The following is a 55,430-nucleotide window of genomic DNA, read 5'->3' as shown; positions in this document are numbered from 1 at the left end:
CGGGGACATCGACCGCGGCGGGGTGTTCGCGCAGTTCTTCGGGACGACGGCCCTGCTCGCGCCCGAGGACCAGGCACTCGTCGCCGGTTATCTGGTCAACAAGTTCCGCGGGGACGTGACGCTGCTGGAGCCCGGCCTCGACATGCTGCGCGGGCTCACCGGGCGGCGGACGTTCGGCGTCCTGCCGTACGCGCACGGGCTCGGCATCGACGAGGAGGACGGCCTGAGGGTCTCGCTGCGCGGCGCGGTCCGCGAGTCGGTCGTCGCCCCGCCGGTCGGCGAGGACGTGCTGCGGGTCGCGGTGTGCGCGGTGCCGCTGATGTCGAACTTCACCGACGTCGACGCGCTGGCCGCCGAACCGGGCGTCGTCGTCCGGTTCGTGGACCGGCCCGAGGAACTGGCCGACGCCGACCTGGTGGTCGTCCCCGGCACGCGCGGCACGGTGAAGGCGCTGGCGTGGCTGCGGGAGCGCGGGCTGGCGCAGGCGCTGGTCCGGCGCGCCGCTGAGGGCCGGCCGGTGCTCGGCATCTGCGGTGGTTTCCAGGCGCTGGGCGAACGCATCGAGGACGACGTCGAGTCGAAGGCGGGTGCGGTCGAAGGGCTCGGGCTGCTGCCGGTCCGGGTGCGGTTCGCACCGGAGAAGACCCTCGCGCGCCCCGTCGGCGAGGCGCTCGGCGAGCGGGTGGAGGGGTACGAGATCCACCACGGCGTCGCCGAGGTGCTGGGCGGGGAGGCCTTCCTCTCCGACGGCCGAGGACACGGCCTGGAGGGCTGCCGGGTCGGCTCCGTGTGGGGCACCCACTGGCACGGCTCGCTGGAGAGCGACGGCTTCCGCCGGGCGTTCCTGCGGGAGATCGCCGCACAGGCGGGCCGCCGGTTCGTACCGGCCCCGGACACGAGCTTCGGCGCGCTGCGCGAGGAGCAGTTGGACCGCCTCGCGGATCTGATCGAGGAGCACACGGACACGGACGCGCTGCTGCGGCTGATCGAACAGGGCCCGCCTGCCGGGCTGCCGTTCGTCCCGCCGGGTGCTCCGTGAGCGCGGTGGGCGCCTGCGGCGCGCGCCACCCCGCCCTGCCCCTGCGCCGGGCGGCGTGGGTGACACCCCGGTCCGGGATCCCGTTTCGGGGGCTCCGCCCCGGGCCCCTCCCCCCGCGGCCCGACGGCCGTGGGAACCCCCGCCCGCGCCCCATGGGCGTGGGAGCACCCCCCGTGCCTCAGTCGCCGGCGAGGCTCACGTCGCCGGGCTCAAGCGAAGGAGTGATCAGGCGATGAGCACCCCCTATCCGTTCACCGCGGTCGTCGGGATGGACGATCTGCGGCTGGCCCTCCTGCTCAACGCGGTCAGCCCGGCGGTCGGCGGCGTGCTCGTCCGCGGTGAGAAAGGGACCGCCAAGTCCACCGCCGTACGGGCGCTCGCGTCGCTCATGCCGGATGTCGGCGTCGTCGCCGGGTGCCGGTTCTCCTGCGCGCCCGCGGCGCCTGACCCTGCGTGCCCGGACGGCCCGCACGAGGGCGGGGCCGCGTCGGCGCGGCCGATGCGCCTGGTCGAACTGCCCGTCGGCGCCTCCGAGGACCGGCTCGTCGGCGCACTCGACATCGAACGGGCCCTCGCCGACGGCGTGAAGGCCTTCGAGCCGGGCCTGCTCGCGGACGCGCACCGCGGGATCCTGTACGTCGACGAGGTCAACCTGCTGCACGACCACCTGATCGACCTGCTGCTGGACGCCGCCGCCATGGGCGCCTCGTACGTCGAGCGCGAGGGCGTCTCCGTACGGCACGCCTCCCGTTTCCTGCTCGTCGGCACCATGAACCCCGAAGAGGGCGAACTGCGGCCGCAGTTGCTCGACCGCTTCGGCCTCACGGTGGAGGTCGCCGCCTCCCGGGACCCCGACCAGCGGGTCGAGGTCGTACGGCGCAGGCTGGCGTACGACGACGACCCGGCCGGCTTCGCGGCCCGCTGGGCGCACGAGGAGGCGGCGCTGCGGGAGCGGATCGTGGCGGCGCGGGAGCTGCTGCCGCGGGTGGTCCTCGGCGACGCGGCGCTGCGTCAGATCGCCGCCACCTGCGCGGCGTTCGAGGTGGACGGCATGCGCGCGGACATCGTGATGGCGCGTACGGCGACGGCGCTGGCGGCCTGGGCCGGCCGCGACGAGGTCACCACCGACGACGTGCGCCAGGCCGCGCTGCTCGCGCTGCCGCACCGCAGGAGGCGCAACCCCTTCGACGCGCCGGGGCTCGACGAGGACCGGCTCGACGAGACCCTGGAGCAGTTCGGCGACGACGAGCCCGACCCCGATCCCGACCCGGACCCCGGTCCTGACGGAGGCGGACCCGGCGGGGGCGGTCCCGACGGCGGCGGGGTACCGCCGCAGGGCCAGGGCCCGGACGCGTCGTCCGAGCCCGCCGAGGCGCAGACGCCGCCCGCACCGGCCCCCGGCGCCGGGCCGGGTGAGCAGCAGCCGGTACGGGCCGCGGAGCCGTTCCGCACGAAGGTGCTCAGCGTGCCCGGCCTGGGCGAGGGCGCGGCGGGCCGCAGGTCCCGGGCGCGTACCGACCACGGGCGGACGACCGGATCCCGCCGGCCCCGGGGCACGCTCACGAAACTCCACCTGGCCGCCACCGTGCAGGCCGCGGCCCCGCACCAGCGCGCTCGCGGGCGCAGCGGTCCCGGCCTGGTGGTCCACCGGGACGATCTGCGGCAGGCGACCCGCGAGGGCCGCGAGGGCAACCTCGTGCTGTTCGCGGTGGACGCCTCGGGCTCGATGGCGGCACGGCAGCGGATGAGCGCCGTCAAGGGCGCGGTCCTGTCGCTGCTGCTGGACGCGTACCAGCGGCGCGACAAGGTCGGCCTGGTCACGTTCCGCGGGAAGGACGCGGAGCTGGCGCTGCCGCCGACGTCGTCGGTGGACGCGGCCGCGGCCCGGCTGGAACAGCTGCCGACGGGCGGCCGTACGCCCCTGGCGGCGGGCCTGCTCAAGGCACACGAGGTGCTGCGCGTCGAGCGCCTGCGCGACCCGTCGCGCCGCCCGTTGCTCGTCGTGGTGACGGACGGCCGCGCCACGGCACGGGGTGCGGGCGACGCGTTCGCCCTCGCCCTGCGCGCCGCGCGGCTGCACGCCGCCGAGGGAACCGCGTCGGTCGTCGTGGACTGCGAGTCGGGACACGTACGGCTCGGTCTGGCCGGCGTACTCGCCGGCGAACTCGGCGGCACCGCCGTCACGCTCGACGAGCTGCGCGCCGACTCGATCGCCGGACTCGTCAAGGACGTCCGTACCGTACACGCCATCAGCAGAAGGGCCGCCTAATGCCGCAGGGACAGCCGACCGTCGTACCGGACGACGGACTCACCACCCGTCAGCGCCGCAACCGCCCGCTCGTGTTCGTGCACACGGGCATCGGCAAGGGCAAGTCGACCGCAGCGTTCGGGCTCGCGCTGCGGGCCTGGAACCAGGGCTGGCCGGTCGGGGTCTTCCAGTTCGTGAAGTCGGCCAAGTGGAAGGTCGGCGAGGAGAACGCGCTCAAGGTGCTCGGCGCGAGCGGCGAGGGCGGCACGGTCGCCTGGCACAAGATGGGTGAGGGCTGGTCGTGGATCCAGCGCCCGACCGCCGAGGGGGAGCTGTCCAACGAGGACAAGGCGCGTGAGGGCTGGGAGCAGGTCAAGCGGGACCTGGCGGCGCAGACGTACAGGCTCTACGTGCTGGACGAGTTCGCCTATCCCATGCACTGGGGGTGGATCGACACCGACGAGGTCGTCGAGGTGCTGCGCGAGCGGCCCGGCACCCAGCACGTGGTGATCACCGGCCGCAACGCCCCGCAGAAGCTGATCGACTTCGCCGATCTGGTGACCGACATGTCGAAGGTCAAGCACCCGATGGACGTCGGGCAGAAGGGCCAGCGGGGCATCGAGTGGTAGCACGTCTCGTCATCGCCGCGCCGTCCTCCGGCGCGGGCAAGACCACGGTCGCGACGGGCCTGATGGCCGCGTTCGCCGACCGCGGTCTCGCGGTATCGCCGCACAAGGTCGGCCCGGACTACATCGACCCGGGCTACCACGCGCTGGCCACCGGGCGGCCGGGCCGCAACCTCGACGCGTACCTGTGCGGCACGGAGCTGATCGCCCCGCTCTTCGCGCACGGCGCGCGCGGCTGCGAACTGGCCGTCGTCGAAGGCGTGATGGGCCTGTACGACGGCGCCGCGGGCCAGGGCGAACTCGCGTCGACCGCACAGGTCGCGAAGCTCCTGCGGGCGCCCGTCGTGCTGGTGGTGGACGCCTCGTCACAGTCCCGGTCGGTGGCGGCGCTGGTGCACGGATTCGCGTCCTGGGACCCTCAGGTGCGGATCGGCGGGGTGATCCTGAACAAGGTCGCCACCGACCGTCACGAGCGGCTGCTGCGGGAGGCGCTGGAGGAGTCGGGGGTGCCGGTTCTGGGCGTGCTGCGGCGGGCGCCCGCGGTGGCGACGCCGTCGCGGCACCTCGGGCTCGTGCCGGTGGCCGAGCGGCAGGCCGAGGCCCTCGATGCCGTGCGGGCGCAGGCGGAACAGGTGCGGGCGGGGTGCGATCTGGACGCGTTGCTGGCGCTGGCGCGGTCGGCGCCGGCGATCGCCGACGCGCCGTGGGACCCCGAGGACGCGCTACGGCGGCACGCCGGCGCTCGGGTCGGGCCGCCCCTCCCCCAGGGCTCCGCCGGGCAGGTGCCCACGGCCGGGCCGGTGATCGCCGTCGCCGGCGGGCCCGCGTTCACCTTCTCGTACGCCGAGCACGTCGAACTGCTGGAGGCCGCCGGCGCCGAGGTCGTGACCTTCGACCCGCTGCGGGACGAGCACCTCCCGGACGGGACCCGCGGGCTCGTCGTCGGCGGCGGATTCCCCGAGGTGTACGCCCCCGAGCTGTCGGCGAACGAGTCGCTGCGCAAGGCCGTCGCCGAGCTGGCCCGGTCGGGGGCGCCGGTCGCCGCCGAGTGCGCCGGGCTGCTGTACCTCGCGCGTTCCCTGGACGGGAAGCCCATGTGCGGGGTGCTGGACGCCGACGCGCGCATGACCGGGCGGCTCACCCTCGGCTACCGGGAGGCCGTCGCCGTGGGCGACAGCCCGCTGGCCGCGGCCGGGACGCGCATGCGCGGCCACGAGTTCCACCGCACGGTGCTGGAGCCGGGGGCCGGGGCCGGCCCCGCGTGGGGCATGGTGCGTCCGGAGCGCAGGGTGGAGGGCTTCGTGCACCGGGGCGTGCATGCCAGCTATCTGCACACCCACTGGGCGTCGCGGCCCGACGTCGCCGCCCGGTTCGTCGAGGCGTGCCGGGGATGAGGGGGGCCGGGTCATTCGGCGAGGCCGACCACCAGCCAGATGAAGCCGACACCGCCGACCGTGCACAACAGGGTGGAACGGGCGGGGTGTTCGTGGTGCGCCTCGGGCAGGATCTCGGCGGCGGCGAGGTAGAGCAGCGCGCCGCCGAAGAACCCGAGGTAGCTGCCGAGAAGTTCCTCAGGAAGAGTGAACAGCAGTGTGGACGCCGCCCCGAGCACGGGCGCGAGCGCGTCGGCGATCAGCATGACGACCGCCTTGCGGCGGGTGTTCCCGTACAGGCTGGTGATCGTGTACGTGTTGAAGCCGTCGGCGAAGTCGTGGGTGACGACGGCGAGCGCGACGGTGGCGCCCATGCCGCCGCCCACCTGGAAGGCGGCGCCGAGGGCGATGCCGTCCATCAGGCTGTGGGTCACCATCGCCGCGGCCGCCGTCAGCCCCACCTGCGGTACGCGGCGTTCCCCTCCGTGCGCGGCCTGCCGTACGGCCAGCAGCCGTTCCACGCAGTGGGCGGTGAGGAAGCCGCCGGCGAACAGCAGCAGCGCCTGCGGTACGCCGAACACCGGCCGCCCCGCCGCCACCGCGGCCTCGGGCAGCAGGTCGAGCCCGACGACGCCGAGCATGAGACCGCCCGCGAGGCCGAGCACGAGGTGACGGCGGTCGGTGACGCGGTGCGCCATCCAGCCGCCGAACAGCGTCATCAGGAACGCGCCGAGCGCGACGAACACCGCCATGCGCCTTTGCTAGCCCATCGACCCGCTCGCGTGCACATCGCCGCCGCACCGGATTGACTTCCCCGCCCCGCCTCTGCCCCGACTCCGAGGAGTGCTCCATGACCGGCCCGCCCGCTCTCGTCGTCGGCGTCGGCGCGTCGCGGGGTGTGCCCGTCGACGAGGTCGTGGAGCTCGTCCTGACGGCGCTGCGCGAGGCGGGCCTGACGGCGGCGGACGTGGTGGAGGTCGCGACGCTCGACGTGAAGGCCGGTGAGCCGGGGATCGTGGGTGTGGCCGGGCGGTTGGGCGTTCCCGTGGTGGCGTACTCGGCCGCGCGGCTCGCCGCCGTGCCGGTGCCCGGCGCCTCCGGGGCGGCGCTGGCGGCGGTCGGGACACCGTCGGTCGCCGAGGCGGCGGCCCTGGCGGGCGGCGGCGAACTGCTGGTGCCCAAGCGCAGGTCGTGTCCGGTGGGGCGGCCCGCGGGTGCGACGTGCGCCATCGCGCGGAGTTCCCCGCGTACGACCCCTGCCTCTGCCGGGATCCGGCGGCAGGAGACATGATGGCCGTCGTGCGTACTTCCACCCCCCACTCATCGAGGAGACCCCTGTGACCCGTCTTCCCGTACCGCTGCGCGGCGGCCATGTACACGCGCACTGACGAACGGGGCCACCCCGAACACCCCGAGCGATCCGAGCCGTCGGGCGGGCACGACCTGCGCCACCACGGGGACGCCGAGGTCCGGGACGACGGCTCGGAATTGGTCGACCTCGCGGTCAACGTCCGTACCGGCACACCCCCGCGGTGGCTCCGGGAGCGCATCGCCGCGTCGATGGACTCGCTGGCCGCCTACCCGGACGGGCGCGCCGCGCGGACCGCCGTCGCGGCCCGGCACGCGCTGCCGAGGGAACGGGTGCTGCTGACGGCGGGCGCGGCGGAGGCGTTCGTGCTGCTCGCGCGGGCGCTGCCGGTGCGCAGGCCGGTCGTCGTGCATCCGCAGTTCACCGAGCCGGAGGCGGCTCTGCGGGACGCGGGCCACGACGTGGGGCGCGTCCTGCTGCGGGAGGAGGACGGCTTCCGGCTGGATCCGAAGGCGGTGCCGGAGTCGGCCGATCTGGTCGTGATCGGCAATCCGACCAATCCGACCTCCGTCCTGCACCCGGCCGCGCGGATCGCCGAACTGGCGCGCCCGGGGCGGCTGCTGGTCGTGGACGAGGCGTTCATGGACGCGGTGCCGGGAGAGGTGGAGGCGCTCGCGGGCCGCACCGACGTACCGGGCCTCGTGGTGCTGCGCAGCCTCACCAAGACGTGGGGGCTCGCGGGCCTGCGGATCGGGTACGTGCTGGCGGAGCCGGCGACGATCGCCGCGCTGGAGCGCGCCCAGCCGCTGTGGCCGGTGTCGACGCCCGCGCTGGCCGCGGCGCAGGCGTGCATGCAGGACGCCGCGTTGGCGGAGGCCGAGGACGCGGCGCGCCGGATCGCCGCGGACCGCGCCCATCTGCTGGCGGGCCTCGCGGAGTTCGACGAGGTACGGGCCGTGGACAGCGCCGAGGGCCCGTTCGTGCTCGTCCGGGTCCGGCGTGCGCAGGAGGTGCGGGAGCGGCTGCGGGGGCTCGGCTTCGCCGTCCGGCGCGGGGACACCTTCCCCGGGCTGGACGGCGACTGGCTGCGGCTGGCGGTCCGGGACAGGGTGACGACGAATCGTTTCCTGCAGGCCCTGGACCAGGCCCTGGTCATGGTGGGCTGACCGCGGGCCTCTGCCTGCCGGTCCGGCCGGGCCCCTCCCCCTCGGTGGGGCCCGGCCGGACCGGAGCGGATCAGCCCCGGGAGCCGGAGCGTCGGCGCGCCAGGACGATCGTGGCCGCGCCCGCGGCGAGCAGCAGACCGGCGCCGCCCGCGATGTACGGGGTGCTGGAACTGCCGCCGGTCTCCGCCAGGTTGTCCCCGGGCCCCTGCCCGGTCTGCGGCGCGACGTTGTCGGCCGGGGCCTTCGACGGCTTCTCCGTGGGCTTCTCGGACGGCTTCGTCCGGGCGCCGGGCGCCTCGCAGGCCGCTTCGACGAGTGTCACCTCGCCGCTGACCTCGGCGACGTTGCGGTCCAGGGGAGCGACCGACACCGTGAGCCGCAGGGCCGTCGCCACGGCCGTGCGGGACGTGGTGTGCGTCTTCGACAGGTCGAGGGTGACCTCGCCGACACCGGGCACCTCGACGCGGGTCGACCCGCCCGCGCTGAGCGTCACCTTCTTGCCGAGCACCTTGACGTGTCCGAGGACGTTGGAGGTGGCGACGGGCTTCTTCCCCGCCGCGCACACGGCCTCGGAGGTGACCTGCTCGACCTCGACGAGGGACAGCAGGGGCAGTCCGGGCACGTGCACGCGGGCGCGCACCACGTTGCTGTACGCCGCGGCCCTGCCGTCCTCCGCGGTGGCCCTGGCCGTGGCCGCATCGGCACGCAGCACCTGGAAGGGCCGCCCCTTGTCCACACCGTCCAACCGGACGCTCAGGGCGGTCTTCTCGGCGCTGCCGGGGGCCCGCACCTCGTTGAGGACGGCCCTGAGCGGGACGGTGGTCTTGTCGAGCAGGGAGACGTCGAGGCCGGTACGGAGAACGACCGCCTCCGCCTTTCCGTCGCCGCCGGCGGCGTGCGCGGGCGTCGCGAGGGCCAGCGGGACGACGGCCAGTGCGGCGGCGGCCGCCCCCGCGGCGGCCTTGCGTGCGGGCACACGGGCTGCGGGCAGACGGAAGGTGTTGCTGTTCACGGTGGTGGAACCCCCACAGAAGACACGGCGCCTCCCGCGTCCACGGGGACACGTGGACGCGGTGGCGAAGACATCCGCATCCTTTACGCACGGAGAGTGAACTGGCAGCCAACTGGGACGAGTTCACCCTAAAGTGAGGTTTCCGCGTCAGTATTCGATTCTTGGGGCACGCGTGTTCCTCGCGGCCCCACCCGTCACCGCCCGAGGCGCGCCGACGACGGACCGGCGCACGGGACAGTGCCGTGGCCGACGTGCGGCACGGGCGGATCACGCCGGGTCAACACACCGTCCAGAGACGGCCGGTGGGACCGTGTCAGCCGACGATCCGTCCGTTCAGCACCACCCGCCGCGGTCCCGCGAGCGCCCGGACATCGGCACGCGGGTCCTCGTCGTACACGACCAGGTCCGCCGGGGCGCCCTCCTCCAGCGCCGGGCGGCCGAGCCACTCCCGCGCGCCCCACGTGGTCGCCGAAAGCGCCCGCACGGGCGGGATGCCGGCCTTCACCAGCTCGGCGACCTCGTCGGCGACCAGCCCGTGCGCCAGCGAGCCGCCCGCGTCCGTGCCGACGAAGACCGGGATCCCCGCGTCGTAGGCGGCGCGCACGGTGTCGTACCGGCGCTCGTGCAGCCTGCGCATATGGGCCGACCAGCGCGGGAACTTGCTCTCACCGCCCGCCGCCAGCGCGGTGAACGTGGCGATGTTGACCAGCGTCGGGACGATCGCGACGCCGCGCTCGGCGAAGAGCGGAATGGTGTCCTCGGTGAGGCCCGTCGCGTGCTCTATGCAGTCGATGCCCGCCTCCACGAGGTCGCGCAGCGAGTCCTCGGCGAAGCAGTGGGCCGTCACCCGCGCGCCCAGCCGGTGCGCCTCGGCGATCGCGGCCTCCACCGCGTCGCGCGGCCAGCAGGCGGTCAGGTCACCGGCGTCGCGGTCGATCCAGTCGCCGACGAGCTTCACCCATCCGTCGCCGCGCCGGGCCTCGTGGGCGACGTAGGCCACGAGGTCGGCGGGCTCGATCTCGTGGGCGTAGTTGCGGATGTAGCGGCGGGTGCGCGCGATGTGCCGGCCGGCCCTGATGATCTTCGGCAGGTCCTCGCGGTCGTCGATCCACCGGGTGTCCGACGGGGACCCCGCGTCGCGCAGCAGCAGGGTGCCCGCGTCCCGGTCCGTCAGCGCCTGCTTCTCGCTGGTCGCGGCGTCGACCGGGCCCTGGTGGTCCAGCCCCACGTGGCAGTGGGCGTCGACGAGTCCGGGCAGGGTCCAGCCGTGCACGGTGACCGCCTCGGCGCGAGGACGGTCGTAGGTGATGCGGCCGTCCACGACCCACACCTCGTCCCGTACGTCCTCGGGTCCGACGAGCACCCGCCCCTTCACGTGCAGCACCGTGTCATCGCTCATGCCCAGCACTGTACGAGGCGTACGGAGGCGGGCGCCTCGGGCCTCGGTAGGCTCGGCGGAAGGCCCGGAGGCCGGGCCGGCTCCACTGATCGAAGAGAGTTCGCCGTGACGCACCCCCTGCTGGACCTGGCCCCGCTGACCGCCTCGCGCTTCGCCTCGATCGAGCGCAGGGTCGCCGCGCTGCTGGGCACCGGCCAGGACGTGGTGATCATGCAGGGTGAGGCGCTGCTGCCCCTGGAGGGCTGCATCCGGGGCGGCGCGCGGGCGGGCTCGACGGCGCTGAACGTGGTGACCGGCCCCTACGGGCAGACCTTCGGCGACTGGCTGCGCGACTGCGGCGCCCGTGTCGTCGACCTCGACGTCCCGTTCCACACCGCCGTGACCGCCGGGCAGGTGGCGGAGGCGCTGGCGGCGCACCCGGAGATCGACTTCGTCTCGCTGGCATGGCGGCGAACCCGGCCGCGCCCCGGCGTTCGTACCTGTCGCTGATGGACTGGAAGGAGCGCTGGATCGACGGCGGGCGCCGGGCCCTGCTGCACGCGCCCGCCCAGCTGGAGATGCTGGCGCTGGAGGCGTGCGTCGAGCGCATCGAGGCGGAGGGTCTCGACGCGGTGACGGCGCGGCACGCCTCGGCCGCGGCGGCCACGCGCGCGGGCGCGCTGGCGCTCGGCGGCGGTCTGACCCCGTACGTCCGCGAGGCGAGGGACGCGGCTCCGGTCGCGACGACCCTGCGCGCCCCGGACGGTCTTGACGCCCGTGACCTGGTGGCCGCGGCGCTCGCCGCGGACCCCTCGCTTCCGCTGATCGCCGGTGGAGGCTCGCTGGCGAAGGAGATGCTCCGGGTCAACCACTACGGCGTGGACGCTACGCTCGCTGTCGTGCAGGCGTCGCTGGCGGCGCTCGGCGCCGCGCTGGCCGGGCAGGGCCGCCAGGTGGACCTGGAGGGCGCGTGGCGGGCGGTCGGCGAGAACTGGTAGCACCTGCCCGCCCCTCGTCCCGTAAAACATATTCACAGCAGGACCCGTAAATGCGGGGAGCAAATTCAGTGAACAGCTCCCCGCATTCTGCTGCCCCCGATCCGCGGACCTAAACGTATGGATTCCGATCGGCTTCCGGAGGCGATTCGAAGGGGTGTCAACGTGGTTACAGACATGTGACCGACCCCACATCGCACTCCTTTTGCCCGCTTAAATACGGGCAAACCAGCGCGATCGCCCGGCAGGCAGCGGGGCGGCTCGCGCCCGCGCGATAACACAGAACGTTCTCCGACCCAACCCCTCCGCCCGATGCAATCTCGGAATTTGCTCGGTAAATTCAATTCGCATGACCGCCGCACAAGAAGACCTTGTACGAGCCCGAGAAGAATTGACCGATTCACCGGAACTGCTGGAGATCGACACCCCGCGAGTGGAGGACGGAGCCGCGATCTGGCGCATCGCCCGCGACTCCGAGGTCCTGGACCTCAACTCCTCGTACAGCTACCTGCTGTGGTGTCGCGACTTCGCGGCCACCTCCGTCGTGGCGCGCGGCCCCGACGGCGAGCCGATCGCGTTCGTCACCGGCTACGTGCGGCCCGACCGTCCGGAGGCGCTCGTCGTCTGGCAGGTCGCCGTCGACCGCGAGCACCGCGGCCGGGGGCTGGCCGGCATCCTGCTGGACGCCCTGACGGCCAAGGTCACCGGCGGCCGCGGAGTGCGCGAGATCGAGACCACGATCACGCCGGACAACACGGCGTCCGACCGCCTTTTCACCTCCTACGCCCGGCGCCACGGCGCGGAGCTGCGCCGCGAAGTCCTCTTCGACGGCGGCCTGTTCCCCGAGGGGACGCACGAGCCGGAAGTGCTCTACCGCATCGGCCCCCTCGCCGCCTGACACCCCACCCCCATGGAGACCGCTGTGACCATCACCCCGCCTGCCCTGAGCGTCTTCGAGACCCTTGAATCCGAGGTGCGCAGCTACTGCCGCGGCTGGCCCGCCGTGTTCGACCGCGCGCAGGGCAGCTACCTGCACGACGAGGACGGCCACACCTACCTGGACTTCTTCGCCGGCGCCGGATCGCTCAACTACGGGCACAACAACCCGGTCCTGAAACGGGCGCTGATCGACTACATCGAGCGCGACGGCATCACCCACGGCCTGGACATGGCGACGAGCGCGAAGCGCGCCTTCCTGGAGTCGTTCCAGAACATCGTGCTGCGCCCGCGCGACCTGCCCTACAAGGTCATGTTCCCCGGCCCGACGGGCACCAACGCGGTCGAGTCCGCACTGAAGCTGGCCCGCAAGGTGAAGGGGCGCGAGGCGATCGTCTCGTTCACCAACGCCTTCCACGGCATGTCGCTGGGCTCGCTCGCCGTCACGGGCAACGCCTTCAAGCGCGCCGGCGCCGGCATCCCGCTGGTGCACGGCACCCCGATGCCGTTCGACAACTACTTCGACGGCCAGGTCCCGGACTTCCTGTGGTTCGAGCGCCTGCTGGAGGACCAGGGCTCCGGCCTCAACAAGCCCGCCGCCGTGATCGTCGAGACGGTCCAGGGCGAGGGCGGCATCAACGTGGCCCGGCCCGAGTGGCTGCGCGCGCTGGCGGACCTGTGCGAGCGCCAGGACATGCTGCTGATCGTCGACGACATCCAGATGGGCTGCGGCCGCACGGGCGGGTTCTTCTCGTTCGAGGAGGCCGGGATCACCCCGGACATCGTCACGCTGTCCAAGTCGATCAGCGGCTACGGACTGCCCATGTCGCTCTGCCTCTTCAAGCCCGAGCTCGACATCTGGGAGCCGGGCGAGCACAACGGCACCTTCCGCGGCAACAACCCGGCGTTCGTGACGGCCGCGGCCGCGCTCGGCACCTACTGGGCCGACGGGCAGATGGAGAAGCAGACCATCGCGCGCGGCGAGCAGGTCGAGCGCGCGCTGCTCTCGATCGTCGACGAACTGGGCGGCGAGGGCGTCGGCTTCCGCGGGCGCGGGCTCGTGTGGGGCCTGGAGTTCGAGGACAAGGCACGCGCCGGCAAGGTGTGCGCCCGCGCCTTCGAGCTGGGACTGCTCCTGGAGACGTCGGGCCCCGAGAGCGAGGTCGTGAAGCTGCTGCCGCCGCTGACCGTCTCCGCCGACGAACTGGACGAGGGCCTGCGCATCCTGGCGCGCTCCGTCCGCGAGACCGCCTGACCGCCTGACCGCCGCAGAGAAAGAAAGGCAACGACCCAGTGATCGTCCGATCGTTCAAGGACATCGAGAACACCGACCGCCATGTGAAGGCCGCGTCCGGCACCTGGGAGAGCAAGCGCATCGTGCTCGCCAAGGAGAAGGTCGGCTTCTCGCTGCACGAGACCGTGCTGTACGCGGGCACGGAGACGTCGATGTGGTACGCGAACCACATCGAGGCCGTGCTCTGCGTGGAGGGCGAGGCCGAGCTGACCAACGACGAGACCGGCGAGACCCACTGGATCGAGCCCGGGACCATGTACCTGCTGGACGGGCACGAGAAGCACACGATGCGTCCCAAGACGGACTTCCGCTGTGTCTGCGTCTTCAATCCGCCCGTGACCGGACGGGAGGACCATGACGAGAACGGCGTGTACCCGCTGCTGACGGAGGAGGGCTGAGACATGACCACCGCACCCGCACGCACCGACCTGTACCCGACCCGCGGCACGACCGAGGTGATGACGTCGCGTCAGGACCCGGTCGTCTGGTCCTCTCCGGGCACGCCCGGACCGATCGCCACGGCCGATCTGATGGGTTACGAGCGCGACGGCTTCCTCGCCGTCGACCAGCTCATCCGAGACGACGAGGTGGCGCTCTACCGTGCCGAGCTGGACCGGCTGATCGCCGACCCGGCGGTACGGGCCGACGAGCGCTCCGTCATCGAGCCGAAGTCCCAGGACGTGCGGTCGGTGTTCGAGGTGCACCGGCTGAGCGAGGTCTTCGCCGCGCTGGTGCGCGACGAGCGGGTGGTGGGCAGAGCCCGGCAGATCCTCGGCTCGGACGTGTACGTCCACCAGTCGCGCATCAACGTCAAGCCGGGTTTCGGCGCCTCGGGCTTCTACTGGCACTCGGACTTCGAGACCTGGCACGCCGAGGACGGGCTGCCGAACATGCGGACCGTGTCCGTGTCGATCGCGCTGACCGAGAACCTGGACACCAACGGCGGCCTGATGATCATGCCGGGCTCGCACAGGACGTTCCTCGGCTGCGCGGGCGCGACGCCGAAGGACAACTACAAGAAGTCGCTGCGGATGCAGGACGCCGGGACGCCGTCGGACGAGGCGCTGACGCGCTTCGCCGACGCCCACGGGATCCGGCTGTTCACGGGCCGGGCCGGTTCGGCGACCTGGTTCGACTGCAACTGCATGCACGGGTCGGGCGACAACATCACCCCGTATCCGCGCAGCAACGTCTTCATCGTGTTCAACAGCGTGGAGAACGCCGCGGTGGAGCCGTTCGCCGCTCCCGTACGGCGGCCGGAGTTCATCGGGGCGCGGGACTTCACCCCGGTGCGCTAGCTCGCCGGACACCCCGAGCACAGGCGGGGCCGGTCTCCTCCCCCTCCGGAGACCGGCCCCGCCGCGTGTCCGGCCGCTCAGCCGAGGGCCGGGTAGTCGATGTAGCCCTGGTCGCCGCCGCCGAAGAAGGAGGACGGGTCGGGGGTGTTGTACGGCCCGCCGGCCCGGAGACGGGCCGGGAGGTCGGGGTTGGCGAGGAACAGGGCGCCGTACGAGACGAGGTCGGCGACGCCGTCCTCGATCAGGGCCAGCTCCCCCGGGCCGGTGGGGCCCTCGGTGGCCGCGTTGAGCATGACCGTGCCGCCGAACAGCTTGCGCAGGGTCTGGACGAACTCCCGCTGGTCCGGGGTGGACTCGATGAGGTGCAGGTAGGCGAGTCCGAGCGGTTCGAGTCGCTGGGCGAGCGCGGTGTAGACGGCCTCCGGCTCCGGCTCGTCGATGTCGTTGTACGGGTTGGAGGGCGAGAGCCGGATGGCGGTGCGCTCGGCGCCGATCTCGTCGGCCACGGCCTTGACCGCCTCCACGGCGAAACGGATCCGGTTCTCGGCGGAGCCGCCCCACTCGTCGGTGCGCAGGTTGGTGTTGGGCGCCAGGAACTGGTGGATCAGGTAGCCGTTCGCGCCGTGCAGCTCGACGCCGTCGAAGCCCGCCTCGACGGCGTTGCGCGCGGCGGCGGCGAAGTCGGCGATCGTCGCCCGTACCTCCTCGGCGCCCAGCTCCCTGGGCGTGACGAAGTCCTTGGGGCCCTCGTGGGTGTAGACCTGGCCCTGAGCGGCGACGGCGGAGGCGCCGACCGGGACCAGGCCGTCGGGCAGCAGCACCGGGTGGCCGATGCGGCCGGCGTGCATCAGCTGGGCGAAGATCGTGCCGCCCGCGGCGTGCACGGCGTCGGTGACCTCGCGCCAGGCGGCGATCTGCTCGCGGCTGTGGAGCCCCGGGGTGTCGGGGTAGCCCTGGCCGACGACGGAGGGCTGGATGCCCTCGGTGACGATCAGGCCGGCGGAGGCGCGCTGCGCGTAGTACTCCACGACGGACGGGGTGGGCGTCAGGCCGGGGCCGTGGGCGCGGCTGCGGGTCATCGGCGCCATGGCGATGCGGTTGGCGAGCTGCCTGCCGCCGAGGCGGATCGGGTCGAAGGCGGTGGTCATGATCGTCCCCAAACTTATGTGGTCGGCCAACTAATGAGCGCGAAAGTCACTGTACCTCATTCATTGGCCGACCAAGGTAATATCTGTGACAGCATCGTCAACACGGGCCGGACCGGCCCGCCGCCAGCCCCCAGGCGGTGTCCGAGGAGGTCGCCATGTCCGCCGCGCCCGAGACGCAGCGCTACGCCGCCTGTACCGAAGCGCTCCCCCACGCCGCCCGCGGCGGCCCCGTCAGCCACGCGCTGTCCCGGGTGGCGAGGCTGCACCGGATCGCCGCGGGAAAGCTGCTCAGGGAGCTCGACCTGTACCCCGGCCAGGAGTTCCTGATGATGCGCCTGTGGGGCGCCGGCCCGGTACGGCAGTCGGAGCTGATCAGGGAAGTGGGGCTGGACCCCTCGACGGTCACCAAGATGCTCCAGCGCCTGGAGCAGACCGGCCACGTCAGCCGCAGCCCCGACCCCGCCGACCGCCGCGCGGTCGTCGTCGAGGCGACGGAGCGCAGCTGCGCGCTGCTCGCGGACATGTCGGCGGCCTGGACCGCGCTGGAGGAGCAGACGCTGGCGGGCCTGGACCAGGACGAACGCAGCGAACTGGCCCGTCTGCTGGGCAAGGTCGAGGCCAGCCTGTGCACCGAGACGGCGGACTGCGGCGACGCCAAGGCGTGAGGTCGCGCGCCAACACGGGCCCGACGCCAAGGCGTGAGGCCGCGCGCTAACGCGGGCCGATGTGCTCCAGCGCGCGGTCCACGTCCTCGGCCGTGTTGTACAGGTGGAACGCCGCCCTCAGGTGGCCCGCCCGCGCCGAGACGACGATGCCCGCCGCGGCCAGCTCCGCCGCGCGGGCGCCGAGGCCCGGAACGGCGACGATCGCCGAGTCCCCCGGCACCGGGTCGTGCCCGAGGCACGCGAGGCCCGACCGGAAACGCCGCGCCAGCGTCGCCACGTGCCCGTGCACCGCGTCGACGCCGATCTCCTCCAGGAGCGCGAGCGACTGTTCGCCGCCGTGGTAGACGAGGAAGGCCGGGGGCTCGTCGTAGCGGCGGGCCGAGTGCGCGAGCTCCTCGATCGGGCCGTACGTCGTCTCCCACAGCCGCTCGGCCGCGAACGTGCCCGCGTGCATCGGCGCCAGCACGTCCTGCGCCTCCCGCGTCACGGTCAGGAACGAGACGCCCCGCGGGCACAGCAGGAACTTGAAGCCACCCGTCACGGTCCAGTCCCACTCCCCGGCCCGCAGCGGCAGCCAGCCCGCCGACTGGCTGGCGTCCAGCAGCGTACGCGCGCCGTGCGCCGCCGCGGCCGACCGCACGGCGGCCATGTCGGCGACCCGTCCGTCCGCCGACTGCACCGAGGAGAAGGCCACCAGCGCCGTCCCGGGGCGCACGGCCTCGGCCAGCGCGTCCAGGGGCGCGTACCGCAGCTTCAGGTCGCCGCGCACGGTGAAGGGGGTGATGACGGACGCGTACTCCCCCTCGGGGAAGAGGACTTCGGCGCCCGGCGGCATCGACGCGGCGATCAGCCCGACGTGCACCGAGACGGAGCCGCCGACGGCGACGCGCCCCTCGTCCACGCCGGCGAGCCGGGCGAAGGAGCGGCGCGTGGCCTCCACCGCGCCCGACTCCCCCGAGCCGCCCGGGCGCCCCTCGGCCAGTTCCTCGGCGAGCCGGGTCACCGCGCGGACCGTGCGGCGCGGCAGCAGCCCGCACACGGCGGTGTTGAGGTACGTCGACGCGGGTGCGAACTCGCCGCCGCCGAGGGCGTGAAGTCTCTCCATGGGAGCCACCCTCCGATGATCGGTGCGCCTGGTCAACAACGCCCCGGGCGCCGGTCCCGGCAGGTACGGTCCTGTCATGTCCGCACTCACTCCGGCCGTCCAGCGCCTCCGTGCCGATCACGCCCCCGCCCTCCTCGCGTTCGAGCGGGAGAACCGGGACTACTTCGCCGCGTCGGTTCCCGACCGGGGCGACGACTACTTCGCGCGGTTCGACGAGCGGCACGCGGCGCTGCTCGCCGAACAGGCGACCGGACTGTGCCACTTCCACGTCCTCGTCGACGAGGACGGCCGGGTGCTGGGCCGGGTCAACCTCGTCGACGTTGCCGACGGCAGCGCGGAGCTCGGCTACCGCGTGGCGCGGAGCGCGGCCGGCCGCGGCCTCGCGACCGCCGCCGTGCGCGAGGTGTGCGCGCTGGCGGCGGAGTACGGGCTGACCGAGCTGCGGGCGGTGACCACGGTGGACAACGCCGGTTCGCGCGCGGTGCTGGCCCGCACCGGCTTCACGGTCACGGGTGAGCTCGTGCTGGACGGCCGGCCGGGCCTCGCGTTCGTACGGCCCTTGTAGGAGCCCGCGCGCGGCACCGGGGAGCCGACGGCGTCAGGCCGAGGGGACCTCGCAGGATCCGTCGGCGTCGCAGGCCGCGGAGCCGTCGGCGCCGACCGGGGTGAGCGTCCGGGCCTGCCACGCCTGCTCCAGCGCCTGGGTGAAGACCTCTGCCGGCTGCCCGCCGGAGACGCCGTAGCGCCGGTCGACGACGAAGAACGGCACCCCGGACGCGCCCAGCTCGGCGGCCTCGCGCTCGTCGGCCCGTACGTCGTCCGCGTAGGCGCTCTCGTCGGCCAGGACCGCGCGGACCTCGTCCTCGTCGAGGCCCGCCTCGACGCCGAGCGCGATCAGGACGTCGGTGTCGAAGACCGACCGCTCCTCGGCGAAGTTCGCCCGGTAGGCGAGGTCGAGGAGCTGGTCCTGGCGGCCGCGGGCCTTGGCGAGGTGCAGCAGGCGGTGGATGTCGAAGGTGTTGCCGTGGTCGCGCCCCTCCGTGCGGTACCCCAGGCCCTCCGCGCGGGCGTTGGAGGCCACGTGCTCCTCCATGGCCCGCGCCTCGTCGCGGGTGCGCCCGTACTTCGCGGCGAGCATGTCGATCACGGGGGCGGTGTCGCCCTTGGCGCGGCCCGGGTCGAGCTCGAAGGAGCGGTGCACGACCTCGATCCCGTCGCGGTGCGCGAAGGCGGCGAGCCCCTTCTCGAACCGGGCCTTGCCGATGTAGCACCAGGGGCAGGCGATGTCGCTCCAGATCTCGACGCGCATGTCTTCTCATCACTCCAGGTCGTGCGGCTCGGGGCAGGCGGAGGCCACCTCCGCGGCAGGGTCAACGCTCACGGCCGCCGTCCCATTCCGGATGAGGCACAGGAGTGGAGGACGGGGCTCCGCTACGCCGCGCCGTCGGGCCGCAGCACCAGCTCCAGGAGTCCCGGAAAACGCGCGTCGAACTCCTCGCGGCGCAGGCGGTTGACCCGCTTCGGGCCCTGGTCGCGCTGTTCGACCAGGCCCGCCGCGCGCAGCACCGTGAAGTGGTGGCTCAGGGCCGCCTTGCCCACCGGGACGTCGAAACTGCCGCAGCTGCGGGTCCACACCGGGGAGCCGGCCAGTTCGCGGACGAGCTGGAGGCGGACCGGGTCCGCGAGGGCGGCGAGGGCCGTCAGGACGGACACCTCGTCGGGGTGGGTGTGCACCGGCGCGGGACGGTGACCGGCGGCGCGCGACTGGTCCGGCATGCCGTTCCCCTCCATCTCTTGTCCCTCCATCCTCTTGCCGAGTGTTCGACCGCGATCTTACACTCCGACTGTTCGCTTTCCATTGAACACTCGTCTCGTCGAAGGGTGGCTTCCGCCATGCGTACGATCCGGATCACAGAGTTCGGCGGCCCCGAGGTGCTGCGGCTCGTCCAGGCGGAGGTCCCCGAACCGGGACCGGGACAGATCACCGTCGACGCCGCCTACGCGGGCGTGAACTTCGCCGACCTCAAGGCGCGCTCCGACGGCTATCGCGTCCCTTCGCTGCCGTTCGTCCCCGGCCTGGAGGTCTCGGGACGCGTCCGGGCCGTCGGCCCCGGCGTCGAGGGATTCAGGCCCGGGCAGGCCGTCGCCGCGCTCACCCCGGCAGGCGCCTACGCGGAGGTCGTCGTCGCGGACGCGGCCACGGCCTTCCTCCTGCCCGACGGCATCGACCCGCGCACGGCGGCGACCCTGCCCACCGTGCTGCCGACCGCGCACGCCCTGCTGCACGAGGTCGGCCGGCTGCGGGCGGGGGAGAGCGTGCTCGTGCACGGGGCGGCGGGCGGCATCGGCACGGTGGCGGGTCAGCTGGCCCGCGCGGCCGGTGCGGGAGCGGTGTACGGGGTGGTGTCCTCACCCGCCAAGGCCGAGCACGCCCTCGCGCACGGCTACGACGAGGTGTTCACGGGCGAAGACTTCGCCGCCGACGCGCTGCGCGCCACGGACGGACGCGGCGTCGACCTGATCCTCGACCCCGTCGGCGGCGACACCCTCCGGCGCGGCCTCGGCGCGCTGGCCGCCTTCGGGCGGCTGGTGTCCTTCGGCAACGCCTCCGGGGACGAGCCGTGGCAGCTCGGCCAGGCCGACCTGATCGGAAGCGGCCGCTCGGTGGCCGCGTTCTCCGTCCTCGCGCTCGCCCAGTCCGCGCCCGGGACCCTGCGTCTGATCACCGAACGCGCTCTGAACCGGGTGTCGGACGGCACCGTGAAGCTGCCGGTGACCGCCGAGTTCCCGCTCGCCGAGGCCGCGGCCGCGCACACGCTGATGGGCGGACGCACCTCGACGGGCAAGCTGCTGCTGCGCATCGCCGACTAGATCCGCGGCGGAGCTGTTCGGGCTCTTCGGCAATGCGGCTCGGTGCCGTGCCAGGCGTCGTGGCCCCTGCCGAGATCCGCTGGAGACCCCCAGCTCGCAGCGAAGGCCCAAGCGGCCTCCCCTCGCCGCACCCACCGTCACTGCAACCCCAAGGATTCCCATGAATGTTCTCGTCGTCGGAGCCGGTGCCACCGGAGGTCTCTACGGCGCGCGCCTCGCGCAGGCCGGCACGGCCGTGACCTTCCTCGTCCGGCCGCGGCGTGCCGAAGTCCTGCGCGAGCGCGGGCTGCGTCTCACCGGGGTGGGCGAGGACGAGGTGATCACTCCCCGGCTCGTGACGGCGGGCGGGCTGTCGGGCCCCTACGACCTCGTGCTGCTGTCCGTGAAGTCCACCGCGCTGAGCGGCGCTCTGGACGATCTCGCCCCCGCGGTCGGACCGGGCTCCGCCGTGGTCCCGCTCCTCAACGGAATGGCACATCTCGACGAGCTGAACGCCCGTTTCGGCGCCGGCCGGGTCCTGGGCGGTGTCGCCAAGGTCGCCACGACCCTCGACGACCAGGGGGACATCGTGCGGCTCGCGCCGCGGGCTCTCCTCGACCTCGGCGAGCAGGACGGCCGCCCGTCCGCCCGCGTGGATGCCGCCCGCACCCTGCTGCGGGACGCGGGAGTGGACTCGCAGGCACCCGCGGACATCGTCGCCGCGATGTGGCACAAGTGGGTGTTCGTCAGCACCGTGGGCGCGCTGACCTGCCTGATGCGGGGCACGGTCGGCGACATCAACGCCGTCCCCGGCGGTCACGAGCTCGGCCCGGCCGTCCTCGCCGAGGCCGCCGCCGTGTCGGCGGCGGCCGGTTTCCCCGTACCGGACGACGAACTGGCCTTCACCAAGGAGACGGTGACCCGTAGCGGGGTGCCGTTCTCGTCGTCCCTGTACCGGGACGTGGTGGCCGGCCTGCCCACCGAGGCCGATCACATCATCGGGGACCTGGTCGACCGTGCCCGCACGCACGGCGTCGCCGTGCCGCTCCTCGACCTGGCGGCGCTCCACCTGCGCGTCCACGAACACCGGTTGAACAGCTAGCCGTTCAGCTCGAGCCGCAGCACCAGGTGGTTCCCGGAGCGCGGTTCGTGAAGATCCGGGGACCAGCCCTGGCGGGCGTAGAAGAGCTGGGCGCGGGCGTTGTGCTCGAACACCTCCAGGCGGACCGTCGTCACACCTGTGTCCCGCCACGACGCGACGCAGGCGGCGTGCAGTTCGGTGCCGATGCCCGCCCGCCAGCGAGCGGGGTCGACATGGAACTGGGTGAGGTTCATGACGCCGTCGATCTCGCGCGAGGCGGCGACGCCCGCCACCGCGCCGTCCCGCTCGGCGCACAGCACCCCGCCGCGCCCTATGCCCGCCTCCCAGCCCTCTCGCATACGGGCGTGTTCGGCGGGACTGTCGAACAGTTCGTCGGCGATGTGCCCGCGGTAGTAACTGGCACGCGCCTCGGCGTGCAGGGCGGCGATGGCGTCGAGATCGGCCGGTACGGCGTTCCTGATCATGTGATCGGGGACGCGGACCTCTCATGCGCGGTTGCGCGGATGGGCGGCGGCCGCCGATGCGGCTGCCCGCGGGCGGAGTCCGCGGCCGCGCGCAGGGCGCCGGACTCGGCTGGGGCGTCGAGCCCGGCGTCCGGGCCGGTCCCTGGATCGCTGCGGGCCGCATCGGGCCCGTGTCGAGCATGCCGGCGGCCCTGCGGGGACTCAGCTCTCGTGACGGCCGTCGACGCGCCGGGGCAGGCCGAGCGGATTGTCGTCGCGCAGCTCCGGCGGCAGCAGCGCCTCGGGGGTCGTCTGGTACGTGACCGGGCGCAGCCAGCGCTCGATCGCGGTGCCGCCGACCGAGGTCGAGGTGGACGTGGTCGCCGGGTAGGGGCCGCCGTGGTGCTGGGCGGCGGCGACGGCGACACCGGTCGGCCAGCCGTTCACGAGGACGCGGCCGGCGAGCGGGGTGAGTTCGGCGAGGATCGCGGCGCCGTGGCCGTTGCCCTCGGCCTCCTCGCCCGAGAGGTGGACGGTGGCGGTGAGGTTGCCGGGGAGGCGGGACAGGACCGCCGTGACGTCGTCGTGGCTGTCGTAGCGGGCGACGACGGTGACCGGTCCGAAGCACTCCTCCAGGAGGAGGTCGTGCTCTCCGTCCGCGGCGAGGCGCGCCGCGGGGACGGTGAGGAAGCCGGGGCTGACGGTGTGCTCGGAGCCCGCGCCGGGGGTCACGGGGGTCTCCACGTCCGGCAGCGCGGCGCGCTCGGCGACTCCGGCGACGAAGTTCTCGCGCATGCGGCGGTCGAGCAGGACGCCCGCTGCTGTGTCGCTCACCGCGTCCGTCAGCGTCTTGAGGAGCTGGTCCCCCGCCGGTCCCGCGGGCACGAACACCAGACCCGGCTTGACGCAGAACTGGCCGACACCGAGCGTCATGGAGCCGGCGAGGCCGGTGCCGATCTGTTCCGCGCGCTCCGCGGCGGCGGCCTCGGTGACCACGACCGGGTTCAGCGAGCCGAGTTCGCCGTGGAAGGGGATGGGCACCGGCCGGGCCGCCGCCGCGTCGAACAGCGCGCGTCCGCCGCGTACGGAACCGGTGAAGCCCGCCGCCGCGACCAGCGGGTGCCTGACCAGCTCGACGCCCGCGTCGAAGCCGTGGACCAGGCCGACGACCGTGTCCGGGATGCCGTGCTCGGCCGCCGCCCTGCGCAGGAGGGCCGCCACCAGCTCGGAGGTCGCAGGGTGGTCGGGGTGGGCCTTGACGACGACGGGGCAGCCCGCGGCGAGCGCGCTCGCGGTGTCACCGCCGGGCACCGAGAAGGCGAAGGGGAAGTTGGAGGCGGCGTAGACGGCGACGACGCCGAGCGGCACCTTGTAGCGGCGCAGGTCGGGAACGGGCGGGGTGGCGGTGTCGTCCGGGTGGTCGATGATCACGTCGAGGAAGGCGCCCTCGTCGACGATGTCCGCGAAGGCGCGCAACTGGTAGCAGGCGCGGGCCAGTTCCCCGGTGAGGCGTACGGGGCCGAGGGCGGTCTCGGCGTCGGCCGCCTCGACGAGCCGGTCCCCCGCGCCTTCGAGGAGTCTCGCGGCGGTGCGCAGGAAGGCGGCGCGGACCGTGCGGTCGGCGAGTGCGGCGCGGACCGCGTGCGCGGCCCGTACCGCGGTGTCGACCTCCTCGGCTGTGGCTTCCACCGCAACCTGTTCGCGCTGCTTCCCGGTTCGGGGGTCGACACTCCAGACTTGTGCTGCTGCCACCGCGCATTCCCTCCCGGTCTCCGCCATCCCCCAGGAGTCGTTCGGTATTCTGAACAATGTTCCTGGTGATGAATCTGTTCGGGGACTCTATTTCCGGGCGTTCAGCGGGGTCAAGGCGTTCCGCGCGGTCAGGACGGGCGCCGGAGAGCGGCCGAGAGGGGCGAAGAGCGATGTCAGCAGTCGATTCCGGTGGAGCGCAGGTCAAGTCCGCGGTGCGGACGGTCGAGTTGCTCGAGTACTTCGCCGGCCGCCCGGGCATGCACTCCCTCGCCGCCGTGCAGGAGGCCGTGGGCTACCCCAAGTCCAGCCTCTACATGCTCCTGCGCACCCTCGTCGAGCTCGGCTGGGTGGAGACCGACGCCACCGGCACCCGGTACGGCATCGGCGTGCGGGCCCTGCTGGTGGGCACCTCCTACATCGACGGCGACGAGGTCGTGGCGGCGGCCCGGCCCACCCTGGACCGGCTCTCCGACGACACCACGGAGACGATCCACCTCGCCCGCCTCGACGGCACCAACGTCGTCTACCTCGCCACCCGGCAGTCGCAGCACTACCTGCGCCCCTTCACACGCGTCGGCCGCCGGCTCCCCGCGCACTCCACCTCGCTCGGCAAGGCGCTGCTCGCGACGTACAGCGACGAGCAGGTGCGCAAGATGCTGCCGGAGACGCTCGCGCAGGTGACCGAACACACCACCACCGACCGCGAGAGGCTCATCGAGGAGCTGCACGCCGTACGCGAACAGGGCTACGCGGTCGACCGCGAGGAGAACACCCTGGGTCTGCGCTGCTTCGGCATCGCGATTCCCTACCGCACGCCGGCGCGCGACGCGATCAGCTGCTCGGTGCCGGTGGCCCGGCTCACGCCCGCGCACGAGCAGATGATCAAGGACGCCCTCTTCGACGCCCGCGACCGCCTGACCCTGGCGACCAGGCGCCTGTGACAGCGGCCGACGCGGCGCCCCGCGCGGCCGGGGCGCCGTCGTTGCCGTGCCCGCGTCCCGCCGCCGTGCGGTGTTCTCGTACGCCGTCTCCACCGTGCGGCTCCTCGTGCGCCGTCCCGCCGCCGTGCGGTGTTCTCGTACGCCGTCTCCACCGTGCGGTGTGCTCGTGCGCCCTCCCGCCGCGCGGCATCCCCGTGCGCCGTCTCGCCGCGCCGTCTCCGCCGTGCGGCGTCCTCGTACGCCGTCTCCACCGTGCGGCTCCTCGTGCGCCATCCCGCCGCCGTGCGGTGTTCTCGCGCACCGTCTCCACCGTGCGGTGTGCTCGTGCGCCCTCCCGCCGCGCGACATCCCCGTGCGCCCTCTCGCCGCGCCGTCTCCGCCGTGCGGCGGAGGCGGATCGTCGCGGCGCAGGAGGTGCGTGGACGCCGCCGCCGGGAGTGTAGGGGTCATGACACCGACATCGCTCCCGGCTGACGCCGACACCCTCCTTCCCGTACGGCTCAGCCCTCTGCGGTCCGGCCTTCGCGCCGTGGCGATCGCCGCCTGCCTGCCGTACCTGGGGCTCAAGATCGCCTGGATCTCCGGCAGCCGCGTCGGCATCCCCGAGGGCAGCGTTCTGCTGGACCACCGTGCCCTGATCGCCGTCGTCAACAGCGTCACCGTGCTGATGGACGCGGCCGTCGTCCTCCTCGCCCTGGTGCTCACCCAGCCGTGGGGCATGCGCGTGCGCGCCTGGCTGCTCGGCCTGCCGATGTGGGGCGCGACCGGGCTGCTCACGCCGATCATGATCGGCTTCCCGGTGCAGCTGGCCACCTCCGCGACGGGCGGCGCCACGACGCAGAACGCGGGCGAACCGTTCCTGGACGGCTGGGTGTTCAGTGTCGTCTACGGCGGTTTCATCCTCCAGGGCGTCACCCTCGGCACGCTCTTCCTGCTGTACGCCGGGGACCGCTGGAGCCACCTGTGGCAGGGGCAGGTGTGGGACCTGCCCTCCGCCGTGACGGGCCGGCCGGTGCGCGCCCTGACCGTGGCCGGTGCCCTCCTCGCGCTGTTCCCAGCCGTCATGCACGCGATGTGGGCGGCCGGATCGACCGTGGCGCTGCCCGCCGCCCGCTTGGCGCAGCGGACGGGCGACTTCTACGTCCTGGAGGGCGTGCGCGTCGCCTTCGTCGTGGTGGCCGTCGCCGGAACGCTGCTGCTCGCGTTCCGTGCCCTCCCCGCCCTGCCGGTGAAGCTGCCGCTGGGCGCGGCCTGGGTCGGGGCGAGCGGACTGGGCGCCTGGGGCGCCTGGCTGACCACGACCGCCGCGATGCCCCAGCCCGATGACGCCGAGCAGCCCACGGTCCTGCTGACGCTGACCTACGCTGGGGAGATGATCTCGGGCCTGCTGCTCAGCGCCGCCGTCGCCCTGATGCTGCGCAGGCGCGGCGCGTGAGCGGTGCGCGGGCGGCGGGCCGCGGAAGACGCACCGGCGGGAGGGGCTCCGGCGGGGTGTGGCGTGTCGTGCTGCGGACGCTTTTCGGGAGGCGGGCGCGGCTGCGCTGGGTCCATCTGGTGCTCGGCGGCGCGCTGTTGATGCCCTTCTGGCTCGTCGGGACCACCGTGGTCGGTCCGCTGGGCGACACAGGGAACCTCTTCACGACCTCGTTCGCCGTGCAGTTCGGTGCGTACCTCGTCGCCCTGCCACTCGTCGCGATCGCCGCGCTGCTGCCGCTGGCCAGACCGTTGTCGGTGGGCGTGGCCCGGGCGCTCACCGGCGTGCCCGCCGAGCTGCTGGCGGACGGCCCCGCGCAGAGCTGGGCCGCGCGCTTGCGCACCTCGGGCTGGCTCACCCTGCATCTGGGCATCGGCACGCTCGTCAGCGGTGCGTCGCTCGCACTGCCCCCGTTCGCGGTCACGCTGATCGTGGCGCCGCTGAGCCGCTCGGTGCAGGACTTCCTGCATGTGTCGTGGTCGATGCGCCCGTTCGACCACCTCCTGCTGCTGCCGCCCGCGGGGGTCGCCATGCTTCTCGCGCTCGCCGCGTGCTCGGCCGGGGCCGGGGCGCTGCTCGCCCGCCAGGCGCCGGTGCTGCTCGGCCCGACCCCGGCCGACCGGCTCGCCGCGGCCGAGCAGCGGGCCGCCGAGCTCGCCGAACGCAACCGCCTCGCCCGTGAGCTGCACGACTCGGTCGGCCACGCCCTCAGCGCGGTGACCCTGCAGGCGGGCGCCGCGCGCAGGGTGCTGGACCGCGACGTGGAGTTCGTCCGGGAGGCACTGACCGCGATCGAGGAGACGACGAGGCGCACCGTCGGCGAACTCGACGCCGTCCTCGGCCTGTTGCGGCAGGACGGCGAGGGAGCGGACCGCGCCACCGGCCCGACGCTGGACACGCTGGACGGTCTGGTGTCCCGCAGCGGGGTGCGCGTCGCCGTGCACACCGAGGGAGATCCGGCCTCGGTGCCCGCCCACGTCTCCCGCGAGGCGTACCGCATCGTCCAGGAGGGGCTGAGCAACGCCCTGCGGCACGCCGGGGCGGTCCCGGTGTCCCTGTGGATCGCCGTACGCGGCGAGGAGTTGGAGATCACGATGGAGAACCCCCTGCCCGACCGGGCCCCCGTGGCACGCCCGGGCGGCGGACTGGGCCTGCGCGGCATCACCGAGCGCGCCGCGCTGCTCGGCGGCCGGGCGGGCGCCGGGCCGCAGGGCACGGTGTGGCGGCTCTCGGCCCTGCTGCCGCTGGGAGCCGGCCGATGAGCGCGGTGCGCGTCGCCCTCGCCGACGACGAGCGGATGGTCCGCACGGCCCTGCGGGTCATCCTCGACGCCGAACCCGGCCTGGAGGTGGTGGGCGAGGCGGCCACCGGGGCCGAGGCGGTGTCGATGGTGCGCGAACTGCGGCCGGACGTGGTCCTGATGGATGTGCGGATGCCGGAGATCGACGGCATCCGGGCCACCGAGCAGATCCTCGGCACGATGGACGCGCCACCGCGGATCGTGGTGGTGACGACCTTCGAGAACGACGCGTACGTGTACGACGCGCTGCGCGCGGGCGCGTCCGGGTTCCTGCTCAAGCGTGCCGCCGCCGAAGAACTGGTGCAGGCGGTGCGGCTGGTGGCGAGCAGCGATTCGCTGCTGTTCCCCGCGGCGGTGCGCTCGCTGGCCGCCGAGTACGGCGGCCGCGCCCCTGCGGCCCTGCCCGCCTGGGCGGGCCGGCTGACCGAGCGGGAGGCGGAGGTGCTGCGGCTGATGGCCACGGGGCTGACCAACGCGGAGATCGCCGGACGGATGGGCGTGGGGGCGGCCACGGTGAAGACGCACGTGGCCTCGGTCCTGGCCAAGACGGGCGTTCGGGACCGTACGCAGGCGGTGATCGCGGCGTACGAGTCGGGGTTCGTCTCACCGCGCTGACCGGACGGCGGGCGGCGGCCGGTGGCCGGTGGCCGAGAAAGCGCCGTATGAAGAAGTCCTGAGAAAACGGCATACGCGGAACACCGGGCGGTCCGCCGCTCGTCCTTCCACGGGATGAACAAGACGATCAGGCGCGCCGCCGTCTTCAGCCTGCTGCTCGTCCTCGCCCTGCTGGTGCGGGCGACCTGGGTCCAGGCCTACGAGGCGAAGGCGCTCGCGAACGACGAAGGCAACCGGCGGAAGGTCATCGCGCAGTACGCGCAGCCGCTCGGTGACATCATCGTGGCCGGCTCCCCGGTCACCGGCTCGGAGGGGACGGACAGCGGCGATCTGGCCTACCGGCGCACGTACACCGACGGCGCTCTGTACGCGGCCGTCACGGGGTACAGCTCGCAGGCGTACGGGGCGACCCAGCTGGAGGGCATCTACTCCGGTGTCCTGAACGGCACCGACGACCGTCTGAAGAACCCGCTGGCCGCGCTCACGCGCGCGCAGCAAAAGCCGGGGGACGTGCTCACGACGATCGACCCGGCCGTGCAGAAGGCCGGGTTCGAGGCGCTCGGCGACGCCAAGGGCGCGGCCGTCGCGATCGACCCGGAGACCGGCGAGATCCTCGGCATGGTCAGCACGCCCTCGTACGACCCGTCGTCGATCAGCGGCACGAACGACGGCGACACCTGGCGCACGCTGACGGCCGACGAGGACAAGCCGCTGGTCAACCGCGCGCTGCGACAGCCGCTGCCGCCGGGCTCGACGTTCAAGCTGGTGGTCGCGGCGGCCGCGCTGGAGGACGGCCTGTACGGCTCGGTCGACGAGCGGACCGACAGTCCGGACCCGTACCGCCTGCCCGGCACGGTCACCGACCTGGAGAACGAGAACCCGTCCGCTCCGTGCGAGAACGCCACCATCCGCGCGGCGCTGCAGTACTCGTGCAACAACGTCTTCGGCAAGATGGCCGTGGACCTGGGGCAGGACAAGGTCCGGGCGATGGCGGAGAAATTCGGCTTCAACGACGACGAGCAGGACGTGCCCGTGCGGGCGTCGGCCAGTGTGTATCCGCAGGGGATGAACGCGTCCTCGACCGCGCTCACGGGCATCGGCCAGTTCGACGTGACGGCGACGCCGCTGCAGATGGCGCTGGTGTCCTCGGCCATCGCCAACGACGGGGTGCTGGCCTCGCCGCACATGGTCTCGAAGGTCGTCTCCGCCGACGGCGACACCCTGCGGTCCTACGAGGACGGCGAGGCGCGGCGGATCGTCTCGTCCGCGACGGCGGAGCAGTTGCGCAGCGCGATGGTGACGGTCGTCGAGGACGGCACCGGCTCCAACGCGCGGATCCCCGGCGCCGAGGTCGGCGGCAAGACGGGCACGGCACAGCACGGCGAGAACAACAGCAGGACGCCGTACGCCTGGTTCACCTCCTACGCCGAGTCCCCGGACACCGGCAAGCAGGTCGCGGTGGCCGTGGTGATCGAGGACTCGGGCGCGGAGCGCTCGGAGGTCAGTGGCAACGGCCTGGCCGCACCGGTCGCGCGGACGATGACGGAGGCGGCGCTGAGGTAGGCGCCGGGGCGTCGGCCGGCGCCCGGCCCGTGCTCGCCGTCACCCCGCCGGCGGCGGACTCGACCGCCCGTCCCGAGGCCCTGGGCGCCCGGCACCATCACGTGGTCCGCCACCGACAGGATGTGCGCCGCGTCGCCTTCCTCGGCGGCCACTCGCTGACCGGCCCCGCCGGCCCGGCACCGCACGGAAAACCGCGTGCGGTGGCGGGCCGGCGCAGCCAGGATGTTCGGTCATGGCCAAACCTTCCGGATTCGTCCACACCGAGCGCGCCGACGGCACCGTCGTGATCACCCACCGCGGCCGCGCCGCCGGCACGCTGCGCGGCGACCGCGCCGCGAGGTTCCTCGCCGAGGTGGCGGCCGGGGACGCCCAGCTGGTCATGGCCCGCTGGACGGGCGCGTACAGGTTCGGCAACGAGCGGGCCGCGCGCAACCACCCCCGTAACCGGTGACGAGCGTAAGGGAACGGTAAAGCGGCCTCGCTCGTTACCCCTGGCATGACAGCTATGACCCCCGGCTCGAACATCCCTCTGGCCGCCGCCCGTGTGGCGGTGGACGTCGCCGCCCCGGTGCGGCTCGACGTCTCGGGCCTGCTGCTCACCGCCGACGGCAAGGTGCGCTCCGACGACGACTTCATCTTCTACAACCAGCCGCAGGGCCCCGGCGTCACCTACCGTTCCGGCGGGGGCACCGCCCCGGACGCGATCGTCGTGGACACCGCGGCGCTCCCGCCCGGCATCGAGAAGATCGTCGTGACGGCGAGCCCGGACGCCGCGGGCCAGACCTTCCAGGGCATCGAGCCGACCGCGACCATCCGCAACGCGGACGACGGCAGCGCGATCGCCACCTTCACCCCGCCGCGGCTGGGCGCCGAGACCGCGCTGGTGGTCGTCGAGATCTACCTGAGGAACGGCGCCTGGAAGGCCCGCGCGGTCGGTCAGGGCTATGCGAACGGCCTGGCCGGCATCGCCACCGACTTCGGCGTCTCGGTCGACGAGGAGCCCGCCGCCGCGGCCCCCGCGCCGATGCCGGCGCCGGCCCCCGCCGCCCCTGCCGTGCCCGCCCCCGCGGCGCCCGACCCGCGTATCGCCGCCGCGGCGCCGGCAGCGCCTCCCGCCCCTGCCGCACCGGCCCCCACCGGGAAGATCAACCTCGACAAGGGCCGCGTCAGCCTGCAGAAGAACCAGACCGTGTCCCTGGTCAAGGGCGGCCGCCCGCTGCTCTCGCAGGTCAAGATGGGCCTCGGCTGGGAGCCCGCGTTCCGCGGGAAGGACATCGACCTCGACGCCTCGGTCATCGCCTACGGCCCCAGCCGCAACCACCTGGACAGCTGCTACTTCGGCAAGCTGTCCATCCTGGGCGGCGCCATCAAGCACTCCGGCGACAATCTGACCGGCGAGGGCGCGGGCGACGACGAGGTCATCGTCGTCGACCTCGGCCGGCTGCCGGCCGACGCGACCGGCCTCGTCTTCACGGTGAACTCCTTCTCCGGGCAGAAGTTCACCGAGGTCGCCAAGGCCTACTGCCGCCTGATGGACGCCTCCACGGGCGAGGAGCTGGTCCGCTTCGACCTCACGAGCGCCGAGCCGCAGACCGGCGTGATGATGGCCAAGCTGATCAAGCAGTTCTCCGGGGAGTGGGAGATGACCGCCATGGGCGACTTCGTGAAGTCCCGTACGGTGCGCGGCATGGTCAAGCCGGCGGCACAGGCTCTGTGACGCCCGCACCACCGGGGACGTTCTCGCGGCGCCCCCGGTGGCCGCTCACTCCCAGGGCCAGTCGGCCGACATCCCCTGCTCGATGAGGGGCACCATCCGGAAGGCGGCATCGGTCAGGCCGCCGAAGGTGTGCCGGTTGGCGCCGCCCGAGGGACCGTGGCCCGCGCGGTAGCCCGCCAGGTTCCACGTGTAGACGGGGACGCGGGCCGGGACCTGGCCCACCGGATCGCCGTGGTGGTCGTACGCGGCCTGCTCGTCGGTGACGATCAGCACCCGGTCGTGGCTGCGGTAGTGCGCCCGCACGGCAGCGGTGGTGTTGGTGCCGCCGAGCATGCCGAAGCGCTCCAGCACCTTCAGCACCGACTCCCCCTTCGTGTACGCCACGGGGCTGTGGCCCGTGCCGAACTGGACCAGGTCCGCCTTCTCGGCGCGCATCGCGACGGCCGCGCCGAAGATCGCCGCCGCGTCGGCGCGGTTGAGCTCCGAGCGGTCGGACAGCGGCGACCACATCGACCCCGAGCGGTCGACCAGCACCAGCGTCCGCCCAGGCAGCGCGGGCACGTTCGCCAGCGAGTGGCCGAGGGCCACCTCCAGCGGGTACGCCCAGCGGAGCGACGGCGCGTGCTGGTACGCGGCCAGGTAGCGGAAGGGGAACTGCCGTGACGCGGCGACCGCTTCCGGGTCCGAGATCCGCGCCGCGACCTGTGCGGCGGCCTCGTCCGAGACACCGGCCTCGTCGAAGTTGCGCAGGTTGCGGACCAGTGCCATCGGCCCCATGGAGGGGATGACGGCCTCCCAGGCCGCCGCGTCCATCGGCCCCTGGAGCCAGCCCGCCAGCGCCTCCCACGTCATGCCCGCCGCGGCCAGGCGCTCGGCACCGCCCGGTGCGACGACGGCGGCCCGCCGCTCCCCCACGGGCAGCTCCATCAGCTCCCGGTGCGCCGTGAGCACCCGCAGCGAGGCGGGCGGTTCGGCGCGGTCGGCGTGGTGCCCGCGGTCGAGCGCGTACCGGAACAGGTCCCCCTGCCAGGGCTTCGCGGGATCCGGCGAGGCGTGCACCAGATTGAGCACGTCGCCGAAGCGGTACACCTTGCTCGCGGTGTCGTACTTGAGCAGCGACCGGGCCCCGTACAGCCGCCGCACGGCGTCCGCGAGACCTCGCTTGACGGGCTTGGGCACGGTGCGGCCGTACCGCGACGTCCAGTACGCGAGCAGTTCCCCGGGCTCGTCGGCGCGCTGCAGCACGGAGTCGACGACCCGGCGGTCGTACCCGTCACCCGTGACGCCCGCCACGAGTCGGGCGTGCACGAACTCGGCGGCGCCCACGATCGACGCGGTCCGCATGTGGGCGCGGCTCCGCAGCCAGCCGAGCAGCCCGGCGGTCCACCGCGGGTCCTCGACGGCGAGCCTGCGCACGAGCGCGGCGAACCGGTCGTCGCGTTCGCCGGCCGCCTCGTAGAAGGTCTGCTGGCCCACGAAGTTGTCCAGCGCGAGCAGATAGAGCTCGGAGTGCGGGTCCCGGACGAACCCGGCGGCTCCCTCCCGCGTGCGCAGGACGCGAAACGCGGCCTGTACCTGGGCAACGGAGCGGACGGCGGAATGCGGTGCGGGTTCCTCGTCCAGGTAGAGAACGCGGCCGCCGGGGCCGACATAGGAATAGGGTGCGGCCTCCATGCGAGCCGCGGCGCTGTTGAAGCGAGTGATGAAATCCCCCGAATTTCCTTCGGATGCACACCCCGCGCACGGGAAGCGGGCGCCTCACGGAACTGCGCCTCCCGAGATCCAAGGTGGCGGCGGCGTCTTTTTGCCAGAGGAAGTAGCCGCGGCCGGCGCACCGGGAGGTGCAGCTCGTGGTGACGACTCTAGAAAACGGGGTCCCGGGCGCGCCACGTATTTTCCGGCGCGCCCGGCGGGCGGGCAGTGCCGGTCCGGCTGCCGCTTCCAGGGGCCGGTGACGGCGAACAGGATGCCGGGGGCCTGGATGCTCGCGTACAGGAAGCGTCCGTCGGGCGAGAAGACGACACCGGCGGACTCTCCGTAGTCCGGGGCCTGGTCGGTCCCCACGTTCAGCTCGTTGCGCGCGATCGGGTACGTGCGGCCGCTGTCGGTGGCGCCGCCCCCGCGCCCCGGGCAGCGGCCACCGCAGTGGCCACCGCAGGGACCACCGCAGGGACCACCGGCAACGGCGGCCGGCCCCGCACCCCTCCCCGGACGGGGTGTCACCGAGGCGGGAAGGAGCGGGTGTCACCGAGGCCGGGAGCAGCGGGTGTCAACGAGACGAGCGGGACTTGAAGGCCGCCTTGCGGGCATCCTTCGCCACCCGCTTGTCCCCGTGCAGCCTGCCCATCGCCTCCAGCACGTCCGCCGTCCGCGGGTGCTCCACCCGCCACGCCGCATCGAAGAACCCGCTGTGCTGGCCGACCAGACCCTCCACCAGGCCCCGGAGTTCCTCGACCTCGCCGTCGGCGTCCAGTTGTGCCGCGATGGTGTCGATCGCGAGCCAGAAGATCATCGACTCCGGCGGCGGCGGCACGTCGGACGCGCCGCGCTCCGCGAGCCACACCCGGGCCAGGCCGCCGAGTTCGGCGTCGTCGAGCACCGCGCGCACCTCCGGTTCGGCGTGCGGGCCGACCAGCGTGAGGGCCTGCTGACAGTGGAGGCGGCGCAGCGGCGCCCCGCGGTCGGCACCGCGGGCCGCGGCCAGCAGGTCGCGGGCGGCGGCGGCCGGTTCCCGCCGGGCCAGCCACTGCTCGGTCTCGGCCCGCGCGGCGGGCTCGGGGAAGTGCGTGAGCCGGTCGAGCAGGACCTCCGCGCCCTTGTCCGCGAGATCGCCCACGGCGGGCGCGTCGACGCCCGCCTCCAGCATCCGGGCCCGGATGCCGTACAGGCCGAGCGGGGTGAGCCTGACCATGCCGTACCGGGAGACGTCCTCGTCGTCGGCCGGAGCCTCGGCCGCCGCGCCCTCGGTCTCCTCCGCCATCAGCGCCTCGTCGAGCGGCCGGTACTCGACCAGCCCGACGGGCTCCAGCAGACGGAACTGGTCGTCGAGGCGCATCATCGCCTCGGAGATCTGCTCCAGCACGTCGTCCGTCGGTTCGCCCATGTCCTCGGGCACGATCACCGACGCCGCGAGCACGGGCAGCGGGACCGGATGGTCCCCGGCGCCGCCGTCGGAGACGGTCAGCAGGTACAGGTTGCCGAGGACGCCTTCCAGGAACTCGGCCTCCGCCTCCGGGTCCCAGTCGAGCGCCTCGAAGTCGACCCTGCCGTCCGCCCCGATGACGTCGGCGATGTCGTCGAAGAAGGGCGCGCTCGCGTCCGCGAGGACGACGTCGAGGGCGTCCAGCCACAGGCCGAGCACGTCCTGCGGCGAACCACCGGTCACCAGCGCCAGGTTGGCCCCGGCGACCGCGCCGCCCGCGAGGTCGTCATCGGTGATGTCGTCGCCGGTGACGTCATCGGCACCGGCGGCCTCGTCGGCCTCGGGGTCCTCGACCTCGACGAGCCCGGTGTCGACGGCCACGCGCCACGCCTCGCTCGCGTGCGCGGCCCCGTCCTCGTCCCCTGCCAGCCCCAACGCGGCGGCGGCCTCGGGCAGTTGCTCGTCGACGAGCTCGCCGCCGGCGCCGACCCGCGTCCGCGGGCCCGCCCAACGGGCGAGCCTCACAGCCCGGGCGAGCAGCGGGGCGCCGAGTGCGGCCCGAGCCAGCTCCGCGTCCGAGTGCAGCCGGACCGGCGGAAGAGTGGGGCGGTCTTCGGGCATGTGCTGGTTCTCCTCCGCGGCGTACGGGATCCGGGGCAGGCTCACGGGCCCCCGGACGTAAGGGACCCGGACGCAGGGGGACCCGGGCGGTGCCAGCGTAGACGCATTCGGGGAGGTTTCGCGGCGCACCGGGAAGAGGCCACCTCCAAGGGTGCCTGTGGGACACATGGTGCTCCTGGGGCGCGCCCGGCCGTGGCGGGCCGTCACGGCGCCGTGTTCATCCACACGTCCGCCGCCGTACATCCGCCGACTCTTGACAACTGGCCTGTCGAGCCAAGAGATTGACGCGCGTAGAACACGCAGGACTCCGCCGGCTGCGCCGGCACCCCTCATCCCTCACACCTCCGGAGAAACCCCGATGCCTTCCCCCGTCGCACCGAGAACGCCCGCCGTCGCCGCTGCCGTCGCCGCCGCGCTGGCCGCCGGCCTGCTCGCCGGTTCCACCGGCGCCTCCGCGGCCGAGACCGCCCAGGTGCGGATCCACGACATTCAGGGCACCACCCGGACGTCCCCGCTCGTGGGCCGTCAGGTCACCGATGTGCCGGGAATCGTCACGGGCGTTCGGACGTACGGTTCCCGGGGCTTCTGGTTCCAGGACCCGCAGGCCGATGACGACGCCGCCACCAGCGAGGGCGTCTTCGTCTACACCGGCTCCGTCCCGACCGTCGCCGTGGGCGACCAGGTGCTGGTCTCCGGCACGGTCGGCGAGTACGTACCCGGCGGCACGTCCTCGGGCAACCAGTCGCTGACGCAGATAGCCAGGCCGGCCGTCACCGTGGTCTCGCGGGGCAACGAACTGCCCGCCCCCGTCGTGGTGTCGGCCTGGTCCGTCCCCGACGCGTACGCCCCCGACGGCGACCCGGCGGCAGGCAACAGCATCAACGCCCTTCCCCTGCGGCCGCGCACGTACGCCCTGGACTACTACGAGTCGCTGGAGGGCGCCAACGTCCGCATCGGCACGTCCCGCGTGGTCGGCGCCACCGACCCGTACGCGGAGCTGTGGGTGACGGTCAAGCCGTGCGAGAACGACAACCGCCGCGGTGGCACGGTCTACGGCTCGTACACCTCGCAGAACACCGGGCGCCTGCAGATCCAGTCGCTGACGCCGCTCGCCGAGAAGCCGTTCCCCAAGGCGAACGTCGGTGACGTGCTCGCCGGCACGACCGAGGGCCCGCTGGACTTCAACCAGTTCGGCGGCTACACGCTGACCGCCCGCACCCTCGGCACCGTCCAGGACCGCGGCCTCGAGCGCGAGAGCACGCGCCCGCAGCGCAACGGCGAACTGGCGGTGGCCACGTACAACGTGGAGAATCTCGACCCGTCGGACCCGCAGGCCAAGTTCGACGCGCTGGCGAAGGCCGTCGTCGAGAACCTCGCGTCGCCCGATATCCTCGCGCTGGAGGAGATCCAGGACGACAACGGCGCCAAGAACGACGGCACGGTGGCGGCCGGCCAGACGCTGAAGAAGTTCACGGACGCGATCGTCGCGGCCGGCGGTCCGGCCTACGCGTGGCGATCGGTCGACCCGCAGAACAACAAGGACGGCGGCGAGCCCGGCGGCAACATCCGCCAGGTCTTCCTGTTCAATCCCGAGCGGGTCTCCTTCACCGACCGCGCGGGCGGCGACGCCACCACGGCGACCGGGGTCGTGCGGGAGCACGGCCGGGCCGCCCTGACGCTCTCGCCCGGACGCGTGGACCCGGCGAACCCCGCCTGGGAGAACAGCCGCAAGCCGCTGGCCGGCGAGTTCACCTTCCGCGGCCGCACGGTCTTCGTGATCGCCAACCACTTCGGCTCCAAGGGCGGCGACGAGGGCCTGACGTCGCACCACCAGCCGCCGAACCGTTCCTCCGAGGCCAAGCGCCTCCTCCAGGCGCAGTCGGTCAACGCCTTCGTCAAGGACATCCTCAAGGCCGACCGCAGGGCCGGCGTCGTGGTCCTCGGTGACATCAACGACTTCGAGTTCTCGGCGACGACGAAGGCGCTGACGGACGACGGCGCCCTGTACCCGGCCATCACGACCCTGCCGCGCTCGGAGCGCTACTCCTACGTCTTCCACGGCAACAGCCAGGTCCTGGACCAGATCCTGACGAGCCCGTCGATCGACGACTTCTCGTACGACAGCGTGCACATCAACGCGGAGTTCGCGGAGCAGAACAGCGACCACGACCCGCAGGTGCTGCGTTTCCGCCCGTGAGGAGCAGCCGCCGGTGTGCGGGTCCCCGCGGCCCCGCGCACCGGCGGCACCGCTGTGACCAGGGAGTCCGGGGATCTCTCAGCGCTGCTTCACTGTCACGCGAAGCAGATGTGAGTGGAGCTTTACCGGCCGGGCGGCCACACTGCGGACATGTCATCCTCCCGCCCTTTCGGCCGCGCCCTGTGCGCCATGGTCACGCCCTTCACCGACGACGGCGCCCTGGATCTCGACGGCGCGCGGAAGCTCGCCGCCCAGCTGGTCGACGACGGCTGCGACGGGCTGGTGCTCTCCGGCACCACCGGTGAGTCCCCCACGACGTCCGACGCCGAGAAGGCGGCCCTGGTACGGGCGGTGGCCGAGGAGGTCGGCGACCGGGCCGCGATCGTCGCGGGCGTCGGCACCGCGGACACCCGCCACACCGTGGACCTCGCCCGCGAGGCCGAACGGGCGGGTGCCGACGGCCTGCTCGTGACCGCCCCGTACTACAGCCGCCCGCCCCAGCCGGCGATCGAGGCGCACCTGCGCAGGGTGGCCGACGCCGTCGGTGTTCCGCTGATGCTGTACGACATCCCGGGCCGCACGGGTGTGCGCATCGAGCCGGAGACCATGCTGCGGCTCGCGGACCATCCCCGCGTCGTGGCCGTGAAGGACTGCGCGTACGACCTGCTGGGAAGCACCAAGGTCATCGCCGGCAGCGGGCTCGCCTACTACTCGGGCTGCGAGGAGACGAACCTTCCGCTGTACGCGGTGGGCGGCGCGGGCTTCGTCTCGACGGTGGCCAACGTCGCCGCGCCCTGTCTGCGCGCGGTCCTCGACGCCTACGACGCCGGGGACACCGCCCGGGCCGCCCGGCTGACCCACCTCGCCCTGCCGCTCTCGGAGTCGATGATGGCCTCGGGGCTGCCGGGCACGGTGACCGCCAAGGCGCTGCTCGGCGCGCTCGGACGGCCGGCCGGTCCGGTCCGTGAACCGCTGCAGCCCGCCGGCCGCGAGGCGACCGACAGGCTGCTGGAGGAGTACCGGCGGCTGGAACGCGCCGCCGGTCAGCCCCTGGTGTAGACGCCGCCGAGTCGGTCCTTCACCTCGCCCGTGGGAGCGGGGCCGGGCGGCGGCGCGTGCGACCTGCTCGTCCGCCCGCACGCCGCGCGGGTTGCGCGGCGGGAGGGCGAGGAACCGCGACGATCAGTTGTGGCTGTGGAGGATCTCGTTGAGGCCGCCCCAGACCGCGTTGTTCGGCCGGGCCTCGACAGCGCCGGTGACCGAGTTGCGGCGGAAGAGGATGTTCGAGGCGCCGGACAGTTCCCGGGCCTTGACGATCTGGCCGTCGGGCATCGTGACGCGTGTGCCGGCCGTGACGTACAGGCCGGCCTCGACGACGCACTCGTCGCCGAGCGCGATGCCGACGCCCGCCTCGGCGCCGATCAGGCAGCGCTCACCGACGGAGATGATGACGTTGCCGCCACCGGACAGGGTGCCCATGGTGGAGGCGCCGCCGCCGATGTCGGAACCGTCGCCGATGACGACGCCCGCCGAGATACGGCCCTCGACCATCGAGGTGCCGAGGGTGCCGGCGTTGAAGTTGACGAAGCCCTCGTGCATGACAGTGGTGCCCTCGGCGAGGTGCGCGCCGAGCCGGACGCGGTCCGCGTCGGCGATCCGCACGCCCTTGGGCGCCACGTAGTCGGTCATCCGCGGGAACTTGTCGATCGAGGTCACCTGCAGGTGCAGGCCCTCGGCGCGGGCGTTGAGGCGCACGGTCTCGAGCTGGTCGACCGCGACGGGGCCGAGGCTGGTCCAGGCGACGTTGGCGAGCAGCCCGAAGAGGCCCTCCAGGCTCTGGCCGTGCGGCTTGACCAGCCGGTGGGAGAGCAGGTGGAGGCGCAGGTACGCGTCGTGGCTGTCCAGCGGCTTGTCGTCGAGCGAGGCGATGACCGTGCGGACGGCGACGACCTCGACCCCGCGGCGGGCGTCCGGGCCGATGGCCCGCGCGGCGCCGTCGCCGAGGAGCTCCACGGCACGCTCGGCGGTCAGCCGCTCGGTGCCGGCGGGGCCGGGCTCGGCGGTGAGCTCGGGGGCGGGGTACCAGGTGTCGAGGACGACGCCCTCGGCGGTGACGGTGGCCAGGCCGGCGGCCACGGCACCGGTGGTGCGCTGAGCAGTGGTGCTGTCGGACGAGTCAGTCATGACAGGAAACCTAACCGGCCGGGGCCCGCGGGGGCGAACCGGTCTCAGGTGCCGGGCGTCCGCGTCGCGCGGGACGGCGAGGGGAAAAGGGGTGGCAGGGCCCTCGGGGGCGGAGTCTGCCGCTCCGGCGGCCCCGGCTACCTTGTTCGTCCGGACGGCCGCCACCGCGCGCCGTCCCGCCGTCGTCTGACATGGGGGGACTTCAATGGCCTACGGAAACACGCCCTATCCGGGGGGCAACACGCCTTACCCCGGGCCGCCCGCCTGGGGCGCCTGGGCACCGCCGCCGCCCAGGCCCGGGGTGATACCCCTCGGGCCGCTCGGCCTCGGCGAGATCCTCGGAGGGGCGTTCGCCACGATCGGCCGGCACTGGAAGCAGCTGCTCGGCTTCGCGCTCGCCGTCTACGGCGTGGCCCTCGTGGTGTTCGGCGGGGCGCTCGCGCTCGCCTACCTGTCGGTGAAGGGGGAGCTGCACCGGCTGCTGGACTGGTCCGGGGAGAGCGCGCCGAGCAGCGACCAGGTCGTACCGCTGGTCGCGACGTTCGCGGGCGTGTACGTCTTCGGCATCGTCGTGCTGCTGGTGGCGAACGCCGTCGTCTACGCCTCCTGCCCGGCGGTCCTGCAGGACGCGGTGCTCGGGCGCCCGTCGAGCATCGGGGCCGTCTGGCGCCGGGTGCGGCCGCGCGCGTGGGCGGTGCTCGGCACCGTCGTGATCACCGCGTTGATCACCGCGGTCCCGCTGGTGCTGATGGCCCTGGCCTTCATCGGCGTCGTCGTGACGATGATCGCGCTCGCCGCCGACGGCTCGGGCGAGTGGGGCTGGCTGATCCTGGTCGGCTTCCTCGGCATGCTGGCGACGGGGCCCGTGGCCGTCTGGCTGTGGGTGCGGTTCAGCTTCGCGCCGGCCGTCGCCGTCTTCGAGGGGCAGGGCGCCGTGGGCGCGCTGGCGCGCTCGGCGCAGCTGGTGCGGGGCGCGTGGTGGCGGGTGTTCGGCATCGCGCTGCTGGCCTTCGTGATGGCGGCGGCGGCGAGCTACCTCATCCAGCTGGTGTTCCAGCTGCTGAGCCTGCTCCCCACCGGACCCGCCTCCCTGTCGGAGCAGCCCGGCGACAGCGGCGTGGCCCTCACGATCGTGCTCACGACGATGGTGTTCGGGCTGCTGACCACCCTGGTGGGCCAGATCCTCACCTCGGCCTTCCCGCAGCTGGTCGTCGCTCTGCTCTACGTCGACCAGCGCATCCGCAAGGAGAACCTGGCGCCCGCGCTCGCCGAGGCCGCCGGGCTGCCGCCGCAGCAGCCGCCGGCCGCGTACGGGGTCTGAGACGCCGGTGGCCCCGCGGCCCGGTTGCGGGCCGCGGGACCTCGCGCGGCGTGCGCGCTCACAGGAACTGCATGCCGTATCCCGTGCACGTGGGCCGGAAGTCATCGGGCCCGTCGGCCAGGGCGTTCATCGTCATCTGGAGCGTCGGGTCGTCGTCGAACAGCCCCATGTGGCCGGCCCTGTCGTCGGGGCACATGTCCTGCAGGACGATGTTGTTCACGTTCGTGCCGGTCAGGGCCTGGCTGGCGTACGGGGTGACGACCTTCTCGTACCTGGTCATGATGACGGTGTACTCGGGCCCGTCCGGCACCCGGTCGCCGTCGGACCACATCTGCCTGGTGTAGTCGCTGGTGCGGCTCTGCTCGAAGACTCCGGGGAACCGTGCCGTGTTCGACAGGCCGGTGCCGAAGCCCATGAGGTTCAGCTTCTCACCGAGGTCCACGATGCCGTTGAGGTCGGTGCCGTGGGAGCTGGGGGCCCAGCCGACATAGTCGTCGACCTTCTTCGCCCCGCCCATCTTCTTCATCCACCACATCGGCACGCTGCCGCCGAGCGAGTGGCCGACGATGTCCACCTTCCCGGCGCCCGTGGCCTGCTGGACCCGGGCCACGAAGGCGTCCAGCTGCGCTGCCGAGTCGCGGTTGGGGCCGAGCCCGCCGACGCGCTGGAAGGACAGCGGGGTGAAGCCGTAGTTCATGGCGTAGACGCAGTAGCCGTTGTTCTTGAGGCGCGGGGCGGCCTTCACGAAGTTGGCACCGATGTTGAAGAAGGTGCCCGGCAGGAGGATCACCGGGTCGGGGTGCTCGGCGCTCGGCTTGCACGACCAGTCGTTGGCGCCCGGCACGGACCCCGGCGAGACGGCGTAGTTCCACAGCGCCCGCGGGACGCCGCCCTCGCGCAGCGGTTTCTCCTCGGCCGCCTGCGCCGGGGCGGCGGCGCAGGTGACGACGGCGGCCGCGGACACGGCGGCCGCGGCCAGTGCGGTGCGCAGGCGACGGGCGGACCACTCGATCCCTGACATCGGTTGCTCCTGTGGGGGTCGATCAGCCCGTCCCGGGGCTGATACGGAGTCGTACGGGGCACGGGGATGCCCGGGAGCAGCCTGACGCGGGTTCGGCGTGCATGATCCCGGGCGGCGTCCAAACAATCCGCCGGGAGCTTGTGAGCCGTCACAACACCCTCCTGGGGTACGCGCCCGTCGCCCGTGCGTCGGCATTGACACCCCGCCTGTCCTGCGGCGACCTTGGTTACCGGTAAGTAAGCTCAGCAGCGTCGATGAGGTCGCCACCGTGGACAGTGAGGGGTACGTGACCAGGGACCGTGAGGCGTACGTGCCGCTCGCCTTCGGCGGGGTTCCGGTCCACCAGCGCCTGGCGGGGTCGGTGGACGAGCTGGCCGCCCGTGTCCTCGCACGGCTCGTCGACCACGTGCCCGTCTACGGCACGCTGCCGGCCGAGCAGTTGCGCACGGAGACCCAGCGGGTCATCGCTCAGGGCATACGCGCCTTCATCGGCGTCCTGCGCACCGGCGACCTGCCGGACGAGGAGCAGTTGCAGGTCCTGCGCCAGTCGGCCGCCAAGCGGGCCGAGGAGGGCGTTCCGGTGGAGGCGGTGATCAGCGCCTACCACGTGGGGGCGCAGGAGTGCCTGGAGCGGATGTCGGCGCACGCGACGCCCGAGGACCTGCCGCAGGTGAGGACCGCCAACCAGTTGGTGCTGCGGTTCCTGGAGCGGATGACGGCCAACGTCGTGGCGGGCTACTTCGCGGAGCGCCAGGTGGCCGCGGGCGAGGAGCAGTCGGCCCGGCAGGCGATGCTCACCGCGCTCGTCGACGGGGAGGACGTACGGGCGACGGCCGCCCGCTGGGGCATCGGGCTCCCCACCTGTTATCTGGTCCTGGCCCTGGCCGTCGGCGCGCACCCCGACGAGCGGGCCCCGGGGGTCAGTCCCGTGTTCGCCAGGCAGCGGAAGGTGCGGCGGCTGCGGGTGGAGCTGGAGCGCCACGCCGAGGGCCAGGTGCTCTCGGCTCTCAGCGGCGACGGCGGGCTCGCACTCATCCCGTACGACACGGAGGCCGCGCTGCTGGCCGACCGGGACTGGAACCGGCTGGCCACCGCGGTGTCGCACATGAGCCGTGTGGCCGGGGTCGACATCGTGGCCGGTGCGGCGGCGGCCGCCCCGGAGGGGGTGGCGGCGGCGGTCCGGCTGGCGGAGGAGGTACGGCGGGTGGCGGTGTCGGCGGGCCGGGAGCCGGGCGTCCACCGGCTCGGGGACGTGCTGCTGGAGTACCAGCTGATGCAGCCAGGCCCGGCCCGCGACGCCCTGGCCGAGCTGATGCGCCCGCTCGCCGACCGCCCGGAACTGCTCGGCACGCTGCGCGCGTTCCTGGACAGCGGACTCAGTCGCCAGCTGACCGCCGAACGCCTGCGCGTGCATCCGAACACGGTGGACTACCGGCTGCGCCGCGCGGCGGAGGCGACCGGGCTGGACGCCACGTCGGGCGCCGACGTCATGCGGGTGCGCGCGGCGCTCAGCGCCCACGACGCGATCGGTGCCCGGCCGGGAGCGGCGGACGGCGGCGCGGACGGCGGCGCCGAGGCGCGATGAGGTGACGCCCGGGCGTCAGTCGAGCAGGGTCTTCTTGGGCCGCAGCACGCAGAACTCGTTGCCCTCCGGGTCGGCGAGGACCACCCACGTGGCGTCGTCCCCCTGTCCGACTTCGGCACGGCGCGCGCCGAGCGCGATGATCCTCTCGACCTCGGCGGCCTGGTCGTCCGGGGTGAGGTCGATGTGCAGCCGGTTCTTGACGGTCTTGGTCTCGGGCACAGTCAGGAACACGATGCCCGGCAGAGCGCTCGGGCCGGCCCCGATGACGATCTCCTCGGGGTCCTCGTAGAGGATCTGCCAGTCGAGGACCCGCGACCAGAACCGGGCGAGCGCGGCGGCGTCATGACAGTCGATCGCGATCTGGTACAGAGAAACGGCCATGCCCGCCAGTGTGACTGGCGGGCATGGCCGTTGCCGGGAGATCGCCCGGATCAGACGTTGAAGCCGAGCGCGCGCAGCTGTTCGCGGCCGTCGTCGGTGATCTTGTCCGGACCCCACGGCGGCATCCAGACCCAGTTGATCTTCAGCTCGCTGACGATGCCGTCCGTCGCCGCCTTCGCCTGGTCCTCGATGACGTCGGTCAGCGGACAGGCCGCCGACGTCAGCGTCATGTCGAGCGTCGCGACATTGGAGTCGTCGATGTGGATGCCGTAGATCAGGCCCAGGTTGACGACGTCGATGCCCAGCTCCGGGTCGACGACGTCGTACAGCGCCTCGCGGATCTCTTCCTCGGAGGCAGGCTTCAGCGCCGCCCCAGCGTTCTCGGTCATGCCGTCTTCCTCTCGGCGTCGGTGCCGTCGCCCAGTGCCTGGGCGGTCGCGTCCTTCCACGCCATCCAGCTCAGCAGCGCGCACTTCACGCGAGCGGGGTACTTGGAGACACCGGCGAACGCGACCGCGTCCTCCAGCACCTCCTCCATCGCGTCGTCCGGCTCGATCTTGCCCTTGGACTGCATCAGCTCCAGGAACGTGGCCTGGATCTTCTGCGCCTCGGCGAGCTCCTTGCCGACGAGGAGCTCGTTCAGCACGGAGGCGGAGGCCTGGCTGATGGAACAGCCCTGGCCCTCGTACGACACGTCCGCGATGCGCGACCCGTCGTACTTCACGCGCAGGGTGATCTCGTCGCCGCAGGTGGGGTTGACGTGGTGCACCTCGGCGTCACCGTCCCGCAAGCCCCGGCCGTGCGGGTGCTTGTAGTGGTCCAGGATGACGTCCTGGTACATCGAATCCAGCTTCACGACCAACCCCTACCCGAAGAAGTTCCGTACGTGCTCCAGGCCGTCGACCAGGGCGTCGACCTCGGCCGGCGTGGAGTACAGATAGAACGACGCCCGCGTGGTCGCAGGAATTCCGTACCGCAGGCAGACCGGCCGCGCGCAGTGGTGGCCGACCCGGACCGCGATGCCCTGCTCGTCCAGGACCTGGCCCACGTCGTGCGGGTGGATGTCACCGAGCGTGAACGAGATCGCGGCACCGCGGTCCTCGGCCGTGGTCGGGCCGATGATCCGGAGGTCGGGCACCTCCAGGAGCCGCTTCACCGCGTACTCGGTGAGCACGTGCTCGTGCTGGGCGATCTTGTCCATGCCGATCGAGGTGAGGTAGTCCACGGCCGCGCCGAGGCCGACGGCCTGCGCGATCGGGGGCGTGCCCGCCTCGAACTTGTGCGGCGCGGGAGCGTACGTGGACGAGTGCATCGAGACGGTCTCGATCATCTCGCCGCCGCCGAGGAACGGCGGCAGGTCCTCCAGCAGCTCCTGCCGGCCCCACAGCACGCCGATGCCGGTCGGACCGCACATCTTGTGGCCGGTGAAGGCCACGAAGTCGGCCTGCAGCGCCTGTACGTCCAGCACCATGTGCGGGGCGGCCTGCGAGGCGTCGATCAGCACCAGCGCGCCGACCTCCTGGGCGCGGCGGACGATCGCCTCGACCGGGTTGAAGGTGCCGAGGATGTTGGAGACCAGCACGAAGGAGACGATCTTCGTCTTCTCGGTGATGACCTCGTCGATGGTGGACAGGTCGAGACGGCCGTCGTCGGTGAGGCCGAACCACTTCAGCTTCGCGCCGGTGCGCTGCGCGAGCAGCTGCCACGGAACGATGTTGGAGTGGTGCTCCATCTCCGTGATGACGATCTCGGTGTCGCGGTCGACCCGGTACGGCTCGTCGGCCCAGCCCAGCATGTTGGCCACGAGGTTGAGCGACTCCGAGGCGTTCTTGGTGAAGATCACCTCGTCGCGGCTCGGCGCGTTGATGAAGGCGGCGACCTTGTCGCGGGCGCCCTCGTACAGCGCCGTGGCCTCCTCGGCGAGCACGTGGACGCCGCGGTGCACGTTGGCGTTGTGCTGCTCGTAGTACTCACTGAGCACGTCGATCACCTGGCGCGGCGTCTGGGAAGTCGCCGCGTTGTCCAGGTAGACGAGCTTCTTGCCGTCGTGGAGCACCCGGTCGAGGATCGGGAAGTCCTTGCGGATCGCCTCGGTGTCGAGGAGGCCCGGCAGCTGTGTCACGCGGATACGCCACCCTTCGTGTAGGACTCGTACCCCTCGGCCTCCAGCTTGTCGGCCAGCTCGGCACCACCGGACTCGACGATGCGGCCGCCGGAGAAGACGTGGACGAAGTCGGGCTTGATGTAGCGCAGGATGCGCGTGTAGTGCGTGATCAGCAGGGTGCCGACCTCACCGGTCTCGCGGACGCGGTTGACGCCCTCGGAGACGATGCGCAGCGCGTCGACGTCGAGGCCGGAGTCGGTCTCGTCGAGGATCGCGATCTTCGGCTTGAGGAGCTCCAGCTGGAGGATCTCGTGGCGCTTCTTCTCACCGCCGGAGAAGCCCTCGTTGACGTTGCGCTCGGCGAAGGACGGGTCCATGTTCAGACGCTCCATGGACTCCTTGACCTCCTTCACCCAGGTGCGCAGCTTGGGGGCCTCACCGCGGATGGCGGTGGCGGAGGTGCGCAGGAAGTTGGAGACCGAGACGCCGGGGACCTCGACCGGGTACTGCATGGCGAGGAAGACGCCGGCGCGGGCGCGCTCGTCGACGGACATCTCCAGGACGTCCTCGCCGTCCAGCGTCACGGTGCCACCGGTGATCGTGTACTTGGGGTGGCCCGCGAGGGAGTACGCGAGGGTCGACTTGCCGGAGCCGTTGGGGCCCATGATGGCGTGGGTCTCGCCCTGCTTCACGGTCAGGTCGACGCCCTTGAGGATCTCCTTGGTGGCGTTGTCGGCCTCGACGGAGACGCGCAGGTCGCGGATTTCAAGCGTTGCCATGGGGACTTCAGTTCTCCTGTGTGACGGAGACGAGAACATCGTCCCCTTCGATCTTTACGGGGTATACGGGCACAGGGCGCGTCGCGGGAAGGCCGGACGGCTTGCCGGTGCGGAGGTCGAAGGCCGATCCGTGCAGCCAGCACTCGATCTGGCAGTCCTCCACCTCGCCCTCCGACAGCGAGACGTTCGCGTGCGAGCAGATGTCGTAGATCGCGAACACCTCGCCCTCGGTCTGGACGATGGAGACCGGCGTGCCGTCGAGTTCCACCCGCTTGGGGGTGTCCTCCTCCAGCTCGCTCAGCCCACAGGCTCGGACGAAGGCCATCAGACGGAAGCCTCCAGCTCGGCCTCGATCTTGGCGATGAGGCGCTCCTCGACGTCCGGCAGCCCGATCTGCTGGACGAGCTCCGCGAAGAAGCCGCGGACGACCAGGCGGCGGGCCTCGGCCTCCGGGATGCCGCGGGCCATCAGGTAGAAGAGCTGCTCGTCGTCGAAGCGGCCGGTGGCGGAGGCGTGGCCGGCGCCGGCGATCTCGCCGGTCTCGATCTCGAGGTTCGGCACGGAGTCGACGCGCGCCCCGTCCGTGAGGACGAGGTTGCGGTTCATCTCGTAGGTGTCGGTGCCCTCGGCCGCCGCCCGGATGAGGACGTCGCCGATCCACACCGCGTGGGCGTCGTCGCCCTGCAGGGCGCCCTTGTAGACCGCGTTGGACTTGCAGTGCGGGGTGTTGTGGTCGACGAGGAGGCGGTGCTCCTGGTGCTGGCCCTTGTCGGTGAAGTACAGACCGAACAGCTCGGCCTCGCCGCCGGTGCCGGCGTAGGCGACCCGCGGGTGGAGGCGCACGAGGTCGCCGCCGAAGGTGACGACGACGGACTTGAAGGAGGCGTCGCGGCCGACCAGCGCGTTGTGCTGGGCGACGTGGACGGCCTTGTCGTCCCAGTCCTGGACGGAGACCACGGTGAGCTTGGCGCCGTCGCCGAGGACGTAGTCCACGTTGGCGGCGAGCACGGCGTCGCCGGTGTGGTCGATGACCACGACGGCCTCCGCGAACGCGCCGAGCTCGACGACCTGGTGGCCGAAGGCGACACCGCCCTCGCCGTGCACCGCGATGCGGATCGGCTCGGCGAGCACGGTCTCCTTGGGCACGGTCACGACCGACGCCTGCTCGAAGGAGGAGTACGCCTGGGCGGCGACGCGGTCCACCGGGGTGCCCGCCTTGCCGAGCCGCGCGTCGTCGCGGCCGACGGTCTCGACGACGACGCCGTCAGGGGCGTCGATCGCGACCTTGACGCCGGTGCCGGTGGCGACGGCGGTGCCGTCGTGCAGGCCGGCCAGGCGCTCCAGGGGAGTGAAGCGCCACTCCTCCTCGCGGCCGTGCGGAACCGGGAAGTCCGCCACGTCGAACGACGGGGGCGCACTCATGCGGGTGGCGACGGTCGATTCGGCGGCCACCGCGATCGAGCCGGCGGTGGTGGAGCCCACCGGGATGTTCTGAGCCTCAGCCATGGCTGTCGGTCTGCTCGCTTTCTGCGTTCAGTGCGTGCGCTCGCCCACGGGGCCGACGCGGGCCGGAGCCTGTGGCTCCGGCTGCGGCCGGTCTGCCCGGGGTCCGCTCACGGGGCTCACCGCGTGAGCCCCAGGGACGTGATCGGGTCGGCGGGGCGCCTAGCCCACCGCACCTTCCATCTGCAGCTCGATCAGCCGGTTGAGCTCCAGCGCGTACTCCATGGGGAGTTCCTTGGCGATCGGCTCGACGAAGCCGCGCACGATCATCGCCATCGCCTCGTCCTCGGACAGACCGCGGCTCATCAGGTAGAAGAGCTGGTCCTCGGAGACCTTCGAGACCGTGGCCTCGTGACCCATGGAGACGTCGTCCTCGCGGACGTCGACGTACGGGTAGGTGTCGGAGCGCGAGATCGTGTCGACCAGCAGCGCGTCGCAGAGCACGTTGGACTTGGCGCCCGGAGCGCCCTCGCCGATCTCGATCAGACCGCGGTACGAGGTGCGGCCGCCGCCTCGCGCCACCGACTTGGAGACGATGTTCGACGAGGTGTTCGGGGCCATGTGGACCATCTTGGCGCCGGCGTCCTGGTGCTGGCCCTCGCCCGCGAAGGCGATGGACAGGGTCTCGCCCTTGGCGTGCTCGCCCATGAGGTAGACGGCCGGGTACTTCATCGTCACCTTGGAGCCGATGTTGCCGTCGACCCACTCCATGGTCGCGCCCTCGTACGCCACGGCGCGCTTGGTGACCAGGTTGTAGACGTTGTTCGACCAGTTCTGGATGGTCGTGTAGCGGCAGCGGCCGCCCTTCTTGACGATGATCTCGACCACGGCGCTGTGCAGCGAGTCCGAGGAGTAGATCGGAGCGGTGCAGCCCTCGACGTAGTGGACGTAGGCGTCCTCGTCGACGATGATCAGCGTCCGCTCGAACTGGCCCATGTTCTCCGTGTTGATACGGAAGTAGGCCTGCAGCGGGATGTCCACGTGGACGCCCTTGGGGACGTAGATGAACGACCCGCCGGACCACACCGCCGTGTTCAGCGACGCGAACTTGTTGTCACCGACCGGGATGACCGTGCCGAAGTACTCCTGGAAGAGCTCCGGGTGCTCCTTCAGCGCGGTGTCGGTGTCCAGGAAGATGACGCCCTGCGCCTCCAGGTCCTCGCGGATCTGGTGGTAGACGACCTCGGACTCGTACTGGGCGGCGACACCGGCGACCAGGCGCTGCTTCTCCGCCTCGGGGATGCCGAGCTTGTCGTAGGTGTTCTTGATGTCCTCGGGCAGGTCCTCCCAGGAGGCCGCCTGCTGCTCGGTGGAGCGGACGAAATACTTGATGTTGTCGAAGTCGATGCCCGACAGGTCGGAGCCCCAGCTCGGCATCGGCTTCTTGTCGAACAGCCGCAGACCCTTCAGCCGCAGCTTCAGCATCCACTCCGGCTCGTTCTTCTTCGCGGAGATGTCCCGGACGACGTCCTCGTTGAGACCGCGCTTGGCAGCGGCGCCGGCCTCGTCGGAGTCGGCCCAGCCGAATTCGTACTTACCCAGACCCTCGAGTTCGGGGTGGGCAGTCTCCGTGGGGAGAGTCATGCGGGGTTCCTCCCGGCCGTGCTTGCAGATGCTGGTGATGGGGTGGTCTGTGCGGCGCCGCTCTGGGGAGAGCCGCGCGGGATGAACGTCGTGCAGACGCCGTCGCCGTGGGCGATGGTGGCGAGCCGCTGCACATGCGTCCCGAGGAGCTTCGAGAAGAACTCGGTCTCCGCCTCGCACAGCTGCGGGTACTTCTCGGCCGCGTGGGCGACCGGGCAGTGGTGCTGGCAGAGCTGTTCGCCGACCGGCGCGGTACGGGCCGTAGCAGCGTACCCGTCGGCACTGAGGGCCTTGGCCAGCGCTTCGGTGCGCTCCTCGGGGGCCGCGGCCTCGACGGCGGCGCGATAGGCGTCGGCCTGGGACTCGATCCGGTCCCGGGCGAAGGCGGCGACGGCCGCCTCCCCTGCCGCCCCGCCTCCGGCGGACCGCTCGATCCAGCGCAGGGCGTCGACGGCCAGCGTGTCGTACGACTGGTCGAAGGCGTCACGGCCGCAGTCGGTCAGGGCGAACACCTTGGCGGGGCGCCCGCGCGTGCGCGCGCCGTAGACGCGCTGCTCACGGGCCTCCACGACATTGTCGGAGACGAGCGAGTCGAGGTGACGGCGGACGGCCGCCTGAGTGAGTCCGAGCCGGCCCGCGAGATCGGCAACGGTCGACGGGCCGTGGTCCAGGATGGAGCGCGCGACGCGGTTGCGCGTGGAGCGCTCACCGGTCGCGAGTTCCTCGTGGGGAGCCTCGCCTACGTTTTTCACAACGCCATTGTTGCGTAATTCCTCAGAGAGTGACAAGCCGCGTCCGGATCACCGCACGGTGCCGTACATCACTTAGGCATACCTAATCTGACCTGCGGAAATGATCACTCGGACGCCTTCCTCGCAGGTCCGCCGGGGTGCTCGTGCCCGGCCGTCTCCCACGCCGGAGGGACCGCCGTGCGGCCCCGCGCGATCACTGCCCGCGTGAACGCGGCCGCGTCCCGGACGGCCGCGCCGCCCGGGTCGTTGTTGAAGAACGCGTACACGTCCGCCCGGTCCGGCCAGGCGTCGGCCGCACGGTCCGCCCAGGACGCGAGCGCCTGCCGCCCGTAGCCCGGCCACGGCCTCGCCCGGCCCTCGTGGAAGCGCAGATAGCCCCAGTCGGCCGTCCGCCACAGCGGGGTCACCGGCCGCGAGCCGCGGTCCGCCCAGCACAGGGCGGCGCCCCGGGCCGACAGCACGTCGGCGATCTCGTCCGTCCACCACGAGTCGTGGCGCGGTTCGACGGCCACGCGCACCCCGGGCGGGAAGCAGGCGAGCACCGCGTCCAGCGCGCGGGCGTCGGCGCGGAGCGTGGGCGGCAGCTGCAGCAGGACGGGCCCCAGACGCTCCCCCAGCGCCTCGGCGCGGCCCATGAGCCGCTCGACGGGCTCCTCGGGATCCTTCAGCCGCTTGATGTGGGTGAGGAACCGGCTGACCTTCACCGCCATGACGAAGCCGTCGGGCGTGCGCTCGCGCCACTCGGCGAAGGTCCTGCGCTCGGGCAGCCGGTAGAAGGCGTTGTTGTTCTCGACGGTCACGAAGCGGCGCGCGTACTCCTCCAGCCAGAGCCGCTGGGGCACGCCCTCGGGATAGAGGACGCCGCGCCAGTCCCTGTACTGCCACCCGGAGGTGCCGATGAGCACGGGCATACCGTGATCCTTCCCCCGGCCCGGCCGCCTCACCGTCACCAGTCCCGGGAAAACCCGCCACCGGACGGCAACCGCCGGCGGCCCCTGCCCCGGCGGGCCGCGGCCCCGGCCGGGCCGGTGCCCGTGACCTGCCCGCGGGCCGGTGCGTGCGGCGGGGTCCGGGGCCGCGGCCCGAGCGGTCCCGGCGGGTCCTTAGACTTCCCGCATGAGCAACGAGTCCGCCGTCCAGATCCGGGGCCTGGTCAAACGGTACGGATCGAAGACCGCGGTGGACGGCCTGGACCTCGACGTCGCCACCGGATCCGTGACCGCCGTGCTCGGCCCCAACGGAGCCGGCAAGACCACCACGGTGGAGACCTGCGAGGGCTACCGCCGCCCCGACGCCGGCACGGTGCGCGTCCTCGGCCTCGACCCCGTCGCCGACGCGGCCCGGCTGCGTCCCCGCATCGGCGTGATGCTCCAGTCCGGCGGCGTGTACTCGGGCGCCCGCGCCGACGAGATGCTGCGCCACATGGCGAAGCTCCACGCCCACCCGCTCGACGTGGACGCCCTGATCGAACGGCTCGGGCTCGGCAGCTGCGGCCGTACGACGTACCGGCGCCTGTCCGGCGGCCAGCAGCAGCGCCTCGCGCTCGCCATGGCCGTCGTCGGCCGGCCGGAACTCGTGTTCCTCGACGAACCGACCGCCGGACTCGACCCGCAGGCCCGCCGGGCCACCTGGCAGCTGGTGCGCGAACTGCGCGCCGACGGCGTCACCACCGTCCTGACCACGCACTTCATGGACGAGGCCGAGGAGCTCGCGGACGACGTCGCGATCGTCGACGCGGGCCGGGTGATCGCCCGGGGCACCACGGAGGAACTGTGCCGTGGCGGTGCCGAGAACACCCTGAGCTTCACCGGTCGCCCCGGACTCGACCTCGGCTCGCTCCTCAAGGCGCTCCCGGACGGCACGGCCGCCGCCGAGCTCACGCCGGGCGCGTACCGGATAAGCGGCCAGGTGGATCCCCAGCTGCTGGCGACGGTCACGACCTGGTGCGCCCAGCACGGCGTGATGCCGGACGGCATCTCGGTCGAACGCCACACGCTGGAGGACGTCTTCCTCACGCTGACGGGCAAGGAGCTGCGCGGATGAGCGCCGGTACGTACGCACCGAGGCCGGGCGCGGCGCCGCTGCCCCGCATGATCGCGGCGCAGGCCGCCTTCGAGACAAAGATGCTGCTGCGCAACGGCGAGCAGCTGCTGCTCACCGTGGTCATTCCGTCGCTGCTGCTGGTGCTCTTCTCGACCGTCGACATCGTCGACACCGGGGACGGCGAGGCCGTCGACTTCCTCGCCCCCGGTGTCCTCGCGCTCGCCGTGATGTCGACGGCCTTCACCGGCCAGGCGATCGCGACCGGTTTCGAGCGGCGGTACGGGGTGCTCAAGCGGCTGGGCGCCTCGCCGCTGCCGCGCTGGGCGCTGATGTGCGCCAAGACGCTCTCGGTCCTCGTCACCGAGGTCCTGCAGATCGTGCTGCTGACCGTGATCGCCTTCGCGCTCGGCTGGTCCCCGCACGGCAACCCGTTGTCCGTGCTCCTGCTGCTCGTCCTCGGTACGGCGGCCTTCTCCGGGCTCGGGCTGCTCATGGCCGGGACGCTCAGGGCGGAGGCGACCCTTGCCGCCGCGAACCTCGTCTTCCTGCTGCTCCTTGTGGGCGGCGGCGTGATCGTTCCGCTGGACAGGTTCCCGGGCGCCGTCGCCTCCGCCCTCGCCCTGCTGCCGATTTCGGCGCTGTCCGACGGACTGCGTGACGTTCTGCAGAACGGCGCGGGCATGCCCTGGGGCGATCTAGGAATCCTCTCCGTGTGGGCACTGCTCGGACTCGGGGCGGCCGCCCGGCTCTTCCGCTGGGAGTGAGGCGCGCGCCAGGATGCTCCCGTCGGGACCCGCACGACTGGAGGTCTGGATGGAGCGGACTGCCGCACTGCGGCTGGATGCCGAGTGGGTGAAGGTCAGGGCCGGCCGGCCTGACGCCTCGCCCAGCGCACGCGAGCGCATGCTGAGGGATCTCATCGCCGCCCTCGCCCCGCACGCGGCGGACGATCTGTCCCTGACCGCCAGACTGAGCCTTCGGTACGGCGATCTGGCACGCCACCACTTCGACACCGGCAGCCGTGCGGACGCACTGGCGGCGGTCGACCAGGCGGTGCGGCACTGCGCCGAGCCGGCGCGGCACGACGACGAGCACGCCCGCTGGTACGCCAGGGCCCTCATCAGCCAGGCCGTCTACCTCGCGGAGCCGCTCAGCGACGAGCTCGGGTTGCCGCGCTACGCCTTCCGTCCGCACGGCGAGCAGCCGTCGGCCGAGGACAGGCTCGCGGGTCTCGCCGCCGTCGAGGCCACCCACCGGGCCATCGCCGTGTGGGAGGGCCTGGACCGGGACGAGCCGCGCAACCGGGAAGGGCTCGCCCAGGCGTACTCCTTCCTCGGGGACCGGCTGGAGGAGCTCGGCCGGCCGGTGGACGCGGCGGAGTGGGCGGTACGGGCCGAGCGGGCGTTCCACGCGGTGTGGACGACCGAGCCGGCCGAGCGCGCGCACGCGGCCGTACTGGGCCATCTCGGCGACCAGCTGGAACGCAGGCTGCGGCGCTGCCCCTTCGACGGCGGACTCACGCAGCTGCACAAGCGCGAGCTGCTGCCCGAGCGGCTGGTGCCGCTCGCGGTCCTGGCCGCGCGCATAGAGGGCGTGGGCAAGGACGCGATCGCGGAGGGGCTGGCGCTGGAGCGCACCGAGGTGCGGCGCATCCTGCGGGCGCGCTCGTGGCGGGCGGTGTGGCGGTTCGACGTGCGCGCGGGCGACGGGACGTGGAGGCCGATGGCGTATCCGTGGCGCGGGACGGACGCGGTGACGGACGGCACGGCGGATGCGGTCGCCGCCGATCTGACCGACGCGTTCCTGCACTCGCCGGACCGGCCGCCGGACGGGGTGCCGTGGCGGTTCGCCCTGTGGTGGGAGGAGGAGGAGCACCTGGATGGGGCACGCTTCCGGATGACCTTCCCGTCCGGGCCCGACCCCTCGTGAATCGGTGCACAAGCCCCCGCCTACGATAGGGGCCGTGCAGACCCCCCTCGCCTATATCGCCCAGCGCTGGACACCGTCGCCCAAAACCCTGCGACGGGCGACGCTCTCCGCCGTCCTGATGACCGTGCTCATCGTCGTCACCGGCGGTGCCGTCCGGCTGACCGGCTCCGGTCTCGGCTGCGACACCTGGCCCAAGTGCACGGACGACAGTCTCTTCGCCACCCCCGAGCAAGGTCTCCACGGCGCGATCGAGTTCGGCAACCGGATGCTGACGTACGTGCTGTCGGCCGCGGTGGGCTGGGCGATCATCGCGGTGCGGTCCGTCGAGCCGCGGCGCCGGGGGCTGACCCGGCTCGCGTGGCTGCAGTTCTGGATCGTCCTGGGCAACGCCGTCATCGGCGGCATCACGGTCTGGGCCGGCCTCAACCCGTGGTCGGTCGCCGGGCACTTCCTGCTCGCCAACGCGCTCCTGACGGTCGCGACCGTCACCTGGGTGCGCGCCGGCGAGGGCGACGCGGAGCCGCGTCCCCGGGTGCCCCGTCCGGTGCGCAAGCTGTCGTGGGCGATCGTCGCCCTCTCCGCGGCGCTGATCGTGCTGGGCACGTCGGTGACGGGCTCCGGCAAGCACGCGGGCGACAGCAGCGACGTACCGCGTATGCCGTGGGACTGGGCGGCCGCCGCGCACGTCCACGCGATCGCGGCGTGGCTGGTGTGCGCGCTCGCCGTGGCCATGTGGCTGGTGCTGCGGGTGGTGGACGCCCCGGACGACATCCGGGCCCGCGCGCGCGACCTGCTGCTGGTGGTGCTGGCGCAGGGCGCGATCGGTTACGTCCAGTACTTCACTCACGTCCCCGAGGTCCTGGTGGGCGTGCACATGCTGGGTTCGTCGCTGATGTGGATCGCGGTGCTGCGGCTGGCGCTGAGTCTGCGGGAGC

The 55,430-nt window shown here is 72.7% G+C and carries 51 protein-coding genes and 3 pseudogenes (2 of these 54 only partly in view); 30 read left to right on the top strand and 24 right to left on the bottom strand.

Features of this window, described 5'->3' with window-relative positions:
• The 4 genes from AB0K02_RS09155 to AB0K02_RS09140 all read left to right on the top strand — a co-directional run.
• Positions 1-1,039 carry the 3' portion of a cobyric acid synthase gene (locus AB0K02_RS09155; protein ID WP_365991699.1) on the top strand. It extends 494 nt beyond the left edge of the window, so only the last 1,039 of its 1,533 coding nucleotides appear in the window; its start codon lies beyond the left edge, outside the window; it ends in the stop codon at positions 1,037-1,039.
• A 232-nt stretch (positions 1,040-1,271) separates the two neighbouring features.
• Positions 1,272-3,308, top strand: coding sequence for a putative cobaltochelatase (locus tag AB0K02_RS09150; RefSeq protein WP_365991698.1), 2,037 nt, complete (start codon positions 1,272-1,274; stop codon positions 3,306-3,308).
• The gene (gene cobO, locus AB0K02_RS09145; protein WP_365991696.1) at positions 3,308-3,916 is read left to right on the top strand and encodes a cob(I)yrinic acid a,c-diamide adenosyltransferase; all 609 of its coding nucleotides are present in this window, start codon (positions 3,308-3,310) and stop codon (positions 3,914-3,916) included. The genes AB0K02_RS09150 and cobO overlap by 1 nt, the downstream gene beginning before the upstream one ends.
• Complete coding sequence (locus AB0K02_RS09140) at positions 3,910-5,307, top strand: cobyrinate a,c-diamide synthase (RefSeq protein ID WP_365991695.1); 1,398 nt, start codon at positions 3,910-3,912, stop codon at positions 5,305-5,307. The genes cobO and AB0K02_RS09140 overlap by 7 nt, the downstream gene beginning before the upstream one ends.
• A gap of 11 nt (positions 5,308-5,318) precedes the next feature.
• Here the strand turns inward: AB0K02_RS09140 and AB0K02_RS09135 are convergent, their stop codons facing one another.
• Positions 5,319-6,038, bottom strand: a complete 720-nt coding sequence (locus AB0K02_RS09135) for a ZIP family metal transporter (protein ID WP_365991694.1) — start codon at positions 6,036-6,038, stop codon at positions 5,319-5,321.
• A 107-nt stretch (positions 6,039-6,145) separates the two neighbouring features.
• On the opposite strand from AB0K02_RS09135, the pseudogene AB0K02_RS09130 reads away from it, so the two are divergent.
• Together AB0K02_RS09130 and cobC are read left to right on the top strand one after the other, a co-directional pair.
• Positions 6,146-6,523 (top strand): annotated as a pseudogene (locus AB0K02_RS09130) (cobalamin biosynthesis protein); the annotation flags it as partial.
• Positions 6,524-6,657: 134 nt separating this feature from the next.
• Complete coding sequence (gene cobC, locus AB0K02_RS09125) at positions 6,658-7,761, top strand: Rv2231c family pyridoxal phosphate-dependent protein CobC (RefSeq protein ID WP_365991693.1); 1,104 nt, start codon at positions 6,658-6,660, stop codon at positions 7,759-7,761.
• 70 nt (positions 7,762-7,831) lie between these two features.
• Here the strand turns inward: cobC and AB0K02_RS09120 are convergent, their stop codons facing one another.
• Positions 7,832-8,773 carry an SCO1860 family LAETG-anchored protein gene (locus tag AB0K02_RS09120; protein WP_365991692.1) on the bottom strand — a complete coding sequence of 314 codons (942 nt, stop codon included), beginning with the start codon at positions 8,771-8,773 and terminating at the stop codon, positions 7,832-7,834.
• Positions 8,774-9,086: 313 nt separating this feature from the next.
• Positions 9,087-10,172, bottom strand: coding sequence for an amidohydrolase family protein (locus tag AB0K02_RS09115; RefSeq protein ID WP_365991691.1), 1,086 nt, complete (start codon positions 10,170-10,172; stop codon positions 9,087-9,089).
• Between the two features lie 105 nt (positions 10,173-10,277).
• Here AB0K02_RS09115 and AB0K02_RS09110 point away from each other — a divergent pair.
• The 5 genes and pseudogenes from AB0K02_RS09110 to thpD all read left to right on the top strand — a co-directional run bounded on the left by AB0K02_RS09110 (position 10,278) and on the right by thpD (position 14,674).
• Positions 10,278-11,149, top strand: a pseudogene (locus AB0K02_RS09110) (alanine--glyoxylate aminotransferase family protein).
• Positions 11,150-11,495: 346 nt separating this feature from the next.
• Positions 11,496-12,044 carry a diaminobutyrate acetyltransferase gene (gene ectA / locus AB0K02_RS09105; protein ID WP_365991690.1) on the top strand — a complete coding sequence of 183 codons (549 nt, stop codon included), beginning with the start codon at positions 11,496-11,498 and terminating at the stop codon, positions 12,042-12,044.
• A 24-nt stretch (positions 12,045-12,068) separates the two neighbouring features.
• On the top strand, positions 12,069-13,337 hold the full coding sequence (ectB, locus tag AB0K02_RS09100; protein WP_365991761.1) for a diaminobutyrate--2-oxoglutarate transaminase: 1,269 nt from the start codon (positions 12,069-12,071) through the stop codon (positions 13,335-13,337).
• Between the two features lie 38 nt (positions 13,338-13,375).
• Positions 13,376-13,774, top strand: a complete 399-nt coding sequence (locus tag AB0K02_RS09095) for an ectoine synthase (protein ID WP_177148896.1) — start codon at positions 13,376-13,378, stop codon at positions 13,772-13,774.
• Positions 13,775-13,777: 3 nt separating this feature from the next.
• Positions 13,778-14,674, top strand: a complete 897-nt coding sequence (thpD, locus tag AB0K02_RS09090) for an ectoine hydroxylase (protein ID WP_365991689.1) — start codon at positions 13,778-13,780, stop codon at positions 14,672-14,674.
• A 77-nt stretch (positions 14,675-14,751) separates the two neighbouring features.
• On the opposite strand, the gene AB0K02_RS09085 is transcribed toward thpD, so the two are convergent.
• Positions 14,752-15,822: an alkene reductase gene (locus AB0K02_RS09085; protein ID WP_365991688.1), complete on the bottom strand. Its 1,071-nt coding sequence runs from the start codon at positions 15,820-15,822 to the stop codon at positions 14,752-14,754.
• A gap of 155 nt (positions 15,823-15,977) precedes the next feature.
• Between AB0K02_RS09085 and AB0K02_RS09080 the strand changes: the two genes are divergently transcribed.
• Positions 15,978-16,487, top strand: a complete 510-nt coding sequence (locus AB0K02_RS09080) for a MarR family winged helix-turn-helix transcriptional regulator (RefSeq protein WP_365991687.1) — start codon at positions 15,978-15,980, stop codon at positions 16,485-16,487.
• 46 nt (positions 16,488-16,533) lie between these two features.
• Here AB0K02_RS09080 and AB0K02_RS09075 read toward each other — a convergent pair whose 3' ends face one another.
• Positions 16,534-17,592 (bottom strand): aminotransferase class V-fold PLP-dependent enzyme, encoded by a 1,059-nt coding sequence (locus AB0K02_RS09075; protein ID WP_365991686.1) that lies wholly within the window; start codon positions 17,590-17,592, stop codon positions 16,534-16,536.
• 76 nt (positions 17,593-17,668) lie between these two features.
• On the opposite strand from AB0K02_RS09075, the gene AB0K02_RS09070 reads away from it, so the two are divergent.
• A complete protein-coding gene (locus tag AB0K02_RS09070; protein WP_365991685.1) occupies positions 17,669-18,157 on the top strand; it encodes a GNAT family N-acetyltransferase in 489 nt (162 codons plus the stop codon).
• 33 nt (positions 18,158-18,190) lie between these two features.
• Here the strand turns inward: AB0K02_RS09070 and AB0K02_RS09065 are convergent, their stop codons facing one another.
• Positions 18,191-18,901 carry a DsbA family oxidoreductase gene (locus tag AB0K02_RS09065; protein WP_365991684.1) on the bottom strand — a complete coding sequence of 237 codons (711 nt, stop codon included), beginning with the start codon at positions 18,899-18,901 and terminating at the stop codon, positions 18,191-18,193.
• Between the two features lie 122 nt (positions 18,902-19,023).
• Complete coding sequence (locus AB0K02_RS09060) at positions 19,024-19,368, bottom strand: helix-turn-helix transcriptional regulator (protein ID WP_365991683.1); 345 nt, start codon at positions 19,366-19,368, stop codon at positions 19,024-19,026.
• Between the two features lie 117 nt (positions 19,369-19,485).
• Between AB0K02_RS09060 and AB0K02_RS09055 the strand changes: the two genes are divergently transcribed.
• Positions 19,486-20,463, top strand: coding sequence for a zinc-binding dehydrogenase (locus AB0K02_RS09055; protein ID WP_365991682.1), 978 nt, complete (start codon positions 19,486-19,488; stop codon positions 20,461-20,463).
• A 160-nt stretch (positions 20,464-20,623) separates the two neighbouring features.
• The gene (locus AB0K02_RS09050; protein WP_365991681.1) at positions 20,624-21,544 is read left to right on the top strand and encodes a ketopantoate reductase family protein; all 921 of its coding nucleotides are present in this window, start codon (positions 20,624-20,626) and stop codon (positions 21,542-21,544) included.
• Here AB0K02_RS09050 and AB0K02_RS09045 read toward each other — a convergent pair.
• Both AB0K02_RS09045 and AB0K02_RS09040 read right to left on the bottom strand, forming a co-directional pair.
• A complete protein-coding gene (locus AB0K02_RS09045) occupies positions 21,541-22,008 on the bottom strand; it encodes a GNAT family N-acetyltransferase (protein ID WP_365991679.1) in 468 nt (155 codons plus the stop codon). The genes AB0K02_RS09050 and AB0K02_RS09045 overlap by 4 nt on opposite strands.
• 201 nt (positions 22,009-22,209) lie before the next feature.
• Positions 22,210-23,739, bottom strand: a complete 1,530-nt coding sequence (locus AB0K02_RS09040) for an aldehyde dehydrogenase (NADP(+)) (protein ID WP_365991678.1) — start codon at positions 23,737-23,739, stop codon at positions 22,210-22,212.
• Positions 23,740-23,909: 170 nt separating this feature from the next.
• Here AB0K02_RS09040 and AB0K02_RS09035 point away from each other — a divergent pair, with 170 nt between their 5' ends.
• The 7 genes from AB0K02_RS09035 to AB0K02_RS09005 all read left to right on the top strand — a co-directional run bounded on the left by AB0K02_RS09035 (position 23,910) and on the right by AB0K02_RS09005 (position 31,349).
• Positions 23,910-24,680 (top strand): IclR family transcriptional regulator, encoded by a 771-nt coding sequence (locus AB0K02_RS09035; protein WP_365991677.1) that lies wholly within the window; start codon positions 23,910-23,912, stop codon positions 24,678-24,680.
• A gap of 448 nt (positions 24,681-25,128) precedes the next feature.
• Positions 25,129-26,115 (top strand): hypothetical protein, encoded by a 987-nt coding sequence (locus tag AB0K02_RS09030; RefSeq protein WP_365991676.1) that lies wholly within the window; start codon positions 25,129-25,131, stop codon positions 26,113-26,115.
• Positions 26,116-26,183: 68 nt separating this feature from the next.
• Complete coding sequence (locus AB0K02_RS09025; protein ID WP_365991675.1) at positions 26,184-27,416, top strand: histidine kinase; 1,233 nt, start codon at positions 26,184-26,186, stop codon at positions 27,414-27,416.
• Positions 27,413-28,069, top strand: coding sequence for a response regulator transcription factor (locus tag AB0K02_RS09020; protein WP_365991674.1), 657 nt, complete (start codon positions 27,413-27,415; stop codon positions 28,067-28,069). Before AB0K02_RS09025 ends, AB0K02_RS09020 begins: the two co-directional genes overlap by 4 nt.
• Before the next feature lie 114 nt (positions 28,070-28,183).
• Positions 28,184-29,632: a penicillin-binding transpeptidase domain-containing protein gene (locus AB0K02_RS09015; RefSeq protein ID WP_365991673.1), complete on the top strand. Its 1,449-nt coding sequence runs from the start codon at positions 28,184-28,186 to the stop codon at positions 29,630-29,632.
• Positions 29,633-29,864: 232 nt separating this feature from the next.
• Entirely contained in the window at positions 29,865-30,083 is a 219-nt protein-coding gene (locus tag AB0K02_RS09010; protein WP_365991672.1) for a hypothetical protein, read from the top strand.
• A gap of 45 nt (positions 30,084-30,128) precedes the next feature.
• On the top strand, positions 30,129-31,349 hold the full coding sequence (locus AB0K02_RS09005) for a TerD family protein (RefSeq protein ID WP_365991671.1): 1,221 nt from the start codon (positions 30,129-30,131) through the stop codon (positions 31,347-31,349).
• A 45-nt stretch (positions 31,350-31,394) separates the two neighbouring features.
• Here the strand turns inward: AB0K02_RS09005 and AB0K02_RS09000 are convergent, their stop codons facing one another.
• The 3 genes and pseudogenes from AB0K02_RS09000 to AB0K02_RS08990 form a co-directional block, all read right to left on the bottom strand.
• Positions 31,395-33,023 (bottom strand): TROVE domain-containing protein, encoded by a 1,629-nt coding sequence (locus AB0K02_RS09000; protein ID WP_365991670.1) that lies wholly within the window; start codon positions 33,021-33,023, stop codon positions 31,395-31,397.
• A gap of 258 nt (positions 33,024-33,281) precedes the next feature.
• A pseudogene (locus AB0K02_RS08995) lies at positions 33,282-33,464 on the bottom strand (alkaline phosphatase PhoX); the annotation flags it as partial.
• Between the two features lie 154 nt (positions 33,465-33,618).
• On the bottom strand, positions 33,619-35,112 hold the full coding sequence (locus AB0K02_RS08990; RefSeq protein WP_365991669.1) for a hypothetical protein: 1,494 nt from the start codon (positions 35,110-35,112) through the stop codon (positions 33,619-33,621).
• A gap of 358 nt (positions 35,113-35,470) precedes the next feature.
• On the opposite strand from AB0K02_RS08990, the gene AB0K02_RS08985 reads away from it, so the two are divergent.
• Both AB0K02_RS08985 and dapA read left to right on the top strand, forming a co-directional pair.
• Positions 35,471-37,309 (top strand): endonuclease/exonuclease/phosphatase family protein, encoded by a 1,839-nt coding sequence (locus AB0K02_RS08985; RefSeq protein WP_365991668.1) that lies wholly within the window; start codon positions 35,471-35,473, stop codon positions 37,307-37,309.
• Positions 37,310-37,459: 150 nt separating this feature from the next.
• Positions 37,460-38,368, top strand: a complete 909-nt coding sequence (dapA, locus tag AB0K02_RS08980) for a 4-hydroxy-tetrahydrodipicolinate synthase (protein WP_365991667.1) — start codon at positions 37,460-37,462, stop codon at positions 38,366-38,368.
• A 123-nt stretch (positions 38,369-38,491) separates the two neighbouring features.
• Here dapA and dapD read toward each other — a convergent pair whose 3' ends face one another.
• Entirely contained in the window at positions 38,492-39,493 is a 1,002-nt protein-coding gene (dapD, locus tag AB0K02_RS08975) for a 2,3,4,5-tetrahydropyridine-2,6-dicarboxylate N-succinyltransferase (RefSeq protein ID WP_365991666.1), read from the bottom strand.
• Positions 39,494-39,698: 205 nt separating this feature from the next.
• On the opposite strand from dapD, the gene AB0K02_RS08970 reads away from it, so the two are divergent.
• Positions 39,699-40,814: a hypothetical protein gene (locus tag AB0K02_RS08970; RefSeq protein ID WP_365991665.1), complete on the top strand. Its 1,116-nt coding sequence runs from the start codon at positions 39,699-39,701 to the stop codon at positions 40,812-40,814.
• 58 nt (positions 40,815-40,872) lie between these two features.
• Here the strand turns inward: AB0K02_RS08970 and AB0K02_RS08965 are convergent, their stop codons facing one another.
• Positions 40,873-41,835, bottom strand: coding sequence for an alpha/beta fold hydrolase (locus AB0K02_RS08965; protein WP_365991664.1), 963 nt, complete (start codon positions 41,833-41,835; stop codon positions 40,873-40,875).
• A 286-nt stretch (positions 41,836-42,121) separates the two neighbouring features.
• Here AB0K02_RS08965 and AB0K02_RS08960 point away from each other — a divergent pair, with 286 nt between their 5' ends.
• On the top strand, positions 42,122-43,420 hold the full coding sequence (locus tag AB0K02_RS08960) for a helix-turn-helix domain-containing protein (RefSeq protein ID WP_365991663.1): 1,299 nt from the start codon (positions 42,122-42,124) through the stop codon (positions 43,418-43,420).
• Positions 43,421-43,435: 15 nt separating this feature from the next.
• On the opposite strand, the gene AB0K02_RS08955 is transcribed toward AB0K02_RS08960, so the two are convergent.
• The 10 genes from AB0K02_RS08955 to AB0K02_RS08910 form a co-directional block, all read right to left on the bottom strand.
• Positions 43,436-43,801 (bottom strand): VOC family protein, encoded by a 366-nt coding sequence (locus AB0K02_RS08955; RefSeq protein WP_365991662.1) that lies wholly within the window; start codon positions 43,799-43,801, stop codon positions 43,436-43,438.
• Positions 43,802-43,851: 50 nt separating this feature from the next.
• Entirely contained in the window at positions 43,852-44,190 is a 339-nt protein-coding gene (locus AB0K02_RS08950; protein WP_177148866.1) for a metal-sulfur cluster assembly factor, read from the bottom strand.
• On the bottom strand, positions 44,187-44,657 hold the full coding sequence (gene sufU / locus AB0K02_RS08945; protein ID WP_365991661.1) for a Fe-S cluster assembly sulfur transfer protein SufU: 471 nt from the start codon (positions 44,655-44,657) through the stop codon (positions 44,187-44,189). The genes AB0K02_RS08950 and sufU overlap by 4 nt, the downstream gene beginning before the upstream one ends.
• Before the next feature lie 9 nt (positions 44,658-44,666).
• Positions 44,667-45,923 carry a cysteine desulfurase gene (locus AB0K02_RS08940; protein WP_365991660.1) on the bottom strand — a complete coding sequence of 419 codons (1,257 nt, stop codon included), beginning with the start codon at positions 45,921-45,923 and terminating at the stop codon, positions 44,667-44,669.
• On the bottom strand, positions 45,920-46,684 hold the full coding sequence (sufC, locus tag AB0K02_RS08935; protein WP_365991659.1) for a Fe-S cluster assembly ATPase SufC: 765 nt from the start codon (positions 46,682-46,684) through the stop codon (positions 45,920-45,922). The genes AB0K02_RS08940 and sufC overlap by 4 nt, the downstream gene beginning before the upstream one ends.
• Positions 46,685-46,691: 7 nt before the next feature.
• Positions 46,692-47,009: a non-heme iron oxygenase ferredoxin subunit gene (locus AB0K02_RS08930; RefSeq protein ID WP_365991658.1), complete on the bottom strand. Its 318-nt coding sequence runs from the start codon at positions 47,007-47,009 to the stop codon at positions 46,692-46,694.
• The gene (gene sufD / locus AB0K02_RS08925; protein WP_365991657.1) at positions 47,009-48,190 is read right to left on the bottom strand and encodes a Fe-S cluster assembly protein SufD; all 1,182 of its coding nucleotides are present in this window, start codon (positions 48,188-48,190) and stop codon (positions 47,009-47,011) included. The genes AB0K02_RS08930 and sufD overlap by 1 nt, the downstream gene beginning before the upstream one ends.
• A 159-nt stretch (positions 48,191-48,349) precedes the next feature.
• Positions 48,350-49,771 carry a Fe-S cluster assembly protein SufB gene (gene sufB / locus AB0K02_RS08920; protein ID WP_365991656.1) on the bottom strand — a complete coding sequence of 474 codons (1,422 nt, stop codon included), beginning with the start codon at positions 49,769-49,771 and terminating at the stop codon, positions 48,350-48,352.
• Positions 49,768-50,523 carry an ArsR family transcriptional regulator gene (locus AB0K02_RS08915; RefSeq protein WP_365991655.1) on the bottom strand — a complete coding sequence of 252 codons (756 nt, stop codon included), beginning with the start codon at positions 50,521-50,523 and terminating at the stop codon, positions 49,768-49,770. The genes sufB and AB0K02_RS08915 overlap by 4 nt, the downstream gene beginning before the upstream one ends.
• A gap of 104 nt (positions 50,524-50,627) precedes the next feature.
• A complete protein-coding gene (locus AB0K02_RS08910; protein ID WP_365991654.1) occupies positions 50,628-51,434 on the bottom strand; it encodes a DUF72 domain-containing protein in 807 nt (268 codons plus the stop codon).
• A 205-nt stretch (positions 51,435-51,639) separates the two neighbouring features.
• On the opposite strand from AB0K02_RS08910, the gene AB0K02_RS08905 reads away from it, so the two are divergent.
• The 4 genes in view from AB0K02_RS08905 to AB0K02_RS08890 are tightly spaced (at most 49 nt apart) and all read left to right on the top strand, a layout consistent with a single transcriptional unit that may run on beyond the window.
• Complete coding sequence (locus AB0K02_RS08905; protein WP_365991653.1) at positions 51,640-52,566, top strand: ABC transporter ATP-binding protein; 927 nt, start codon at positions 51,640-51,642, stop codon at positions 52,564-52,566.
• Positions 52,563-53,330, top strand: a complete 768-nt coding sequence (locus tag AB0K02_RS08900) for an ABC transporter permease (RefSeq protein ID WP_365991652.1) — start codon at positions 52,563-52,565, stop codon at positions 53,328-53,330. Before AB0K02_RS08905 ends, AB0K02_RS08900 begins: the two co-directional genes overlap by 4 nt.
• A 49-nt stretch (positions 53,331-53,379) precedes the next feature.
• On the top strand, positions 53,380-54,495 hold the full coding sequence (locus AB0K02_RS08895; RefSeq protein ID WP_365991651.1) for a hypothetical protein: 1,116 nt from the start codon (positions 53,380-53,382) through the stop codon (positions 54,493-54,495).
• Between the two features lie 4 nt (positions 54,496-54,499).
• A protein-coding gene (locus tag AB0K02_RS08890; RefSeq protein WP_365991650.1) for a COX15/CtaA family protein crosses the window boundary here: on the top strand, positions 54,500-55,430 show its 5' portion. It continues 59 nt past the right edge of the window; the window shows 931 of its 990 coding nt (coding positions 1-931); the start codon lies at positions 54,500-54,502; its stop codon lies beyond the right edge, outside the window.

Origin of the sequence: Streptomyces sp. NPDC049597 (assembly GCF_040675505.1) — a bacterium.
Classification (GTDB): domain Bacteria; phylum Actinomycetota; class Actinomycetes; order Streptomycetales; family Streptomycetaceae; genus Streptomyces.
Note: the sequence above shows the minus strand (reverse complement) of the source record. Positions and strands in the feature narration are given on the sequence as shown.

What these genes read in the sequence shown, in the direction of transcription:
- AB0K02_RS09055 (WP_365991682.1), top strand. Translation starts at nt 19,486, where the DNA reads ATGCGTACGATCCGGATCACAGAGTTCGGCGGCCCCGAGGTGCTGCGG.
- AB0K02_RS09045 (WP_365991679.1), bottom strand. Translation starts at nt 22,008, where the DNA reads ATGATCAGGAACGCCGTACCGGCCGATCTCGACGCCATCGCCGCCCTG.
- AB0K02_RS08895 (WP_365991651.1), top strand. Translation starts at nt 53,380, where the DNA reads ATGGAGCGGACTGCCGCACTGCGGCTGGATGCCGAGTGGGTGAAGGTC.
- AB0K02_RS09075 (WP_365991686.1), bottom strand. Translation starts at nt 17,592, where the DNA reads ATGGAGAGACTTCACGCCCTCGGCGGCGGCGAGTTCGCACCCGCGTCG.
- cobO (WP_365991696.1), top strand. Translation starts at nt 3,308, where the DNA reads ATGCCGCAGGGACAGCCGACCGTCGTACCGGACGACGGACTCACCACC.
- AB0K02_RS08955 (WP_365991662.1), bottom strand. Translation starts at nt 43,801, where the DNA reads ATGGCCGTTTCTCTGTACCAGATCGCGATCGACTGTCATGACGCCGCC.
- AB0K02_RS09050 (WP_365991681.1), top strand. Translation starts at nt 20,624, where the DNA reads ATGAATGTTCTCGTCGTCGGAGCCGGTGCCACCGGAGGTCTCTACGGC.
- AB0K02_RS09080 (WP_365991687.1), top strand. Translation starts at nt 15,978, where the DNA reads ATGTCCGCCGCGCCCGAGACGCAGCGCTACGCCGCCTGTACCGAAGCG.
- AB0K02_RS09085 (WP_365991688.1), bottom strand. Translation starts at nt 15,822, where the DNA reads ATGACCACCGCCTTCGACCCGATCCGCCTCGGCGGCAGGCAGCTCGCC.
- AB0K02_RS09030 (WP_365991676.1), top strand. Translation starts at nt 25,129, where the DNA reads ATGACACCGACATCGCTCCCGGCTGACGCCGACACCCTCCTTCCCGTA.
- AB0K02_RS08950 (WP_177148866.1), bottom strand. Translation starts at nt 44,190, where the DNA reads ATGACCGAGAACGCTGGGGCGGCGCTGAAGCCTGCCTCCGAGGAAGAG.
- dapD (WP_365991666.1), bottom strand. Translation starts at nt 39,493, where the DNA reads ATGACTGACTCGTCCGACAGCACCACTGCTCAGCGCACCACCGGTGCC.
- AB0K02_RS09135 (WP_365991694.1), bottom strand. Translation starts at nt 6,038, where the DNA reads ATGGCGGTGTTCGTCGCGCTCGGCGCGTTCCTGATGACGCTGTTCGGC.
- AB0K02_RS08990 (WP_365991669.1), bottom strand. Translation starts at nt 35,112, where the DNA reads ATGCCCGAAGACCGCCCCACTCTTCCGCCGGTCCGGCTGCACTCGGAC.
- sufD (WP_365991657.1), bottom strand. Translation starts at nt 48,190, where the DNA reads ATGGCTGAGGCTCAGAACATCCCGGTGGGCTCCACCACCGCCGGCTCG.
- cobC (WP_365991693.1), top strand. Translation starts at nt 6,658, where the DNA reads ATGTACACGCGCACTGACGAACGGGGCCACCCCGAACACCCCGAGCGA.
- AB0K02_RS09060 (WP_365991683.1), bottom strand. Translation starts at nt 19,368, where the DNA reads ATGCCGGACCAGTCGCGCGCCGCCGGTCACCGTCCCGCGCCGGTGCAC.
- AB0K02_RS09000 (WP_365991670.1), bottom strand. Translation starts at nt 33,023, where the DNA reads ATGGAGGCCGCACCCTATTCCTATGTCGGCCCCGGCGGCCGCGTTCTC.
- AB0K02_RS08910 (WP_365991654.1), bottom strand. Translation starts at nt 51,434, where the DNA reads ATGCCCGTGCTCATCGGCACCTCCGGGTGGCAGTACAGGGACTGGCGC.
- AB0K02_RS08985 (WP_365991668.1), top strand. Translation starts at nt 35,471, where the DNA reads ATGCCTTCCCCCGTCGCACCGAGAACGCCCGCCGTCGCCGCTGCCGTC.
- AB0K02_RS09115 (WP_365991691.1), bottom strand. Translation starts at nt 10,172, where the DNA reads ATGAGCGATGACACGGTGCTGCACGTGAAGGGGCGGGTGCTCGTCGGA.
- sufB (WP_365991656.1), bottom strand. Translation starts at nt 49,771, where the DNA reads ATGACTCTCCCCACGGAGACTGCCCACCCCGAACTCGAGGGTCTGGGT.
- AB0K02_RS09035 (WP_365991677.1), top strand. Translation starts at nt 23,910, where the DNA reads ATGTCAGCAGTCGATTCCGGTGGAGCGCAGGTCAAGTCCGCGGTGCGG.
- AB0K02_RS09150 (WP_365991698.1), top strand. Translation starts at nt 1,272, where the DNA reads ATGAGCACCCCCTATCCGTTCACCGCGGTCGTCGGGATGGACGATCTG.
- AB0K02_RS09065 (WP_365991684.1), bottom strand. Translation starts at nt 18,901, where the DNA reads ATGCGCGTCGAGATCTGGAGCGACATCGCCTGCCCCTGGTGCTACATC.
- AB0K02_RS08905 (WP_365991653.1), top strand. Translation starts at nt 51,640, where the DNA reads ATGAGCAACGAGTCCGCCGTCCAGATCCGGGGCCTGGTCAAACGGTAC.
- dapA (WP_365991667.1), top strand. Translation starts at nt 37,460, where the DNA reads ATGTCATCCTCCCGCCCTTTCGGCCGCGCCCTGTGCGCCATGGTCACG.
- AB0K02_RS09070 (WP_365991685.1), top strand. Translation starts at nt 17,669, where the DNA reads ATGTCCGCACTCACTCCGGCCGTCCAGCGCCTCCGTGCCGATCACGCC.
- AB0K02_RS08965 (WP_365991664.1), bottom strand. Translation starts at nt 41,835, where the DNA reads ATGTCAGGGATCGAGTGGTCCGCCCGTCGCCTGCGCACCGCACTGGCC.
- AB0K02_RS09010 (WP_365991672.1), top strand. Translation starts at nt 29,865, where the DNA reads ATGGCCAAACCTTCCGGATTCGTCCACACCGAGCGCGCCGACGGCACC.
- ectA (WP_365991690.1), top strand. Translation starts at nt 11,496, where the DNA reads ATGACCGCCGCACAAGAAGACCTTGTACGAGCCCGAGAAGAATTGACC.
- sufC (WP_365991659.1), bottom strand. Translation starts at nt 46,684, where the DNA reads ATGGCAACGCTTGAAATCCGCGACCTGCGCGTCTCCGTCGAGGCCGAC.
- AB0K02_RS09005 (WP_365991671.1), top strand. Translation starts at nt 30,129, where the DNA reads ATGACAGCTATGACCCCCGGCTCGAACATCCCTCTGGCCGCCGCCCGT.
- thpD (WP_365991689.1), top strand. Translation starts at nt 13,778, where the DNA reads ATGACCACCGCACCCGCACGCACCGACCTGTACCCGACCCGCGGCACG.
- AB0K02_RS09015 (WP_365991673.1), top strand. Translation starts at nt 28,184, where the DNA reads ATGAACAAGACGATCAGGCGCGCCGCCGTCTTCAGCCTGCTGCTCGTC.
- AB0K02_RS09020 (WP_365991674.1), top strand. Translation starts at nt 27,413, where the DNA reads ATGAGCGCGGTGCGCGTCGCCCTCGCCGACGACGAGCGGATGGTCCGC.
- AB0K02_RS08970 (WP_365991665.1), top strand. Translation starts at nt 39,699, where the DNA reads ATGGCCTACGGAAACACGCCCTATCCGGGGGGCAACACGCCTTACCCC.
- AB0K02_RS08900 (WP_365991652.1), top strand. Translation starts at nt 52,563, where the DNA reads ATGAGCGCCGGTACGTACGCACCGAGGCCGGGCGCGGCGCCGCTGCCC.
- AB0K02_RS08930 (WP_365991658.1), bottom strand. Translation starts at nt 47,009, where the DNA reads ATGGCCTTCGTCCGAGCCTGTGGGCTGAGCGAGCTGGAGGAGGACACC.